Below are 56,203 nucleotides of genomic sequence, written 5' to 3'. Positions count from 1 at the left end.
CCTGCGCATCGCCAGGATCGTCGCTGCGGAACACGTCGACGGCGCCGACAAGCTGATCCGCCTGCAGCTCGACATCGGCGAAACCGACGAAGCCGGCGAGCCCAAACCGCGCCAGGTCTTCGCCGGCATCAAGTCGGCCTACGACCCGGCCACGCTCGTCGGCCGCCACACCGTCATGGTCGCCAACCTGGCGCCGCGCAAGATGAAGTTCGGCCTCAGCGAAGGCATGGTGCTGGCCGCCTCGGACGCCGAAGGCAAGAGCGCCGGGCTCTACATCCTGTCGCCCGACGCCGGTGCCACACCCGGCATGCGGGTCAAGTAAGCCATGCCGCTGACGCCCTCGAAACGCTGGATCATCCTGCATCATGCAGGACGAGGGCGACCGTCTCCGTAATGCTGCCCGGAGGGGCAGCCACGTTTGCCTCGTTCAGACTCGCAGCGGAGACGACATGAAAATCCAGTTCCGACCCAAGCTCCTCGACACCCTGCCCAGCTACGGCCGCTCAGGTTTCGCCCAGGACCTTTCCGCCGGCATCACCGTCGGCGTGCTTGCCCTGCCCCTGGCGATGGCCTTCGCCATCGCCTCGGGCATGACCCCGACCGCCGGCATCTGGACCGCGATCGTCGCAGGCCTACTGATCTCGCTGCTGGGCGGCTCACGGGTGCAGATCGGCGGCCCCACCGGCGCCTTCATCCCGATCATCTACGCCATCGTCGTCGATCACGGCGTACAGAACCTGCTGATCGCGACGATGATGTCGGGCATCCTGCTGTTCGCCATGGGGGCGCTGCGGCTCGGCAGCATGATCCGCTTCATTCCGCTGTCGGTGGTCATCGGCTTCACCAACGGCATCGCGGTCGTCATCTTCATCTCGCAGATCAAGGACTTCCTCGGCCTGCGGATCGACAACCTGCCGGGCGAATTCTTCGCCAAGATGGTCGCGCTGTGGGCCGCGCTGCCGACCATCGACCTGCCCACCGTCGCCGTCGCCGTGGCCTCGCTGGCGGTGCTCGTCGTCTGGAACCGTCAGGCGAAGAAAGCGCGCTGGATGGCACGCCTGCCGGGACCGCTCGCAGTGCTGATCATCATGACCGCGATCAACGCCCTGTTCGCGCTGCCGGTCGACACCATCGGCAGCCGCTTCGGCGGCATCCCGCAGGAGCTGCCCACCTTCGGCCTGCCGGAACTGAGTCTGGGCACGCTCGGCAAGCTGGTGACGCCCGCGCTCACCATCGCCCTGCTCGGTGCCATCGAATCGCTGCTGTCGGCCCGCGTCGCCGACAGCCAGATCGACGACCGCCACGACCCCAACCAGGAACTGATGGCGCAAGGCATCGCCAACGTCGCCGCGCCGCTGTTCGGCGGCTTCGCCGCCACCGGCGCGATCGCCCGCACCGCCACCAACATCCGCACCGGCGGCCGCACGCCGGTCGCCGGCATCCTTCATGCACTGGTACTGCTGGCGATCGTGCTCGCACTGGCACCGCTCGCCAGCGCCATCCCGCTCGCCACGCTGTCGGCCATCGTCGTCGTCGTTTCGATCAACATGGGCGAATGGCACGCCTTCGCGCCCAAGGTGCTGGCGCGCTATTCGCTGAGCTACCGCACCATCCTGCTCAGCACCTTCTTCCTCACCGTGGTGTTCGACCTGACGCTGGCGGTGGAACTCGGCATGGTGCTGGCCAGCCTGTTCTTCATCTACCGCATGTCCGACCTGACCCGCATCGAACGCGTGCCGCTCGAAGACTACTACGGCAACGAAGCGATGCAGCGCGAGGACGGCACCCCGCGCATCCTCGCCTACAAGATGTTCGGCAGCCTGTTCTTCGGCGCCGCCAACAAGCTCGAGAACCTGCTGCTGATGCAGCACGGCCACCCCGACGTGGTGATCCTGGATCTGGACAAGGTCATCAGCCTGGATACCACCGGGCTGGACATCCTGCAGACCCTGCACCGCAACCTGCAGAAGCGCGGCGCCCACCTGATCCTGTGCGGGCTGAACTCGCAGCCCGGTTCGCTGGTGTTCCGCTCGGGCTTCATGGAAAGCCTGGGCGACGAGAACATCGCCGCCAACATCACCGACGCCCTGCTGCGCGCCCAGTGGCTCAGCGGCACCCGTCCGGAGGTCGCCTATGCCTGAACGGGGCGACCCGCAGCCAGCCGCCCGCCTGCTGCGCATCCACGGCAAGGTCCAGCGTGTGTGGTACCGCGCCAGCGCGCAGACCGAAGCCACCCGGCTGGGTCTGCGCGGCTGGGTGCGCAACCGGCTCGACGGCAGCGTCGAAGCGCTGGTGATCGGCGCGCTGCCGGCTGTCGAAGCCTTCATCGGCTGGGCGCACGAAGGACCGCCGCAGGCCAGGGTCACGCGCATCGACGTCGGCGCGGCCGACGACGAAGCCACGGACGGATTCGAACAACGACCGACGGCCTGAAGGCAGCCGCCTCCATTTCCTCCTTGCCCGATCGGCAGCCAGATCAACGGGCAGGCCGGAACCGGCCAACGGCGTGCGCTCGCACTGCTGCCGTGCAGGCAGGCAGGCAGGCAGGCAGGCAGGCAGCAGCTTGCACGTACTTGCCCGGCGCCTGAAGCCTGCTGCGGCCCGAATACCGCAGGTTCACGTTTTCTGCACATTTCCCTGACGTTTCGGCGACGCCGTCCGGCTCATAGTGCCGGCCGATGAACACCGCCAGCACCTCCCCCGCCCCCTCCATCGCCGCTTTCCACCGCCCAGCCCGTTTCGCCCTGGCCGGCGGAGCGGCGACGCTCGTCCATTGGCTGTGCATGAGCGCGATGCTCGCCGCCGGCATCGATGCCCATGCCGCCACCGCGGCGGGCGCGATGGCGGGCGCCGCAGCCAACTATCCGCTGCAGCATCGCCATGCCTTCGCCAGCAATACGGCCCACCGCCGTGCCCTGCCACGCTACCTGGCGAGCTGCGCGCTCGCCTGGCTGGCCAACCTGCTGCTCTTCGCCGTGCTGCACGGCCCCGCCGGCTGGCCGCCCGCCCTCGCCCAGGCGGGCACCAGCGGCGCGATCGCCGCGCTCAACTACCTGCTCTACGCGAGGATGGTCTTCGATGAAGCCACAGATGCTCAAACGCCTGCCTGAACGGCACGCCCTGCCCACGCTCAGCATCGTCGTGCCGTTCTACAATGAACGCGAGGTGTTGCCAGCCTGCGTGGCACGGCTGGAACAGGTCCTCGATACGCTCGACCTGGACGCCGAACTGGTGTTCGTCGACGACGGCAGCCACGACGGCTCCGCCGATCTGCTGGCCGCCATGCAGCCGCGCCGCGCCGACCTCCGCCTGCTGCGCCTGAGCCGCAACTTCGGCAAGGAAGCAGCGATGAGCGCCGGCCTCGCGCATGCGCGCGGCGCAGCGGTGGTCGTGCTCGACGCCGATCTGCAGGACCCGCCGGAACTGATCCCCGACATGCTGGCCCAGTGGCGCGCCGGTGCCGACGTGGTGCAGATGCAGCGCCGCAGCCGTGCCGGCGAAAGCTGGCTCAAGCGCGCCAGCGCCCATGCCTTCTATCGCCTGCTGGCACGGCTGAGCCCGGCGCCGATTCCGCTCGACGCCGGCGACTTCCGCCTGATGAGCCGCCGCGCGGTGGATGCGCTGCTGCGCCTGCCCGAGCGCAACCGCTACATGAAAGGCCTCTACGCCTGGGTCGGCCTGCCCACCGCGGTGCTGCAGTACGACCGTGCCGCACGCCACGCCGGGCGCAGCAAGTGGGGCTACGCGGCGCTGGCCGGCCTGGCGCTGGAAGGCATCACCTCGTTCTCCACCGCGCCGCTGCGCCTGGCCACCATGGCCGGCGCGCTGACCGCGCTGGCCGGCGGGCTCTACTGCCTCTGGATCGTCGCCAAGGCGCTGCTGTTCGGCGATCCGGTGGCCGGCTATCCCTCGCTGGTGGCGTTGCTCGCCTTGCTGGGCGGCATGCAGTTGCTGGGCATCGGCATCGTCGGCGAGTACGTCGGCAAGACCTATCTGGAAGCCAAGCAGCGGCCGCTCTACCTGATACAGGACGAGCACCTGGTCCTCGCCGCCACCCGGATGGCCGAATGGAAGACGCGCCGCCATGCCTGATTCCAGCCGTCGGCCGACGACCGGATTCGGCTTGTTCTGGCTGCTGTGCGCGATACTCGGCCTGCGCCTGCTGAGCATGGCCGTGCTGCCGATGAGCGACACCACCGAGCCGCGCTATGCCGAAACCGCCCGCCTGATGGCCGAGCGCGGCGACTGGATCACGCCCTGGCTCACTCCCGAGCTGCCCTTCTGGGGCAAGCCGCCGCTCTCGTTCTGGGCCCAGGCAGCGTCCTTGAAACTGTTCGGCATCCATGACTTCGCCGCCCGCCTGCCGAGCTGGCTGGCCATGATCGGCATCCTGTGGCTCACGCTGAGGCTGGCGCGGCAGCAGGGCAGCGAACGCCTGGCCTGGTGGTCCGGCCTGGTGCTGGCCAGCATGGCGCTGGCCTTCGTCAGCGCCGGCGCGGTGCTCACCGACCCTTTCCTGGCTTTCGGCACCACCCTCAGCCTGGTCTCGCTGGCCCTCGCCAGCCGCGGCCGGCGCGTACCGTGGGGCTGGCTGTTCTTCGTCGGCCTGGCGATCGGCCTGCTCGCCAAGGGGCCGCTGGCGCTGGTGCTGGTCGGTCTGCCCGGCACAGCCTGGCTGCTGTGCAAGGGCCGCTGGCGTCGCGCAGCGGACGCCCTGCCGTGGCGGGGCGGCAGCCTGCTGGTCGCCGTGCTGGTGCTGCCCTGGTACCTGGCGGCCGAACTGAAGACGCCCGGATTCCTGGACTACTTCCTGCTCGGCGAACATTTCCGCCGCTTCGTCGATCCGGGCTGGGCCGGCGACCTGTACGGCAACGCCCACCGCGAGACGCACGGCACGATCTGGCTGTTCCTGCTGTGGGCGAGCTTTCCCTGGGGCATCGCCGGCCTGGCCCTGCTGGCCCACCGCCTGTGCAGCCGTGCCGGCCGCGCCACGCTGCGCAAGGCACTGGCCGACGACGACGTGCGTCTGCTGCTGGCGGCCGGCTTCGCCCCGGCGGTGTTCTTCAGCTTTGCCGGCAACATCCTGTGGACTTACCTGCTGCCGGGCCTACCCTTTCTCGCCATCCTGATCGCGCGCGGCCTGCTGCCGCTGCTGGATGCGACACCCGTGCGGCGGACGGCGCTGGCACTGGTGCTGGCAATCCCGCTGATGCTCAGCGTGGCGGGCGTCCATCTTGCCCTGCATCCGCACAAGCTGAAATCCGCCGCGCCGCTGATCGCCGCGCTCGAAGCACTGCCGGACGGCAGCGTGGAGCGCCTGTACTACCTCGAGGACATGCCGTTTTCCGCGCGCTATTATTCGCGCGACGCAGCCCGCCGCATCGAACGTGCCGAGCTGCTGGCGGCGCTGGCGCAGGCGGCCGACGGCTCCCCTCCTCTGTTCATCGCCGTCCGTCGACGCGATCTGGACTGGCTGGAACAGGCCGCCGGAAAGCAACTGGCGGTACGCTACCGTGGCGCGCAACACATCCTGCTGCAGCACAACCCGCCGACGCCGCGCTGACGGCCAGGCCACTTTTACGAGACTGCCGATGCGTCTGCTGGTCATCGAGGACAACGCCGACATCCTGGCCAACCTGGTCGACTACCTGGGCATGAAAGGCTATGTCGTGGATTGCGCCGCCGACGGCCTCACCGGCCTGCACCTGGCGGCCACCCAGCACTACGACCTGATCGTGCTCGACGTCATGCTGCCCGGCGTGGACGGTTTCAGCCTGTGCGAACGCCTGCGCAACGGCGAGCGCAAGAGCGTGCCGGTGATCATGCTGACCGCGCGCGACGCACTGGCCGACCGCCTGCAGGGCTTTCACAGCGGTGCGGACGACTATCTGACGAAACCTTTCGCCCTGCCGGAGCTGGCCGCGCGCATCGAGGCCGTGCTCAAGCGCAGCCATGGCGGCATGCGCCGCGACTTGCGCGTCGGCGATCTGCACTACGACCTCGACACGCTGGAAGTCAGCCGCGCCGGGCAGGGCCTGCATCCCGGCCCGATCGGGCTCAAGCTGCTCGCGGTATTGATGCGCAAGAGCCCGGCAGTCGTGCCCCGCGAAGTGCTGGAGGAGGCCCTGTGGGGCGACAACCCGCCCGACAGCGATGCACTTCGCAGCCACATCCATGCGCTGCGCCAGCAGATCGACAAGCCTTTCTCCCGGCCGCTGCTGCATACGGTGCATGGCATCGGCTACCGCATTGCCGATGGCTGAGCGCCTTTCACATCTTTTTCACTTGCCGTGCACCTTTCCTTGACCGCTGCCTGATTACCTTGCGTGGACTCTGCACCGAATGGAGTCCACCCCATGCCCCGCAACACCGCCCCAGCCGACGTCGAACTGCCATTCAGCGCCAAATACGACGCTGGGCATTCCGAGGCCTACCACGACAAGCATCTCAGCGGTCTGCGCCGTCGCCTGTCCAACCGCCGCGACCAGCAACTGGCACGCCGGGCCCTCGTGCTGGCCGGCGAGCCGCAATGGGTGCTGGACCTGCCATGCGGCGCGGGGCGCTTCTGGGAAGTGCTGGGCGAGCAGCCTGCGCGCCAGATCATCGCGGCCGACAACTCCGCCGCCATGCTGGACGTCGCGCTGCGCCACTGTCCGGCAGGCCTGCGCGAACGCATCCGTCCGCTGCATACCTCGGCCTTCGCCATCGATCTGCCCGACCGTTCGGTCGACAGCATCTTCTGCATGCGCCTGCTGCACCACATCGGCGAGCCCGAACACCGCCTGGCCATGCTGCGCGAGTTCCATCGCGTCAGCCGCGATACGGTGATCCTGTCGCTGTGGGTGGACGGCAACTACCTGGCCTGGCGGCGCCGGCGGCAGGAAACCCAGCGGCAGCGGCGCGGCAGGACAGGCTACCAGAACCGCCACGTGCTGCCGCGCGCCACCGCGGAAGCCGAGTTCGCCAGCGCCGGTTTCGAGATCATCGGGCATCTCGATTTCCTGCCCCTGCATTCGATGTGGCGCGTCTATGTTCTGCGCCGCGCCTGAACGGCCCGCCGGAACGGCAATCGCGGGCAGGAACGACTTCGATTACTGGTGGACACTGCCGGGCGACTGGGTGGAAGAACCCAATGAACGGCGGAGCGGCTGGAGCGGCGTGATCCGCGCCGTGACCGGGAACGGCGTCGCCTACGTCAAGCGCCAGCGCAATCATCTGTTCCGCAGCCTGCGCCACCCGCTGGGCTGGCCCACGGCCAGCCGGGAGTGGTACTTCCTGCTGCAGCTGCGCGCGCTGGGCATCGCCGCACCCACCCCGCTCTTTCACGCCGTCCGGCATACGGCGGCCGGCATCGAAGCAGTGCTGGCAACCGCCGCACTGGAGGACTACCATCCGCTGCACGAACTGGAGGCATTGCCGGCGGCCCGGCGCGCCACCGTCGCCGATGCGCTGGGCCAGACGCTCGGCCGCCTGCACCGCGAACGCCTGCAACACAGCTGCCTGTATGACAAGCACGTCATGATCCGCCTGCACCACGACGCTCCGCCCGATGTCGCGCTGCTGGACCTGGAAAAGATGCGCCGCCGCCTGACGCCGGGCCAGGCGGCGCGCCACGACCTCGCCCAATTGCGCCGCCGCCAGCGCCTGTTCGACGATCAGGAGTGGGCGCGGCTGCTCGCCAGCCACGCCCGCGCCCTGGCCGGCGAGCGCTCGAGCCGTCGATGAAAACCTCGCTCTCGCGCCGGCTGTTCCGTACCTTCCTCGCCATCGGCTTCATCAACGTCGCCGTCACGCTGGTCATCATCGAGAGCGTCTACGACGACATGGAAGACAGCATCCTGCGGAACGAACTGGCATTGGAGCGGGCCTTCCTGGAGCAGCACGTCGGCGGCACGGAGGTCGAATCCCGCGACACCGCGCTGCTGACCACGCTGTACGTGCCCGATGGCGCCACGACCGTACTGCCGGAAATCTTCCGCAACCGCCCGGTGCCGTTCTCGGCCGAAGTGGAAGTGGCTGACAAGACCTGGCTCATCTCCATCGAGCGTGTGGCGGCGCCCGCCGGTGTGATCTACCTCGCCCAGGACATCACGCTGATGGAAAGCCGCGAAGCAGCGCAGCGGTTCGGGTGGGGCTTGTTCGCCCTGCTGGTGCTCGGCCTGGTCGTGCTGCTGACGCGCATCGGCACCCGCCGCATCCTCGGCCCGCTGGACGATCTCACCCGCCACATCGCGCGCCTGCAGCCCGGCTCGCCGGTCGCCCGCATCGACAGCCGCTACGAGGACATGGAGCTGGCCAACATCGCCGCCACCCTCAACCAGTTGCTCGATGCGCTGGACGCCTACGTCCAGCGCGAGAAATCGCTGGTCAGCCTGGCCAGCCACGAGCTGCGCACGCCGGTGGCGGTGATCTCCGGCGCGCTGGACGTGCTGGCGCAGCGCAATTCGCTCGACGACGCCGATCGCCACACGGTGGCACGCATCCGCCGCGCTGCCGACGAGATGCGGGCCGATGTCGAAACCCTGCTCAAGCTCGCCCGCCGCTCGGGCGACAGCGACCAGCCGGAAGACCTCGACCTGACCGACAGCGTGCGCGCGGTCGTGGCAGAGCTGGAAGACGGCGCGCCGCAGCAGGCCGGACGCATCCGCTGCAGCCTGCCGAAGCCCGCGCCCGTCGTACACGCCGATCCGACCCTGGTACGCATGCTGCTGCGCAACCTGGTGCAGAACGCGGTGCGCCACACCGCCGGCGAGGTGCATGTCGAACTCGGCGCCAACAGCCTCAGCATCAGCGATGCCGGCGCGGGACTGCCGGAGCACATCCGCGCCCGCCTGAACGCACCCGCGGGCCGTCTCGTGCCGGAAGACGGACTCGGCCTGTTCATCGTCCGCCTGATCTGCGAGCGCCTGGGCTGGCTGCTGCGGGTGCGCCGCAGCGACGCCGGCGGCACCGTGCTGGACCTGCTGTTCCTGCCCGATGCGGCGCGCAGCACCCAGGAATGAAGCACGGCGCGGGCGCCCTCAGTTCGGATAGACGATTTCCACCGCCTCCGGCGCCAGCCAGTCGCGCAGGCTTTCCAGCAGCGCGTCGTCCAGCCGCACCCGCCAGCCGTCGCCCAGCGGCAACTCCGCCTCGGCGGCGGCGTTGCGGTAGTTGACCCGTACCGGGCAGCCCCCTTCGCGGAAGGGTTCGAGCAGGGTCTGCAGCTTGCCGGCGGCGGCGAGCGCGCCGCCGCTGGCCGCGACTTCGCCGTTGATGCGCACCTGCAGGGCACGGGCGAAGCGGCTGCGCGCCTCGCCGAGGCTCAGCAGGCGCTCGGCGACGATGCGCAGGCCGCCGGAAAAATCGTCGTTGCTGACCTTGCCTTCGACCACCAGCACTTCGTCGGTGACGATCTTGCCGCGGTTGGCGTCGAGCACTTCGGAATAGACCGCGACCTCGCGCGGCTGGCTGCCGTCGTCGAGTTGGACGAAGGCCATCTTGCCGCGGCTGCCCATCTTGGTACGGGTTTCCATCACCACGCCGGCCATCATCGTGATGTCGCGCGAGGGCTCGAGCTGCGCCAGCGTGCGGCGCACGAAGCGGCGCACTTCGGGCTTGAAGGCATTGAACGGATGACCGGAGAGGAAGAAGCCGATGGCGAGCTTCTCCTCCTTCAGCCGCTCGCGTTCGGTCCACGGCCGCAGCTTGGCGAACTCCGGCGCCGCACCGGCGGCCTCCGGCATCATGTCGAACAGGCCGCCCTGCATCACGTTGGCCGCAGCCTGCTCGGCAGCTTCCATTGCCAGCGCCACGGTTGCCATCAGTTGCGAGCGATCCAGACCGGCGTGGCCTTCCAGCTTGTCCATCGCGCCGGAACGGATCAGCGCCTCGATGACGCGGCGGTTCACCATCCTGCGGTCGACCCGTTCGCAGAAGTCGAACAGATCACGGAAGCCGCCCGCCTTTTCGCGCGCGGCGATGATCGCCCGCACCGCCGGCTCACCGACCCCCTTGACCGCCCCCAGGCCATAGCGGATCGTCTTGCGATCCACCGGCACGAAGCGGTAGTCGGAGGTGTTCACGTCCGGCGGCAGCACCTTGATGCCGTTGGCAACCGTGTCCTCGAAGAAGATCTTGACGGTGTCGGTATTGTCCAGGTCGGACGACATCGTCGCCGCCATGAAGGCGGCACAGTGGTGCGCCTTCAACCAGGCGGTGTGGTAGGTCACCACCGCATAGGCTGCAGTGTGCGACTTGTTGAAGCCGTACTCCGCGAACTTGGTCATCAGGTCGAAGAGCTGCTCGGCCAGCGCCGGGTCGTAGCCCTTCTGCTTCGCGCCTTCGGCGATGGTGGCGCGGTGCTTGGCCATCTCCTCCGGCTTCTTCTTGCCCATCGCGCGGCGCAGCATGTCGGCGCCGCCCAGGGTGTAGCCGCCGATGATCTGGCTGATCTGCATCACCTGTTCCTGGTACACGATGACGCCGTAGGTCGGCTCCAGGCAGGCTTTCAGATCGGGGTGGAAGTAGTCGATCTCCTGCTGGCCCTTCTTGCGCAGGATGAAGTCGTCCACCATGCCCGAGCCGAGCGGGCCGGGACGGTACAGCGCCAGTACCGCGATGATGTCCTCGAAGCGGTCGGGCGCGAGCTTCTTCAGCAGCTTCTTCATGCCCTCCGATTCGACCTGGAAGATCGCCGTGGTATTGGCGTCCTTCAGGATCTGGTAGGCGGCGGGGTCCTCGAAACCCAGGCTCATCAGGTCGGGCCGGCTGCCTTCCAGGCGCTCGACGTACTCCAGCGCCAGCTCGATGATGGTGAGGTTGCGCAGGCCGAGGAAGTCGAACTTCACCAGGCCGACCGCCTCGACGTCGTCCTTGTCGAACTGCGACACCGGCGAGGCATCGTCGCCGTCGGCGATGTACAGCGGGCAGAAGTCGGTCAGCTTGCCGGGCGCGATCAGCACGCCGCCGGCGTGCATGCCGACGTTGCGCGACAGGCCTTCCAGCGGCTGCGCCAGCGCCCACAGGGTCTGGACCGCCTCGCCGTCGTTGCCGTCCTTCATCATCTCGCCGATCTGCGGCTCCATCTCGTAGGCCTTGTTCAGCGAGACGGGCTTGGCACCCTCGATCGGGATCAGCTTGGACAGGCGGTCGCACAGGCCATAGGGCAGGTCGAGCACGCGGCCGACGTCGCGCACCACCGCCTTCGATGCCATGGTGCCGAAGGTGGCGATCTGGCTGACCGCGTCCTTGCCGTAGCGCTCGCGCACGTATTCGATGACGCGGTAGCGGTTGTCCTGGCAGAAGTCGATGTCGAAGTCGGGCATCGACACCCGCTCGGGGTTCAGGAAGCGCTCGAACAGCAGCGCATAGGCCAGCGGATCGAGGTCGGTGATCTCCAGCGAGTAGGCCACCAGCGAGCCCGCGCCCGAGCCGCGCCCTGGCCCCACCGGCACGCCGTTGCGCTTGCCCCAGCGGATGAAGTCGGCCACGATCAGGAAGTAGCCGGGGAAACCCATCTGGATGATGGTGTCGGTCTCGAACTTGAGCCGTTCCTCGTAGCGCGGGCGCTGCTGCTCGCGCTCCTCGGGGTGCGGGTAGAGCTGTGCCAGGCGGCGCTCCAGGCCGGCTTTCGCCTCCTGGACGAGGAAATCATCCAGCGTCATGCCGTCGGGCGTCGGGAACTGCGGCAGGAAGTTCTTGCCCAGCTGCACCGTCAGCGAGCAGCGGCGGGCGATCTCGACGGCGTTTTCCAGCGCCTCGGGCATGTCGGCGAACAGCTCGCACATCTCCGCCTGGCTCTTCAGGTACTGCTCTTCGGTGAAATCGCGCGGCCGGCGCTTGTCGGCCAGCACGTAACCCTGGGCGATGCACACGCGTGCTTCGTGGGCCTGGAAGTCCTCGCGCTTGAGGAATTCCACCGGATGCGTCGCCACCACCGGCAGGTCGAGCTCGCCGGCGATCTCGAGCGCCTGGCGGATGTAGCTTTCGGTGCCCGGGTGGCCGGCGCGCTGGACCTCGATGTAGAAGGCATCCGGGAACAGCCGTGCCCAGTCCGCCGCCAGTTGCGCCGCCTGCGCGGGATTGCCGGCGGCGATCGCCGCGCCGATGTCGCCCTGCATCGCGCCCGACAGGCACAGCAGTTCGCTCGCCGCGCCGTTCTCGAACCACTCGCGCCGCATCTCGGCACGGCCGCGGTACTTGTTGTCGAGATAGGCGCGCGTCAGCAGCTCGCACACCTGGCCGTAGCCCGCGCGGTTCTTGCAGATCAGCAGCACGCGATGGGGCTTGTCGCGCTCGGCCTCGTTCTGGATCCAGGCATCGACGCCGACGATCGGCTTGACGCCCTTGCCGCGCGCGGTCTTGTAGAACTTGACCATGCCGAACAGGTTGGCGAGGTCGGAGATGCCGAGTGCCGGCATGCCGTCGGCCGCGGCGGCGGCGACGGCCTGGTCGATCTGGACGATGCCGTCGGTGATCGAGTATTCGGAATGCAGGCGAAGATGGACGAAGCGCGGCTGCGGCGGCGAAGCTGGCGAGTCCTGGGAAAGCGTGTTCTGGGAGGCAGTCATGGCGGCGATTTTACCCGAGCCCGCCGGCCCTCACCGCCCTCTGATTGCGCCCCCATCGTTCCCTCGTTGTTCCCGCCCGCTGCGCCCGGTCACGGCAGCAGGATGGTCGAACCCGTGGTCCGGCGCGCTTCGAGATCGAGATGGGCTTGCGCCGCATCCTTCAGCGCGTAGCGCTGGTTGACGGCGATGCGCAGCCTGCCCGCACCGACGGCCTCGAACAGCGCGGCGCTGCGCAGTTCCAGCTCCTCGCGCGTGGCGATGTAGTCGAACAAGGCCGGGCGGGTGACATACACCGAGCCGGCCTGCGCCAGCAGCGCGCAATCGAAGGGCGCGACCGGCCCGGTGGCGTTGCCGAAGCTCACCATCATGCCGCGCCGCTGCAGGCAGGCCACGGAGTCGAGGAAAGTGTCGCGGCCCACCGAGTCGTAGACCACCGCCACGCCCGCGCCGCCGCTCAGCTCGCGCACCCGCTCGGCGAAGCGCTCGCGCGAATACACGATCACGTGGTCGCAGCCGAGCGCTTTCGCCTGCGCCGCCTTGTCGTCGTTGCCGACGGTGCCGATCACGGTCGCCCCCAGCAGCTTCGCCCACTGCACCAGGATGGAGCCGACGCCGCCGGCCGCGGCATGCACCAGGATGATGTCGCCCGCCTTCACCGGGTAGGTGCTGTGCAGCAGGTAGTGCGCAGTGAGGCCTTGCAGCATCATCGCCGCGCCCTGCTCGAAAGAGATCGCCTCGGGCAGGCGCACGAGGTGGCGCGCCTCGATGTTGCGCGCCTCGGCATAGGCGCCGAGCGGCCCGCTGGTATAGGCGACGCGGTCGCCGGCCTTCAGTTCGGCCACGCCTTCGCCGACGGCCTCGACGACGCCGGCCGCTTCCATGCCCAGCCCGGACGGCAGCGACAGCGGATACAGCCCGCTGCGGTGATAGGTGTCGATGAAGTTCAGCCCCACCGCATGGTGCCGGACCCGTACTTCTCCAGCGTCCGGCGCCGGCAGCGCCACCTCTTCCCATTGCAGCACTTCGGGGCCGCCCGTACGGTGAAAGCGAATCGCATGCGTCATGTCCGTCTCCTGTGTGAACGTGCGCGGCGGCATTGCCTCAGCGCACGAGCGAGATACCGATGCGCCACTGGCCGCCGTTGTCCTTGTCGTAGTCGAGCAGGGTTTCGCCGTAGCCACCGATGTACTGCAGATGCAGGAAGGCGCCCACGCCCGAGAACACGCTGCGGCGCAGCGGCCAGGACAGATCGAACTGGCGGCGCATCTTGCCCGCCGTCCCCCGGCGCAGCAGCGAAGTGAGCATCAGGCCATCGTCCCGGCCGTAGCGCAAGCCCAGTTCGGCATAGCCGCGGTAGCGGGCAATATCTGGATTGTCCTCGCGGTCGAGATAGGTCCATAGCTTGGGTTCGAGGCCGAAATAGCTCACGCCGTCGTCCAGGTAGTAGCGCCCCTCGGCCTTCAGGAACAAGGTATCGATGCTGCGCGAATCCTCGTCGTCCTTGCCGTTCGACTCGTGTTCGTAGCCGCCGGACAGGGCGACGAAGCCGCCCCGCGCAGGGTCGGAGACCAGCCAGCGGTAGAACAGCGAGGGACGGAAGCTGGTGTCGCGAAAAGGTTTCGAATCCGACTGCAGGTCCCACAGCGAGGTCTGGGTGAAGCCGAAATAGAGGCCGCGCGCGACCGGGAAATGCTCGCCGACGACGCCCTGGTCGTCGAACAGGCGATAACGGAAACTGAACTGGAAGCGCGCCGAGACCGGATCCTTGCCGCCGACGAGGAAATACATCGGCTCATGGGCGGCGAGCGCCGAAGGCTGGACCGGCTCGTTATGCGTCGTCGCCGCCGGCACGACGGTTCCGCTGCGCGCGAGGTCGTTCGACTGCGCGGTCTCCACCGGCATGCGGAAGGCCGCTCCCGCATCCATGACGATGCGGGCCGACGCCGCCTCGGACAGGGACAGCGTGGCGAAGCCGGTGACCTCGGCCGGCCAGCGGCCGAGGTAGCGCCGCTGCCGCGTGCGCTCATCGGCCGCGGCGGCAGCGACCAGTTCGAGCGCGATGTGCGGGCCGCCGTCGGGCAGTTCGATCTGCGCCGCCAGACGCTCCAGCAGTTCCGCCCCATCCGCCGGGCCGATGACCACGACATCGAAGCTGCGGCCCGGCACCACACGCGGCTCGGACGATGCCAGCAGCCACCCGTCCGCCATCGCGGGCAGGTTCGTCAGGCCCAGAATGCATGCGAGCATGCAGCGGGCGAGCGGGGCATGAAACGTCTTCGAAGTTCGGCGGGACGACATGGACAGTGCCGGACGGGCACGCTTTCGGTAGTTGATCGAGTACCCGGGCGCCACCCGCGGAGATGGCGCCCGGCAGATTGGATTCAGCCCGCCTGTTCGGCGCGCGAGGCCTGCGCGTCCACCACCGCCAGAGCGGTCATGTTGACCAGGCGGCGCACCGTCGCCGAAGGCGTCACGATATGCACCGGCTTGGCCGCGCCCAGCAGGATCGGCCCCACCGACACACCGTCGCCATTGGCGATCTTCATCAGGTTGAAGGAGATGTTGGCGGCGTCGAGGTTGGGCATCACCAGCAGGTTGGCTTCACCCCTGAGGCGCGAATCCGGGTGCAGGTTGTCGCGAATTTCCTCGGACAGCGCGGCATCGCCGTGCATCTCGCCATCGACGTTCAGGTCGGGGGCGGTTTCGCGCAGGATCTCGCAGGCACGGCGCATCTTGCGCGCCGACACCGACGTGGAGCTGCCGAAGCTGGAATGCGACAGCAGCGCGACACCGGGCTCGATGCCGAAGCGGCGCAATTCGTTGGCCGCCATCAGCGCGATGTCGGCCACCTCTTCGGCGCTCGGATTTTCGTTGACGTAGGTGTCCGTGACCGCAAGCATGCGCTTGGTCAGCAGCAGCAGGTTCATCGCCGCGAACTGCTTGGCGCCGGGCGCCAGGCCGATGACGTCCCCGACCTGCTTCAGGTGGTAATCGTAGGAGCCGAAGGTGCCGCACACCAGCGCGTCGGCATCGCCGCGGCGCAGCAGCATGGCGCCGATCAGCGTGGTGTCGCGCCGGATCTTGGCCTTGGCCAGTTCGGGCGTGACGCCGTCGCGGCTCATCAACTGGTAATACTCGGTCCACAGTTCGCGGTAGCGCGGATCGGACTCCGGATTGATGATTTCGAAGTCGCGTTCGGGTACCAGGTTGAGGCCGATCTTCTTGATCCGCATCTCGATCACTTCCGGGCGCCCGATCAGGATCGGCCGCGCCAGCCCTTCGTCGAGCACCACGCGCACCGCATGCAGCACGCGCTCCTCCTCGCCTTCGGCGTAGATCACGCGTTTCTGCTCGGCCGGCACCCGCTTGGCGGCGGAGAACACCGGCTTCATGACCATGCCGGACTGATAGACGAAAGCGTTCAGGCCCGACGCATAGGCGTCGAAATCCTCGATCGGCTTGGTCGCCACGCCCGAATCCATCGCCGCCTTCGCCACCGCCGGCGCGATCTTGACGATCAGGCGCGGATCGAAGGGCTTGGGAATGATGTACTCGGGGCCGAAGCTCAGATCCTGGCCGCCGTAGGCGCTGGCGACGACGTCGCTCGCCTCGGCCTCGGCCAGCTCGGCGATCGCCTTCACGCAGGCGAGCTTCATCTCCTCGTTGATCGTGGTGGCGCCGACGTCAAGCGCACCGCGGAAGATGAAGGGGAAGCACAGCACGTTGTTGACCTGGTTCGGGAAGTCCGAACGGCCGGTGGCGACGATGCAGTCGGGGCGCACGGCCTTGGCGTCGGCCGGCAGGATTTCGGGGTTCGGGTTGGCGAGCGCGAAGATCAGCGGCTTGTTGGCCATCCTCGCCACCATTTCGGGCTTCAGCACGCCGGCGGTCGACAGGCCGAGGAACACGTCGGCGCCCTCGATGACCTCGCCCAGCGTGCGGGCAGCGGTCTGCTGCGCGTAACGGGCCTTGGTCGGCTCCATGCTGGCCTCGCGGCCTTCGTAGATCACGCCCTTGGAGTCGCAGACGTAGATGTTCTCGCGCCTGAGGCCGACGCTGACCATCAGGTCGAGGCAGGCGATGGCGGCCGCACCGGCGCCGGAGCACACCAGCTTGACCTCGGCGATGTCCTTGCCCACCACCTTCAGGCCGTTGATGAGGCCGGAGGCCGAGATGATCGCGGTGCCGTGCTGGTCGTCATGGAAGACCGGAATCTTCATGCGTTCGCGCAGCTTCTTCTCGATGTAGAAGCACTCCGGCGCCTTGATGTCTTCCAGGTTGATGCCGCCCAGCGTCGGCTCGAGCGAAGCGATGATGTCGATCAGCTTGTCGGGGTCGTTCTCCGCCAGTTCGATGTCGAAGACGTCGATGTTGGCGAATTTCTTGAACAGGCAGCCCTTGCCTTCCATGACCGGCTTGGACGCCAGCGGGCCGATGTTGCCCAGCCCCAGCACCGCCGTGCCGTTGGTGACCACCGCCACCAGGTTGCCGCGGCTGGTCAGTTCGAAGGCTTCGGCGGGATCGGCGACGATCGCGTCGCAGGCCGCGGCCACGCCGGGTGAATAGGCCAGCGCGAGGTCGCGCTGGTTGGTCAGGCCCTTGGTCGGAACAACCGAAATCTTGCCCCGCGTCGGCGAACGGTGGTAATCGAGCGCAGCGGCGATGAAATCCTGATCCATGCTTGGGTTCCCTCTTGGAATGAGTGTGTTTTGTGAGCTGTGGCGGCGCTGCCGCCCGCCGCATCGCACTGCCTGGAAAAAAGCGAGGAAGCGCGCGCGATTCCGCCATCCGGGTGGGTTTGTTCTTGTTGGCCCGCACGCCGCACCCACCGGCCGTGCCGGCCGCAGGATACCCGGCAGAGTTGACGTTGCGGAAGTTTAGCTCAGCACACAGGCCTTTGGCACGGTGCTTCCCACTGATATCCACTATCCGCAAAAACCCCTGTCCATGCCGCTTTTTGGCAGAATGCGGGCTCCGATCGAGGGAGCGAAGAATGCGACGCGTGGTATTCAATCAGAAAGGCGGGGTGGGCAAATCGACCATCACCTGCAACCTGGCGGCAATCAGCGCCCAGCAGGGCAAGCGCACGCTGGTCGTCGATCTGGACCCGCAGGGCAACTCCACCCAGTACCTGCTCGGCGCCTCGGCCGAGGATCTGGATGCCACGCTGGCCGACTTCTTCGACCAGACGCTGAACTTCAAGCTCAACCCGCGCGGCACTTCCGACTTCGTCGTCGCCACGCCCTTCGAGCACCTGCACGTGATGCCCTCGCACCCGCTGCTCGAAGAACTGCAGGGCAAGCTGGAGTCGCGCTACAAGATCTACAAGCTGCGCGATGCGCTCGAAGAGCTGGCGGACGATTTCGACTGCGTCTTCATCGACACGCCGCCGGCCCTGAACTTCTTCACCCGCTCGGCGCTGATCGCCGCCGATGCCTGCCTGATCCCGTTCGATTGCGACGAATTCTCGCGCAAGGCGCTGTATTCGCTGCTGGAGAACGTGCAGGAGATCAAATCCGACCACAACCGCGAGCTGCAGGTCGAAGGCATCGTCGTCAACCAGTTCCAGCCGCGCGCCAGCCTGCCGCAGAAAGTGGTGCAGGAACTGATCGACGAAGGCCTGCCGGTGCTGCAGCCTTATCTGTCCGCCTCGGTCAGGATCAAGGAATCGCACGAGCAGGCGAAGCCGATGATCCACCTCGATCCCAAGCACAAGCTGTCGCAGGAGTTCGTCGCCCTGCACGACTCCCTGGCGCGCAAGTACGGCGCCTGACGGCACGGCAGGGCGAAGAAGCCCCGCCCGCGATGGCAGGGAGCGCCGACGCCGAAGCCCGCCGTCTCAACTCCCGGGGTCGGGAATCCGCAGCCGCCCGGCCATCCAGTCGATGAACAGGCGCACCCGGGACGACAGCAGCCGCGAATGCGGATACACCAGTTGCACCGGCAGTTCGGGCGGCTCGAATTCCCGCAGCAGGCGGACCAGCCGCCCGTCGGCCAGTTCGGCGGCGACCTGGTAATGCAGCAGCCGGGCGATGCCGAGCCCCTGCACGCAGGCCAAGCTGGCAGCCTGGACCTGGTTGGTGCCCAGGCGAGCCGGCACGGGCACGGTCAGCGCCGCGCCGCCGTCGCTGAAATGCCACTCTCCGCCCTGCTGGGCGAAGACGATGCAGTCATGTTCGCGCAACGCGGACGGATGCGGAAGCTGCCCGCCCGCACGCAGGTAGTCCGGGCTGGCACACACCACGTGCCGCGTCCTGCCCAACGGCACCGCCACCATCGACGAATCGGGCAATTGCCCGATCCGGACGGCGAGATCCAGCCCTTCTTCCAGCAGATCGACCATGCGGTCGAGCAGGATCAGCTCCACCCGCATCGCCGGATGCTGCGCCAGGAAGGCATTGACCAGCGGCGCGACATGGCGGCGGCCGAACTCGACCGGCGCGGTCAGGCGCAGCAGGCCGCCGGGGCTGTGCCGGCGCGCGTCGAAGCTGTGCTCGATCTCGTCGAACTCGGCCAGGATGCGGCGGCTCCAGGCGAGGATTTCCGCACCCTCGTCGGTCAAGGCCAGGCGCCGGGTGTTGCGGTTCAGCAGGCGCACGCCGAGGTGTTTTTCCAGCGCCGCCAGGCTGCGCACCACCGACGCGGCGGACTGCCCCGACGCCCCTGCAGCCGCGCTCAGGCTGCCGGCATCGACGATGCGCACGAAGGTGGCCATCGCTTTCAGTTTGTCCATCGCTCGCCTTTCATTTGTGCATCGAACGCAATGGTGTTGTCAGCCCGACGGCATTGATGGCACGCGCCGGGGCGCCGACACTCGTTCCCGTCCCGACACCGCCGCCGATTTTCGACATGAACGCCGCCGCTTCCCCGATCGTGCCCCCACCGAGCATCCCGTCGCCCGCCGGCGCGGCGCGCTGCCCGGCCCGCATCCTGGCCTACGACCATGTCGGCATCCGCGTCAGCGACCGCCGCCGCGCGCTCGATTTCTACCAGGCGCTCGGCTTCGCCGAAAGCCTGCGCTTTCCCGAGCACGAAGCCAACGAGATGCTGAGCCCGGACGGCGTGCGCATCAACCTGATCTTCAATGCCGCGCGCCGGCCCGATGCACGCAACGTGCTGCTCGACGAACCCGTCAAGCTGCCGGGCATGACCCATCCGGCTTTCATCGTGGACGACCTCGGCGCACTGCAGGCCTGGCTGCGCCAGCGACGCATCACCATCACCGAAGGACCGCATCACATCGGCCCGCGCCGCATCGCGCTGTTCATCCGCGACCCGGACGGCAACGTACTCGAATTCAACCAACTGATGGACCACCCCGAAGGAGACAAGACATGAAACTCTACGATCTGGAACTGTCCGGCAACTGCTACAAGGTCAGGCTGTTCGCGGCACTGGCGAACATCAAGCTGGAGATCGTGCCGGTCGATTTCCTCGGCGGCGAGCACAAGCGCCCGCCGCTGACCGGGCTCAACCCCTGGGGCGAACTGCCCATCCTGGTCGACGGCGAACGGGTGCTGCGCGATTCGCAGGCCATCCTGGTCTACCTCGCCGGTACTTACGGCGGTGCGGCGTGGTGGCCGGCCGAAGCCCATCTGCAGGCCGAGATCGTGCAATGGCTGTCCACCGCGGCGAACGAAATCCAGCATGGCCCCGCTTCGGCCCGCCTGGTGGACAAGTTCGGCTACGCCATCGACAAGGCCGGCACCCTGGCCAAGGCCGCCCGCATCCTGCCGCTGCTCGACGCCCATCTCGCCGAACGGGACTGGCTGGCGCTGTCGCGCCCGACCATCGCCGACTGCGCGGTGTTCCCCTATGTCGCGCTGGCACCGGAAGGCGGCATCGAGCTGACGCCCTACCCCAACATTCTGCGCTGGATCGAGCGCATCAAGCGCCTGCCGGGCTATCTCGCGATGCCCGGCGCCTGAGCGCGGCTCAGGCCGGATCCAGCTTCGCCACCGCCAGCAGCAGCCATTTCATGCCGGCCGAGCCGAAGTTGATCTGCACCTTGGCGTCGCTGCCGCTGCCCTCGGCGGCGACGATCACGCCCTGGCCGAAGCGGGCGTGGTTGACCGTCTGGCCGATGCGCAGGCCGTTGGGCAAGGCGGCAGAAGCCGGACGCGCCATCCGGGCGGCGGCCGGCCGCGGCGACGCGGCGCCCGAAGGCTTGAAGTAGCCCCCGCTCATGCCGCCCATCGCACCGCCCTGCGCGGAGCGCGGGTTCGGCGGCGTCAGCCACTTGGTCAGTTCGGCGGGAATCTCCTCGAGGAAGCGCGAGCGCAGGTTGTAGCGTGTCTGGCCGTGCAGCATGCGGCTCTGGGCGAAGGACAGGTACAGCCGCTCGCGCGCCCGCGTCACCGCGACATACATCAGCCGGCGCTCTTCCTCTAGGCCGTCGGTCTCGAGGATGCTGTTCTCGTGCGGAAACAGCCCCTCTTCCAGCCCGGACAGGAAGACGACGTTGAACTCCAGCCCCTTGGCCGAATGCACCGTCATCAGTTGCACCGCGTCGGCGCCCTGGTCGGCCTGGTGGTCGCCCGCCTCGAGCGAAGCATGGGCGAGGAAATCGGCCAGCAAGGCGTGATCCTGCGCCAGCCCGGTCTCTTCTGCCGGCTGGAACTCGGCGAGGAAGTTGGCCGCGGCGCTCACCAATTCGTCCAGGTTCTCCAGCCGCTCCTGGCCTTCCTTGTCGGCCTTGTAATGCGCACGCAGGCCACTGATGTCCAGCACGTGGTCGACCAGTTCCGGCAGCGGCAAACTGGCGGTGTCGCGCCGCATGTCCTCGATCAGGCGCACGAACTGGCCGAGCGCCGTCCCCGGTTTGCCGGAAAGATGCGGCACGGCGGCATACAGGCTGGAGTTCCAGGTGCGCGCGGCGTCGCCCAGCACTTCCAGCGTGCGTGCGCCGATGCCGCGGGTGGGGAAATTGACCACGCGGGCGAACGAAGTGTCGTCGTCCGGGTTGGCGATCAGGCGCAGGTAGGCGAGCGCGTGCTTGATCTCCTGGCGCTCGAAGAAGCGCAGGCCGCCATAGACACGGTAGGGAATGCCGGCCGAGAACAGCTGGTGCTCCAGCACCCGCGACTGCGCGTTCGAGCGGTACAGCAGCGCGATCTCGCTGCGCTGCGCGCCGTCGCGCACCAGCGACTGGATCTCCTCGACGACCCAGCGCGCCTCGTCGCCGTCAGAATAGGATTCGAACACCCGGATCGGCTCGCCCGCGCCCTGGTCGGTCCACAGGTTCTTGCCGAGCCGGTTGCTGTTGTGGCGGATGATGGCGTTGGCGGCATCGAGGATGTTGCTGTGCGAACGGTAGTTCTGCTCCAGCCGGATCACGTTCCGGACGCGGAACTCGCGCTCGAAGTCGCGCATGTTGCCCACTTCCGCGCCGCGGAAGCGGTAGATGCTCTGATCGTCGTCGCCGACGCAGAACATCGCCGCGCCACCTTCCCGCCCTTCGTCGGCGAACTGCTTCAGCCAGCGGTACTGCAGGCGGTTGGTATCCTGGAATTCATCGACCAGGATGTGGCGGAAACGGCGCTGGTAATGGCGGCGCAGCGGCTCGTTGCGTTCGAGCAGCTCGTAGCTGCGCAGCAGCAACTCCGCAAAATCCACAACAGACTCGCGCTGGCACTGTGCTTCATACTCTTGGTAGAGCTGGACGCGCAGCCGAGTGTAGTCGTCCCAGGCCTCGACCGCATGCGGGCGAAGCCCGGCTTCCTTCTGGCCGTTGATGAAGTGCTGCAGCTCGCGCGGCGGGAACTTCTCGTCGTCGACGTTCAGCGTCTTCAGCAGGCGCTTGATCGCGGCAAGCTGGTCGCCCGAGTCCAGGATCTGGAACAACTGCGGCAGCCCGGCATCACGGTGATGCGCGCGCAGCAAGCGATTGGCCAGGCCATGGAAAGTGCCGATCCACATGCCGCGGGTGTTCACCGGCAGCATCGCCGTCAGGCGGGCGAGCATTTCCTTGGCCGCCTTGTTGGTGAATGTAACCGCCAGGATGCCGGCGGGATCGACCTGGCCGGACTGGATCAGCCAGGCGATGCGGGTCGTCAGCACCCGCGTCTTGCCCGAGCCGGCGCCGGCCAGGATCAGGGCGTGCTGCGGCGGCAGGCTGACGGCCTGCAGTTGTTCGGTGTTGAGATTGGCGAGCAGGTTGGACATCGGCGCTCCTTGCAAGGCCGTGCATTGTAATGCGGAGCCGCAGTGCGATCGATTCGGGCACAGCCGGCGCCCTGCCTGCAGGCCCGGCGGAAAGTGGCGAAGCAAATCGATGCTGCGATGTTGCGCCGCAACAACATGCAGCTTGCCAAGCATCGCCTCGGACGCTATTTTTGAATTGTGCGAAGCAGCAAAATTGCTGATGAAAGCGGAACCATTTCACGACACATCCGCCTAATCAACCATAAAATCAACCACAGAGAGCCACCGCAGCCCAATGTTGCGGTACAACATAGCTCAGCGTACGGTCCATAAAACCGTCAAGAGCTCGACGCCGTGACCCGGCGTATAGGAGAAACACCATGAAAACACCCAAACTGCTTCCGTGGTACGCCCGCAAGGCGGGTGTCTCGACCGAACGCGCCGAAGCCTTGTGGCACAAGGCCGTGCGCGAAGCCACCGCCGAGACCGGCTGGGTCGGCAATTCGGAATACTGGGGCGCCTGCATGGCCAGCTTCCTGGCACTGCTCGACAAGGAACGCAACACCTTGTGTGCGCCGCAGGTGCTGCCCTTCGTTCGCAGCCACAACCGCATGTGGCGCCTGCCCTTGCTGGCGATGGAAGACATGTGCTCCGCTCTCCACGCCAACTGGCAGCGCCAGCGCCACGCAGGCTTCCCGCGCCGGGCGGCCTGACCCGATCGGCCCAAGGGGCATCGAACTTCCGTGCGCAGCCAGAGCTGCGTACTCCCGTCTCCCTCCCTCTCCTTCAATGGAGATTCGGCATCCCGTTTCGGCGGGGTGCCATTTTTTTGCCCATACGATGCCGGCGTCGCCGGCCGCCTCTGCCAGCATGCCCCGCTTCGCGGCCCGCCCCGGCTTCGCGGTATACTCGCGTGTTTCCAACGCTTCCGAGCCCGCACGCACACCCATGCAGGACAAATACCAGCCCGCCGCCGTCGAGGCGGCCGCCCAGCAGCACTGGGACTCCACCGACGCCTTCCGTGCGACCGAAGACGCGAGCAGGCCCAAGTACTACTGCCTGTCGATGTTCCCCTACCCGTCGGGCAAGCTGCACATGGGGCACGTGCGCAACTACACCATCGGCGACGTGCTCGCGCGCTTCCACCGCATGAAGGGCTACAACGTGCTGCAGCCGATGGGCTGGGACGCCTTCGGCCTGCCGGCCGAGAACGCCGCGATCAAGAACAGGGTGCCGCCGGCGAAGTGGACCTACGACAACATCGCCTACATGAAGCAGCAGCTGCAGTCGCTCGGTTTCGCCATCGACTGGAGCCGCGAACTCGCCACCTGCCAGCCGGACTACTACAAGTGGAACCAGTGGCTGTTCCTGCGCATGCTGGAAAAGGGCATCGCCTACAAGAAGACCCAGGTGGTCAACTGGGACCCGGTCGACCAGACCGTACTCGCCAACGAACAGGTCATCGACGGCCGCGGCTGGCGCACCGGCGCAGTGGTCGAAAAGCGTGAGATCCCCGGCTACTACCTGGCCATCACCCGCTACGCCGAAGAGCTGCTGGGCGATCTCGACGAACTCGAAGGCTGGCCCGAGCGGGTCAGGACCATGCAGGCGAACTGGATCGGCAAGAGCACCGGCGTGCGCTTCGCCTTCGGCCACGAGGTCCGCGACGACGCCGGCGAACTGATCGGCGATGGCAAGCTGTGGGTGTTCACCACCCGCGCCGACACCATCATGGGGGTCACCTTCTGCGCGGTCGCCGCCGAGCACCCGCTGGCGACGCAGGCCGCGCGCGACAACCCGGAACTGGCCGCCTTCATCGAAAAGTGCAAGCATGGCTCGGTGATGGAAGCCGACATGGCGACGATGGAGAAGGAAGGCCTGCCCACCGGCCTGAGCGTCGTCCACCCGCTGACCGGCGAGCGCGTGCCGCTGTGGGTCGGCAACTACGTGCTGATGAGCTATGGCGACGGCGCGGTGATGGGCGTGCCGGCGCACGACGAGCGCGACTTCGGCTTCGCGCTGAAGTACGGCCTGCCGATCAAGCAGGTCATCGCGGTCGGCGACAATGCCTTCTCGAGCACGGCCTGGGCCGACTGGTACGGCTCCAAGGACGGCGTCTGCGTCAATAGCGGCCGCTACGACGGCCTCGGCTACGCCGACGCGATCGAAGCGATCGCCGCCGACCTCGCCGCCGCCGGCGGCGAGAAGAAGGTCCAGTGGCGCCTGCGCGACTGGGGCGTGTCGCGCCAGCGCTACTGGGGCTGCCCGATCCCGATCATCCACTGCGAATGCTGCGGCGACGTGCCGGTGCCGGACGATCAACTGCCGGTGGTGCTGCCGGAAGACTGCATCCCCGACGGCTCGGGCAACCCGCTGCTCAAGCGCAGCGACTTCATCGACGTCGCCTGCCCGAAGTGCGGCGCGCCGGCGAAGCGCGAAACCGACACCATGGACACTTTCGTCGATTCGAGCTGGTACTACGCCCGCTACTGCTCGGCCGGCAACGACAAGGCCATGGTGGACGAGCGCGCCGGCTACTGGATGCCGGTGGACCAGTACATCGGCGGCATCGAGCACGCCATCCTGCACCTGCTGTATTCGCGCTTCTGGACCAAGGTGATGCGCGACATGGGCCTGGCCACGGTCAAGGAGCCCTTCGCCCGCCTGCTGACCCAGGGCATGGTGCTGAACAACGCCTGGCTGCACAAGCCCGAAGGCGGCGGCAAGAACTACTACTGGGAAAGCGAGGTCGAGGTCGTCCGCGACGCCAAGGGCCAGATCACCGGCGGCCGGCTCAAGGCCGACGGCACCGTGCTCGAGCACGAACTGACGACGATGTCCAAGTCGAAGAACAACGGCGTGGACCCGCAGGCCCTGATCGAGCAGTATGGCGCCGACACCGCGCGCTTCTTCATGATGTTCGCCAGCCCGCCGGAACAGACGCTGGAATGGAACGACGCCGGCGTCGAAGGCGCGCACCGCTTCCTGAAGCGGGTGTGGTCCTTCGCCCACGCCTACGCCACCGAACTGCGCCCTGCGCTGCCGGCCGGTCCGACGCTGGGTACGGTCAAGCTGCCGGCCGAGCTGGCCGAGCTGCGCCGCGAGCTGCACCTGGTGCTGAAGCAGGTCGGCTACGACCTCGGCAAGCAGCAGTTCAACACCGTCGCCTCCGGCGCGATGAAGATGCTCAACGCGCTGGAGAAGGCGCCGCGCAGCGGCGCCGATGCCGCCGAAGTGGCCGGCGAAGGCCTGTCGATGCTGCTGCGCGTGCTGTCGCCGATCTGCCCGCACATCGCCCACGTGCTGTGGCGCGACTGCGGCTTCGGCGACGACATCCTGGACGCGCCGTGGCCCGAAGCGGCCGAATCGGCGCTGGTGCAGGACGAGGTCGAGCTGATGCTGCAGGTCAACGGCAAGCTGCGCGGCAGCGTGCGCGTGGCCGCCGATGCGGGCAAGGACGCCATCGAAGCGGCCGCGCTGGCTTCCGAAGCGGCGCAGAAGTTCATGGAAGGCCGGCCGGCCAGGAAAGTGGTCGTCGTGCCCGGCCGCCTGGTCAACATCGTCGCCTGAGGACAAGGCCATGCCCCACGCTTCGATACCCCCCCCGCCGGTCGCCACCGCCGCCGCGCCCTCGCGCAGCCGGCGGCGCCTGCTGCTCGGCGGAGCCGGCCTCGCCGGCCTGCTGCTGTCGGGCTGCGGCTTCAAGCTGCGCGGCCCGCAGCAGCTGGATTTCGCCACGGTGCACATCAATGCCAGCGAGCTTTCGGAACTGGGCGCCAGCCTGCGCCGGCTGATCGCCACCACCGGCAGCACCCGGGTGGTCGAAGACCCTGCGCAGGCAGATGCCCGCCTGCAGATTCTCGCCAACAACCGCGGCCGCGAGATCCTCAGCCTCACCGGTGCGGGCAAGGTGCGCGAATACCAGCTCACGCAGACGCTGCGCTTCCAGTTGCTCGACAAGAGCGGCGCGGCGTTGCTGCCGCCCACGGCGATCTCGGCGGCGCGCGAATACACTTTCGACGACTCCCAGGTGCTGGGCAAGGAGCAGGAAGAAACCCTGCTCTACAACGACATGCAGCAGGATCTGCTGCAACAGCTGATGCGCCGGCTCGCCAGCGTGCAGCGCGCGCACTGAGCGCCCGAACCGGCACCGCGCCGTGAATCTGCGCCCTGACCAACTCGCCGCCCAGCTCGACAAGCCGCTCGCTCCGCTGTGGCTGTTGCACGGCGACGAGCCGCTGCTGGTGCTCGAAGCCGCCGACGCAATCCGCGCCGCGGCGAAGCGGCAAGGCTTCGAGGAGCGCGAAACCCTGGTCGTCGGCCAGGGTTTCAAATGGGATGCGCTGGCGCTCGCCGCCGGCAACCTGTCACTGTTCGGCGGCGCCAAGCTGATCGATCTGCGCATTCCCGGCGGCAAGCCCGGCCGCGACGGCGGCGAAGCGCTGCAGCGCTACGCCGCCAGTCTGCCGGCGCAGACGCTGACGCTGATCACGCTGCCCGAGCTCGACTGGCAGGCGCGCAAGACCGGCTGGTTCAAGGCCGTGTCGGAGGCGGGCATCTGCATCGAGCTCAACGCGCCCGAACGCGAGCGCCTGCCCGACTGGATCGGCCGCCGGCTCGCCGCGCAGAAGCAGACCGCCGGCGCCGACGCACTCGCCTTCATCGCCGAGCACGTCGAAGGCAACCTGCTCGCCGCCCACCAGGAGATCCTCAAGCTCGGCCTGCTGCACCCCGAAGGACAATTGACGCTGGAGCAGGTGCGGGAGGCGGTGCTCAACGTCGCCCGCTACGACATCGACATGCTGCGCCAAGCCGTCGCCGAAGGCGACCCGGCGCGCTGCGCGCGCCTGCTCGAAGGCCTCAAGGGCGAAGGCGCGGCGCCGCCGCTGGTACTGTGGACGCTGGCCAACGAAACCCGCACGCTGGCCAGCCTGTGTGCCGGACGCGCCGCCGGCCAGCCGCTGCCGGCGCTGTTCAAGGCCGAACGCATCTTCGACCCGCGCCGCCAGCAGGCTCTCGGCCGCGCGCTGGGGCGCCTGAACCAGGGCGCGCTGCGCGCGGCGCTGATGCACGCCGCCCGCATCGACCGCATGATCAAGGGCCTGGTCGCTGGCGACATCTGGGACGAGTTCCTGCAGCTGGCGCTGCGGCTGGCGCGCCGCACATAGCCCGCGGGCGACGTTCGGTGTTTTAATTGGGCTTTGGGCTACCGCGCCCTCATCTCACCAGACACCGCGATGGACATCCAGAACTACATGCAGACCCTCGGCCGCCAGGCCCGCGCCGCCTCGCGCGTACTGGCCGCCGCCTCCACCGCCACCAAGAACGCCGCGCTGCTGGCGATGGCCGCCGAAATCCGTGCCCGCCGCGAAGCACTGCTCGCCGCCAATGCGCAGGATCTCGAAGCGGCACGCGCCGCCGGCCTCGAGCCCGCACTGATCGACCGCCTGACGCTGACCGGCAAGGGTGTCGAAGCCATGGCGGAAGGCCTCGAACAGGTCGCCGCGCTGCCGGACCCGGTCGGCGAGATGACCGACATCAAGCGCCGCCCGTCCGGCATCCAGCTCGGCAAGATGCGCGTGCCGCTGGGCGTGATCGGCATCATCTACGAAGCCCGCCCCAACGTCACCGCCGACGCCGCGGCGCTGTGCCTGAAGTCCGGCAATGCCGCGATCCTGCGCGGCGGCAAGGAAGCAATCAACGCCAACCGCGCGATCGCCGCCTGCGTGCGCAGCGGCCTGCTCGCCGCCGGCCTGCCCGAGCATGCGGTGCAGGTGGTCGAAACCACCGACCGCGAAGCCGTGGGGGCACTGATCGCCATGCCCGAATTCGTCGACGTCATCGTACCGCGCGGCGGCAAGGGCCTGATCGAGCGCATCTCCAAGGACGCGCGCGTGCCGGTAATCAAGCATCTCGACGGCAACTGCCACGTCTATATCGACGACGAAGCCGACCCGGCCAAAGTCGTGCCCATCGTCGAGAATTCCAAGACCCAGCGCTACGGCACCTGCAACACCGCCGAATCGCTGCTGGTCGCACGCGGCGTCGCCGACATCTACCTCGCCGAAATCGGCCGCATGCTGGCCGGCAAGGGCGTCGAGATGCGCTGCTGCGCCGATTCGCTGGCGCTGCTGCGCGAAGCCGGCATCGACGCCGCCAAGCTCGTCGCCGCCACCGAAGCCGACTGGCGCGAGGAATATCTCGCGCCGACCATCGCCATCAAGCTGGTGGACGGCCTCGACGAGGCGATCGCCCACATCAACGGCTACAGCTCGGGCCACACCGAAGCGATCGTCACCGAGAACTACAGCCACGCGATGCGCTTCCTGCGCGAGGTGGATTCGTCCTCGGTGATGGTCAATGCCTCCACCCGCTTCGCCGACGGCTTCGAATACGGCCTGGGCGCGGAAATCGGCATTTCCACCGACAAGATCCACGCTCGCGGCCCGGTCGGGCTGGAAGGCCTGACCAGCCAGAAGTGGATCGTGTTCGGCAACGGCGAGACACGCAAATAAGACGAAATCGAGACACAAGCGAGTGACGCAACCGAGCCACGCCTGATTTCCGGGCGCTCTGACGGAGCCTTCCCTGATGAAAGCACTTGTCCGTACCCTGCTGGCCGCCACCTTGCTGTCGGCCAGCCTCGCCCAGGCAGTGGAAGTGGCGGGCATCGACTTCGCGCCGCAGACCCAGGTCGACAACGGCACGCTGAGCCTGAACGGCGCCGGCCTGCGCACCCGGCTGACCTTCAAGGTCTATGCGATGGGGCTCTATCTGCGCAGCCCGAGCACCAGCAGCGCCGACATCCTGCAGGACGGCGGCGAGAAGCGCATCCGCATCGTCATGATCCGGGACCTCGACGGCAAGCAGTTCGCCGACGCGATGCTCGACGGGTTGAAGCGCAACCATGACGACGAAACGCTCGCGGCACTGAAGCCTTCCATAGACGCCCTGCTCGCCGCAGTGCAGGACAGCGGTGAAGCCAATGCCGGCACCGAAGTAATCCTCGATCGGCTCGCCAACGGCGCAACGCGCCTGCTGATCAACGGCCAGCCGCAGGGCAGCGACATTGCCGACCCGGCCTTCTACCCTGCCCTGCTGCGCATCTGGCTGGGCGAGCGGCCGGCCGACTCCGGCCTCAAGGCGAGCCTGCTGAAGCCCGCTCAATGAACGGCAGGCGCGCAATGCGAGCTCCGGGCTCCTCGACGGACACCGGCTTCGACGCGGTGGTCGCGCTGCCCTTCGGACCGTTCGGCGTCCGCACAGCCGACGGCGCCGTCAGCGAACTCGTCTTCCTGCCGCCGGACACGCCGCTTCGCGCACCGACGAACGACACGGCCCGCATCGCAGCCGAAGCCCTGCACGACTGGATCGAGCACCCGGAACAAGCCTTTCCGCTGCCACTGCGCGAATGCGGCACGCCTTTCCAGCGCCGGGTGTGGGCGGAAATCAGCGCCATTCCGGCAGGCCGGACGCGGACCTACGGCGAGCTGTCGGCCCGGCTCGGCAGCGCGGCACGCGCAGTCGGCCAGGCCTGCGGTGCCAACCCCTATCCGCTCGTCGTACCCTGCCATCGCGTCACCTCGGCCGGTGGCCTCGGCGGCTTCGCCAACGCCACCGGCGGCTGGCTGCTCGACGTCAAGCGCTGGCTGCTGAGGCACGAAGGCGCGGCATGACGGCGCGCCCGGCCGCTGCCGAAGCCGGCCTGGCCGCCGAAATCCGCAGCGAACTCGACCGCTTCACCGACAGCCTGTGGCTGGAGCACGGCCTCGCGCGCAACACCCTCGACAGCTACCGCAGCGATCTCGCCCTGTTCGCGGCCTGGCTGGCGGAACGCGGCCTGTCGCTGCCGCGCGCGCGGGCGAGCGAGCTCGCCGCCTATCTGGCCGAATTCAGCCTGCGCGCCCGCCCGGCCAGCCAGCGCCGCCTGCTGTCTGCCTGGCGGCGCTATTACCGCCATCTGCTCGCGAACCGCGAGATCGCCGAAGACCCGACGCTGATGCTCGATCCGCCGCTGCCCGGCCAGCGCTTTCCGAAGACGCTCAGCGAAGCCCAGGTCGAAGCGCTGCTCGCCGCACCCGACACTGAGACGCCGCAGGGCCTGCGCGACCGCTGCATGCTCGAAGTGCTGTACGCCGCCGGGCTGCGCGTATCCGAGTTGATCGGGCTGAAGCTCTTCGCCGTCAGCCTGGATCAGGGCGCGCTGCGGGTGATGGGCAAAGGCAGCAAGGAAAGGCTCGTGCCGCTCGGCGAAGTCGCCGCCGACTGGCTCGTGCGCTACCTGCGCGAAGCCCGCCCCGCGCTGCTCGCCGGCCGCAGTTGCGACGAAGTTTTCGTCACCCGCCTCGGCAGCGGCATGACACGGCAGATGTTCTGGCGCATCATCAAGCAGAACGCACTGCTGGCCGGCATTCCCCAGGAGCGCATTTCCCCCCATACGCTGCGCCATGCATTTGCGACCCATTTGCTCAACCATGGGGCCGATCTGCGCGTCGTCCAATTGCTGCTCGGCCATGCCGACATCTCGACCACCCAGGTGTATACCCATGTGGCACGTGAAAGACTCAAGCAACTGCATGCCAGGCATCACCCTCGGGGTTGATGGCGGCGCAGTCCTCCTGCCCCACTCCATCTCTTCAGCTCTTCCCGGATTCCGATCATGAGCCGACACGATATCCGTCCGCCGGAAACTCCGGCGACCCGTTTCCTGAAACAGCACGGCCTGGCCTATTCGAGCCATCTTTACGAATACGAGGAGCACGGCGGTACCGCCGTTTCTTCCCGCGAATTGAATGTCGACGAGCACGCGGTGATCAAGACCCTGATCATGGAAGACGAAAATGCCCGTCCATTGATCGTGCTGATGCACGGCGATCACAAGGTCTCGACAAAGGATCTCGCCCGCCAGACCGGACGCAAGCACATCGAACCGTGCAAGCCCGAAGTCGCCAATCGCCATACGGGCTACCTCGTCGGCGGCACCTCGCCTTTCGGCACCCGCAAAGCCATGCCGGTCTACATGGAGAGGAGCATTCTCGACCTGCCGCTGATCTATATCAATGGCGGCCGCCGCGGCTATCTCGTCGGCGTTCACCCGCACGACATTCTTCGAATCCTGCGGGCGGAGCTGGTCGAAGTGGCGAATTGATTGCCTCGAATGGCGCGGGTGAAACAATCGAATCATTCAAAATACAAAAAACCATCGTATTGCGCCGCAATTGCTGGCAGAATCCGGACATGGCTGCCGGGCACGGCTGATTCGATTGCTTGCCGGCCCAATTGTTTGCCGGCCAGACGCGGCATGAATTCGCCCAATTCCAACTCGCACAACCAACGAGGACACACCATGGACCTTTCGAGCCACTCGCTTCCCGAACTGCGCCGTCTGCAGGCAAAGGTCGAGACTGAAATCCGGCGCCGCAGCGACTCCACCCGCCGCACCCTGCTGAAGCAGGTGCAGAAGCTGGTCGCCGAACAAGGCCTCACCCTCGACGACCTGATCGACGCACCCGCCGCTGCGGCACCGGCCAAGGCATCTGCCACCAAGGCCAAGCGCGGCACCGCCAAGAAGGCCAAGACGCCTTCCGTCATCAAGTACCGCAATCCGGCCAATCCCGAGCAGGGTTGGAGCGGCCATGGCCGTCGTCCCCAGTGGGTGCTCGACTGGCTGGCGCAGGACAAGCCTCTGGAAGAACTGGCGGCTTGAGCTGGCAGAGCATGCGATGAAAAAGCCGGGCCCGCAGGTCCGGCTTTTTCATTTGCGGCGGCGAAACGCGCAAGGCGGCACGCCTGCCGCGTTCCGGAATACCGATCCATTCGGGCCAATGAATGCGTGGAATGCATCCATCGGCAGCTGCAATTGCCCGAATTTCAGACTTCCGCGGGCGGCGGCGCCGTACCGTCCCGCCCACGCTGGATGAAGACTCCGACCCGACGCACGTCCTTCATCACACCGATCTTCGCCACGCGCAGTTTCACCCAGGGCGCGCCGAACTCATCGAACAGCAGCTTGACGACGAATTCACCCAGGCTTTCGATCAAATTGAAATGACGCTGTCCCAGTTCCTCGCGAATGCGCTGGGTGACGACTGCATAGTCGATGGTGTCCGCGATGTCGTCCCGCTCTGCCGCGGTATCCGGAACGCCGAAGGTGAGATTGAGTTCGACGGTCTGCTGTCCGGTTTTCTCCCGCGCATAAACGCCGACCCAGGCTTTGACCCGCAATTCCTCGATGAAGATGAAATCCATGCTGGTTCCCGTTTAGAATCGCTGCGATTCTATCCTGTGCGCACACGCCGGCCGCGGCCGAAGATGCGCTTTCGCCACGGCTGTCCCGAACATTTGATGCATTCGCCTCCTCCAATCCGGAGAGGCGCGGAGCGAAGATGCCCCTCATTGCCCTGCTCCTCGGAGCCTATCTGCTCGGCTCGATTCCCTTCGCCATCGTCACCAGCAAGCTGTTCGGCCTGGAGGATCCGCGCCGCTACGGCTCGGGCAACCCGGGAGCGACCAATGTGCTGCGCAGCGGCAACAAAGGTGCTGCGGCGCTGACCCTGATCGGCGACTGCCTGAAAGGCTGGCTGGCAGTGTGGGCAGCCACCCGGCTCGGATTCGGTCCACTGGAAGCCGCCCTGGCCGGCCTGGCCGCCTTCCTGGGCCATGTGTTCACCATTTTCCTGCGCTTCAATGGCGGCAAGGGTGTGGCAACCGCGCTCGGCGTGCTTGCCGGCGTGGATGGGCGCATCGCCATCCTGTGCGCGCTGGTCTGGCTGGCGGTGGCGTTCACCACCCGCTATTCGTCTGCCGCGGCGCTGTCGGCCGCCGTTGCCGCGCCCGTCGCCGGCTTGATCTTCCTCGGGCCGCAAGCGAGCGTGCTGGTGCTGGCGGCGATGGCCGCGCTGCTGATCTGGCGCCACGCCGCCAACATCCGGCGCCTGCGGGACGGCACCGAAGGCAGGATCGGCGGCAACAAGAAACCGAAAGCGGACTGAGCCGCTCAGGCCACTGCCGCCTGCGGCGGCTTCAGCTCGGCCAGCGGCCAGCGCGGCCGGATGCGCACCGACGGCTCGCCGGAAACAGCTTCTCCGGCGCCAAGGCGCATCGCGCCAGCGAAAGCGATCATCGCGCCATTGTCGGTACACAGCGCCGGCTCCGGGTAATGGACCCGCCCGCCCCGCTGCTGCAGGGCGGCATCCAGGGTCTGCCGCAGATGCAGGTTGGCACCGACGCCTCCTGCCACGACCAGGGTCTTCAGTCCGGTCTTCTTCAGTGCCGCCAGCGCCTTCGCGCACAGCACCTCGACCACCGCCTGCTGGAACTCCGCCGCCAGGTCGGCCATGCCGGCCGGATCCCAGTCCGGAGCCGAAACGACATTGAGCACCGCAGTCTTGAGGCCGCTGAAACTGAAATCGAGATCGCCCGAATGCAGCATCGGCCGCGGCAGGCGGAAGCGGCCGGCCACCCCTTGTCCGGCAAGCCGGGCAAGCTGCGGCCCGCCGGGATAGCCCAGGCCGAGCAGCTTGGCGGTCTTGTCGAACGCCTCGCCGGCGGCGTCATCGACGGATTCGCCCAGCAGCGCGTAATCGCCCACACCCCGTACCCGCATCAACTGGGTATGCCCGCCGGACACCAGCAGCGCGACGAAGGGGAACTGCGGCGGATCGGCCGACAGCAGCGGCGACAGCAGGTGGCCTTCGAGATGATGGACCGGCAGCGCGGGAATGCCGCGCGCCAAGGCGAAGGATTCGGCCACGCTCGCGCCGACCAGCAGCGCCCCCGCCAGGCCGGGTCCCGAAGTGTAGGCCACGGCGTCGACATCGCGGTTCTCCAGTCCGGCCTGCGCCAGCACCTGCTTCATCAGCACCGGCAAGCGGCGGATGTGGTCGCGCGAGGCGAGTTCGGGCACCACACCGCCATAGGCCGCGTGGAGGTCGATCTGCGAATGAAGGCAGTGCGCCAGCAGTCCGGCCTCGGTGTCATACACCGCGACGCCGGTCTCATCGCACGAGCTTTCGATTCCCAGCACTTTCATGGCTTGCATCCGTTTGATTCGGTGCGCCATTTTAACCTTCGCCGGCCATCTTCCGTGCACCTGGCCCTTGCCATCCGGACGGGCGTGGTTTATATTCGCCGTCTTTCTGCCCACAAGACACCCAAGGAAGTCCGCAATGCCCGGTATCCGCGTCAAGGAAAACGAGCCGTTTGAAGTTGCGATCCGCCGCTTCAAGCGCACCATCGAAAAGACCGGTGTGCTGACCGAACTGCGCTCGCGCGAGTTCTACGAGAAGCCCACCGCCGAGCGCAAGCGCAAGCTGGCCGCCGCCGTGAAGCGCAATCACAAGCGCCTGCGCAGCCAGACCCTGCCGCCGAAGCTGTACTGACTGCCGCAGCAGCCGGAACCCGGCTGCTTCAGCTCACCGGCTGCCCCAACAGCCGGCCATACGCCGGAAGGAGATCGAACGAGACGATCTTCTGCCGGCGTTGTGCATTTCCGCCCGCGCAACTCGTCTACGGTCGCGTACGATGATTCCCCAGTCCTTCGTTCAGGAACTGCTGTCGCGCGTCGATATCGTCGACGTCATCGAACGCTACATCCCGCTGAAGAAGAGCGGTGCGAACTACTTCGCCTGCTGCCCTTTCCACGGCGAGAAATCCGCTTCGTTCTCGGTCAGCCCATCCAAGCAGTTCTATCACTGCTTCGGCTGCGGCGTGCATGGCAGCGCACTCGGCTTCCTGATGGAATACAGCGGGCTCGGCTTCGTCGACGCGGTGAAGGAACTCGCCGCCCAGGTCGGCCTGCAAGTCCCCGACGACGGACGCAGCGCCGGCCCGCAGGACGACGGCAGCGAACGCCTCTACGAGGCAATGAGCCTGGCTGCACGCTTCTACCGCGACCAGCTCAAGCCCACCCGCCGCGCCGTCGATTACCTGAAGCGCCGCGGCCTGTCGGGCGAAATCGCCGCGCGCTTCGGCCTCGGCTACGCCCCCGACGACTGGCAGGCGCTGCAGAAGGTCTTTCCCGACTACCAGGCAAAGATCCTGGCCGAAGCCGGCCTGGTCATCGACAACGACCAGGGCCGGCGCTACGACCGCTTCCGCGATCGCATCGTCTTTCCGATCCATGACCGCCGTGGCCGCGTCATCGCTTTCGGCGGCCGCATCCTGGACAAGGGCGAGCCGAAGTATCTGAACTCACCGGAAACGCCGCTGTTCGAGAAGGGGCGCGAACTCTACGGCCTTTACCTGGCGCAGAAGCCGATCCGCGACGAAGGCTTCGCCGTCGTCGTCGAAGGCTACATGGACGTCGTCGCGCTGGCGCAATTCGGCATCGCCAACGCCGTCGCCACCCTCGGCACCGCCACCACGCCGCAGCACGTCCACACCCTGCTGCGCCAGACCGACCGCATCGTGTTCTGCTTCGACGGCGACGCTGCGGGCCGTCGCGCCGCCTGGCGGGCGCTGGAGAACGCGCTGGAATCCCTGCGCGACGATGCGACGCTGGCCTTCCTGTTCCTGCCGGCCGAACACGACCCCGACTCCTTCGTCCGCGCCGAAGGCACCGAAGCCTTCCGCAAGGCGGCGACCGGCGCCAAGCCGCTGGCGCGCTTCCTGATCGAGGAGTTGCACAGCCGCCATGACATGGATGCGGCCGAAGGCCGCGCCGCCTTCGTGCACGAGGCCGCACCGCTCGTCACCCGCATCGCCGCCCCGCTGCTGCGCCTGCAGGTGATCAAGATGGTGGCGGAGGAAAGCGGCCTGACCCAGGAGGAAGTGGAGCACGCCTTCGGCGTCATCGCCGCCAACCCGAAGCACGGCCGCCATCGTGCGCCGCAGCCTGCTCCAGGCCCGGAGGAATCCCCCCGCCCCAGCTTCCAGGGCAAGCGGCGCAGCGGCGGCCTCGCCGGCATGCGTCCCGCCGGCCGCCGCAAGCCGCCTTCGACCGCCGCCACCCTGCTGCGGCTGATCATGCAGCATCCGGCCTGGGCAGCGCGCATGCCGGTCGACCTGGTGCCGTCGGACAGCACGGAAGGCCTCGCCCTGATCGCCATCATCGACATGATGAGCCTCGGCGAACCCATTCCGCCGGGCGGGCTCGGCGCGCTGATCGAGCGCTTCCGCGACACTCCTCACAGCGAAACACTGTCACGCGTCGCCGCGGAACTCGTCGACGCCGAATTCGACGAAAGCATCGTCGAGACCCTGTTCGAGGACAGCCTGCGAAAACTCCACGCCGACAGCCTCTCCGCCGAAATCGAGGCCCTGCTCCGCCACGACCGCGAGCACGGCCTCGATGCCGCCGGGCGGCACCGCCTGGCCGAACTGCTGGTGGACAAGCGCAAGCTGGCAGAAGCATCGAAAGCCTCGGATTTATAGTATAATTTTCGGTTTACCGTTTTCTTACTCCCTCACCTGAGGAGTGCTATGGCACGCGAAACAGCCAAGGATTCGCCGCGCAAGACCAGCCCCAAGGGGCGGACATCCAAAGCGAAGGACAAGGCCGCACAGGTCGTCGAAAGCCCCGTCGCCGCGCCGCTGGACGCCGAAGTCCGGCGTACGCGGCTGAAGACGCTGATCACGCTCGGCAAGGAGCGCGGCTACCTCACTTACGCCGAAATCAGCGATCACCTGCCCGACGACGTCGCCGACGCCGAGCAGATCGAAGGCATCATCGCCACCTTCAACAACATGGGCATTCAGGTCTACGACGAGGCGCCGGCCGCCGAAGACCTGCTGATGTCGGACAGCGTCGCGAGCAACGTCGACGAGGACGTCGCCGAAGAAGAAGCCGAACAGGCGCTGTCGTCGGTCGACTCCGAATTCGGCCGCACCACCGATCCGGTGCGCATGTACATGCGCGAAATGGGCACGGTCGAGCTGCTGACCCGCGAAGGCGAGATCGAGATCGCCAAGCGCATCGAGGACGGCCTGAAGCACATGGTCCAGGCCATTTCGGCCTGCCCGACGACGATCGCCGAAATGCTCGAGATCGTCGACCGCATCGTTGCCGACGAAGCCAAGATCGACGAACTGGTCGATGGCCTGATCGACCCGAACTCCGGCAGCGAAGAAGCCGCCGGCGACGACGGCAGTGACGACGCCGACACCGACGAGACGGACGACGACGAAGGCGACGAATCGGACGGCGACGACGACGAATCCGACGAGGACAGCGCCGAGCGGGCCAACGCCGCCTCGCTGCTGCAGCTCAAGAACGACTCTCTGGCGCGCTTCGCGGTCATCCGCGGGCTTTACGCCCAGAAGATGGACGTACTGGGCAAGAAAGGCTCGCAGGACACCCAGTACCTGCTGCTCCAGCAGCAGATCTCGGACGAACTGCTCAACATCCGCTTCACCGCCAAGGCCATCGAACGCCTGTGCGACTCGGTGCGCCACATGGTCGAACAGGTACGCGGCCACGAACGCCAGATCCTGCGCCTGTGCGTCGACCGCTCCGGCATGCCGCGCCAGCACTTCATCAAGAACTTCCCGGGCCACGAGACCGATCTCGACTGGCTGAAGAACGAAATCGCCGCCGGCAAGAACTACGCCGAGAACCTGCTGCGCGCCCACCCCGCAGTGCTCGAAGAGCAGCAGAAGCTCATCGACCTGCAGGACAGGCTCGGCATTCCGCTGAAGGAACTCAAGGACATCAACCGCCAGATGTCCACCGGCGAAGCCAAGATGCGCCGCGCCAAGCGCGAGATGACCGAAGCCAACCTGCGCCTGGTGATCTCGATCGCCAAGAAGTACACCAACCGCGGCCTGCAGTTCCTCGACCTGATCCAGGAAGGCAACATCGGCCTGATGAAGGCGGTGGACAAGTTCGAATACCGCCGCGGCTACAAATTCTCGACCTATGCGACGTGGTGGATCCGCCAGGCCATCACCCGCTCGATCGCCGACCAGGCGCGCACGATCCGCATCCCGGTTCACATGATCGAGACGATCAACAAGATGAACCGCATCAGCCGCCAGATCCTGCAGGAAACCGGTGCCGAGCCGGATCCCGCGACCTTGGCCGAGAAGATGGAGATGCCCGAGGAGAAGATCCGCAAGATCATGAAAATCTCCAAGGAGCCGATCTCCATGGAGACGCCGATCGGCGACGACGACGACTCGCATCTGGGCGACTTCATCGAGGACACCGCCACCCTGGCGCCGGCCGAGGCAGCGATGTACTCCGGCCTGCGCGACGCCACCGGCGAAGTGCTGGATTCGCTCACCCCGCGCGAAGCCAAGGTGCTGCGCATGCGCTTCGGCATCGAGATGAACACCGACCACACGCTGGAAGAAGTCGGCAAACAGTTCGACGTCACCCGCGAACGCATCCGCCAGATCGAAGCCAAGGCACTGCGCAAGCTGCGCCACCCGAGCCGCTCCGAAAAACTGCGCAGCTTCCTCGACAGCGACCAGTAAGACGTTTCCCGGGCCTCTAGCTCATGCCTGGTTAGAGCAGCGGACTCATAATCCGTTGGTGCTGGGTTCGACTCCCAGGGGGCCCACCAGAAGCAGAAAACCGCCGATCCGCAAGGGTCGGCGGTTTTCGTTCCGGCGTTCGGAACGGAAAGGGGATTCGCTTGCGGAAGCGAGTGACAAGGGCGAGCAAAGCCGCAGACGTGACGATGGGGACCGAAGTCCCCACCGGCTGTCTTGGGTAATAAGGCTTCAGCGGCCCCAGCTGTGCCGGTTAGGCGGCAACAGCGAAACGCTCATCGTTGGCGTTTGTGGTTTTGCGCGGATTACGTCCGTCGCCTCTCGGGTTGCCTGCTCACCTTTGCCCGCCCTGTCGAAACCAGTACACCCCCACCCAAGCACACTCATCTGCAGCAAGCGCAATACGTGCGCTTGGGTGGAGGTGAGGGGAATCGAACCCCTGTCCAGAACGCCTCCGGGTTGCCGGAATTACAACCATGAGCGCTATGGTACGCAGACGGACGTGTGCGTCAAGCCCCCATCCCTGTCTTTGGCGGCCGGAGTTGTAAGCACAGCTGTCCCATCGCGCAGCAAAGGCCGGCCGGGCCGCGGGCATCCGCGCGGAAGATCCGCAGGCACGCTTAGGGGAAGCCCGGGGCTGGGACGAATCGGCGACTCGGGTGATAATGTCGGACTGCCGATTCAACGGACTGTATGCAATGAAGCGTGTTGACGATTTTCGCCTGAAGCTGGGTTCGCACGAGCTGGTGCCGATCATGGTGGGTGGCATGGGTGTCGATATCTCGACAGCCGACCTCGCCCTCGAGGCAGCCCGCCTGGGCGGCGTCGGGCATATTTCGGACGCGATGCTGCCGACGGTTTCCGATCGCCGCTACAACACGAAATACGTCAAGAACAAGCTTCAGCAATACAAGTTCAACGTCGCCAACTCGGACAAGTCCATCGTCCAGTTCGACCTCGGCCTGATCGCCGAAGCCACCGCGACGCATGTCAGCCGCACGATGGAACGCAAGCGCGGGGCAGGCCAGATTTTCATCAACTGCATGGAAAAGCTGACCATGAACGCGCCGAAGGACACGCTTCGGGCGAGGCTTCGCGCCGCGATGGACAACGGCATCGACGGCATCACGCTGGCGGCCGGCCTGCATCTGGGTTCGTTCGCACTGATCGAGGACCATCCGCGCTTCCATGACGTCAGGCTCGGCATCATCGTCAGCTCGCTGCGCGCGCTGCAGCTGTTCCTGAAGAAAAGCGCCCGCACCGGCCGGCTGCCCGACTACGTCGTCGTCGAAGGCCCGCTCGCCGGCGGCCATCTGGGCTTCGGCCTCGACTGGGCGCAGTACGATCTCGCCACCATCGTCGTCGAGATCCGCGACTGGCTGAAGGAACAGCAGCTCGACATTCCGCTGATTCCTGCCGGCGGGATCTTCACCGGCACGGATGCGGTGAACTTCCTCGAAATGGGCGCGGCGGCAGTGCAGGTCGCGACGCGCTTCACCGTGACCCGGGAATGCGGCCTGCCGGAAGACGTGCAGCAGCATTACTTCAAGGCCAGCGAGGACGAGATCGAGGTCAACCAGATCTCGCCCACCGGCTATCCGATGCGCATGCTCAAGAGCAGCCCGGCGATCGGCAACGGCATCCGCCCCAATTGCGAAGCCTACGGCTACCTGCTCGACTCGACCGGCAACTGCCAGTACATCGAAGCCTACAACCGCGAAGTCGCCGCCCATCCGGAGGCGAAGAAGATCCGCGTCTTCGACAAGACCTGTCTGTGCACCCACATGCGCAACTTCGACTGCTGGACCTGCGGCCACTACACCTACCGGCTCAAGGACACCTCGGTGCGCGAGGAAAGCGGCGACTACCGCATCCTGTCGGCCGAGCACGTGTTCCACGACTACCAGTTCAGCACCGACAACAAGATCGCCCTGCCCGGCTGACGGGCGGCAAACCCGGTGTCCGGCACTCCCGCCGCCCGGATGGCCGCCGGAGTGCCGGACACCGGGCCCAGGATCAGAAAGTCCTGCTCTGGATCAGTTCGACCTTGTAGCCGTCCGGATCTTCCACGAAGGCGATGATCGTCGTGCCGTGCTTCATCGGCCCGGCTTCGCGCACGATCTTGCCGCCGCGGGCACGGATCTCGTCACAGGCCTTCTTCGCGTCCGGCACTTCGAGCGCGATGTGGCCGTAGGCCGTGCCCAGCTCGTACTTGTCCACGCCCCAGTTGTAGGTCAGCTCGAGCACGGCGCCGTCCTGCTCGTCCTGGTAGCCGACGAACGCCAGCGTGAACTTTCCGTCCGGATAGTCGTGCCGGCGCAGCAGGCGCATCCCGAGCACATCGGTGTAGAAGGCGATGGAGCGATCTAGGTCGCCGACGCGCAGCATGGTGTGGAGAATTCTCATGTTCAGTCCTTCCTCTGTTTGAGATTTGCCGCCGGAACCGGCCGGCGGCTGGAATGGCCGTTCAATCTTCGGCCTCGAGATTGTCGACCTGAGTGTCGACCTGAGCGCCCGCCTGCGCCGCACCGGCGGCGCCGATCACGGGCAGGCCTGCTGCGGCCTGCCGCAGGCGGGCACGTCCGGTGCGCCAAGCCGGGCAGACCGATTCGACCACCGCCCAGAAGCGGGGCGAGTGATTCATCTCGCGCAGATGCGCGACTTCGTGCGCCACCACGTAGTCGATGAGTTCGGGCGGCAGATGCACCAGCCGCCAGTGCAGCCGGATGCCGCTCAGGCTGCTGCAACTGCCCCAGCGCGTGCGCGCATTCGACAGCCTCACCGGCGGCACCGGCAAGGCCAGGCGCAGGCAGTACTCCTCGACCCGGCCACGATACCAGGCCAGCGCGCGGCCCTGCAGGGCACGCAGCAATGCGCGCTCGGCATCGGCCCGGGCAGGAAGATGCAGTTCCTCCGCGCCGTCGTTGCCCGGGCGCCATTGCGCGCGGCTCACGCCGCCGATGCGCAGCCGCATCGGGCGGCCGAACAAAGGCAGTTCGCAGCCATCCGCCGGCACCACCACCGGCGCGCGGGAAAGCTCGGCGGCACGGCCCAGGCGGTCGAGCAGCCAGGCAGCGTGATTGCGGATGAAGGCGTCGATCTCGGCCAGCGGCGTGCGCAAGGGCGCCGACACCCGCGCGCCGCGGTGATCGATCTGCAGGGCCAGCGTGCGCCGTGCCGGCGAACGCCTCAGCGTCAGCTCGACACATTGCCCACCCAGCTCGATCCGGTGCGCTTCCTCGCTCGCCGCCGCGCTACGCGCATGCTTCAAGGCTTGTCCTGCCACTCCAGCCCGCGTGCCTCCAGGTCGGCCTTGATCGAGACCATCGCTGCGGCCACTTGCCCAGCCCTACCCTTCATGCCCAATTCGAGCGATCGACGCTGTCCTTCTTCCGCCAGCGTGGGCAGGCTGAACAGCGTCGCATCGGGGAAGTCGGCGGTGATCTGCCGCATCAGGCCGATCAACTGGCCTTCGTAGGCATCCCAGACGGTGACGGCCTGCTCGACGTAATCCTCGGCGTGGTGCAGATGGGCGTACTTGGTATCGAGCACCCATTCGACCATCGGCCAGGCCATCTTCGGGAAGCCCGGCGTGAAGTAGTGGTTGCGGATGGAAAAGCCCGGAATCCGGTTGTAGGGATTCGGCACGATCTCGCTGCCGCGCGGATAAACCCCCATCTGCAGGCGTTCGGGGGTGGTTTCGTCGCCGAAGCGGGCACGAATCTCGGCCTCCGCCTCGGGGTGCAATTCGAGTTCCAGGCCGAGCGCGGCGCCGGCCGCCTCGCGCGTGCGGTCGTCCGGTGTGGCGCCGATGCCGCCGAAGCTGAAGACGGCGTCGCCGGTGGCGAAAGTCTGGCGCAGCGTGTCGGCGAGCCGCTCGAAGTCGTCGCCGCAGTAGCGCGCCCACGACAGCTTGAGGCCGCGCGCGCCGAGCAGTTCGATCAGCTTGGCCAGATGCCTGTCGCTGCGGCGGCCCGACAGGATCTCGTCGCCGATGATCAGGGCACCGAAATTCATTGCGGAATCTGCTCCCGGCCGGGCGCTTCGGCATCGAGCAAGGTCACGCCGCGCACCAGGCGGTCCTGGCGCAGCCGGTCGAGCAGGTAATGAACGAAAGCCAGACCGGCATAGGCCGGCGCAACGAGGTTCACCACCGGCACATAGGCCAGCAAGGCGCTGCCGCCGCCCAGCAGCAGCATCTGCGGCCGCCAGTCACGGCGCAGGCGGTCCAGTTCCTCGTCGTCGGCATGCAGCATCAGCGCGTCGTAGCCGAAGGCACGCTGGTTCAGCCAGCCGGTCAGGAAGACCGAAGCCAGCAGCCCCACGCCGGGGATCAGCCAGAAAGGCAGCGACACGATCAGGGCGATCAGGAACAGCACGCCGGCAAGGATCGAATTCCAGGCACTGCCCAGGTTGGACCCGCCCTTGCGTTGCTCGATGTCGGCATAGTCGCGGCGGGCGACACGCTCCAGCATCATCGGCAATGCGATGGCGGCGACGATCAGCGCTGCCGTCACATAGACCAGCGGCACCAAGGCCAGCGCCACCGCAATCTTGACCAGCACCAGGGTCACGGCGGCCGTCGCCTCGGAAGCCGAAATCCAGCTGCCGACGAAGCTCCAGCCGCCCACCCAGGCGAAGATCCAGTCCGTCACCGGCACCCAGGCGAGCACCGCGACCACCGTCCAGATCAGCATCGACACCAGGCCCGGCCACAGCAGGTGCCAGAAGATGTCGCGCTGGAACAGGCTGCGCGTGGCGCGGCCGAAAGCGATCAGGATCTCCTTCATGTCTCCTCCGTGCCCGGCGTGTTCAACGCGGCATGCCCGGCAGGCCACCCGGCATCATGCCTTTCATGGCACGCATCATCTTGTGCATGCCGCCCTTGGAAAACTGCTTCATCACTTTCTGCGTCTGCTCGAACTGGTTCAGCAGGCGATTCACTTCCTGTACCGTCACCCCCGCGCCAGCGGCGATGCGCCGCTTGCGGCTGGCCTTGAGGATCTCGGGCTTGGCGCGCTCGAGCGGCGTCATCGAGTTGATGATGCCTTCGATGCGGCCGATGGCCTTTTCTTCCGCGCCGCCCTGCAACTGCCCGGCGGCCTGGGCGAACTGCGCCGGCAGCTTGTCCATCATCGACGCCAGCCCCCCCATCTTGCGCATCTGGCCGATCTGCTCCTTGAAGTCGTTGAGGTCGAAACCCTTGCCGCTCTTGAGCTTCTGCGCGAAGACGCGCGCCTTTTCCTCATCTACGCCGCGGCGCGCCTCCTCGACCAGGCCGAGGATGTCGCCCATGCCGAGGATGCGGCTGGCCATGCGGTCGGGATGGAAAGGCTCGATTCCGCCGAGTTTTTCGCCGACACCGGCGAACTTCAGCGGCTTGCCGGTGACGTGGCGCACCGACAGCGCCGCGCCGCCGCGCGAATCACCGTCCAGCTTGGTCAGCACCACGCCGGTCAGCGGCAGCGCCTCGTTGAAGGCGCGCGCGGTATTGACCGCGTCCTGGCCGAGCATGGCGTCGACCACGAACAGGGTCTCGACCGGCGACACCGCGGCGTGCAAGGCCTTGATCTCGGCCATCATCGCCTCGTCGATGGCCAGGCGGCCGGCGGTATCGACCAGCAGCACGTCGACATGGTGCTTGCGTGCGTAGTCCAGCGCCGCCTGCGCGATGTCGACCGGCTGCTGCCCCACGGCCGAGGGGAAGAACTCGACGCCCGCCTGGCCCGCCACCGTCTTCAACTGCTCGATCGCCGCCGGGCGATAGACGTCGGTGGACACCACCAGCACTTTCTTCTTCTGCTGCTCGTGCAGCAGCTTGGCAAGCTTGCCGGTCGTGGTGGTCTTGCCCGCGCCCTGCAGGCCGGCCATCAACACCACCGCAGGCGGCTGGACGGCGAGATTCAGGCCCTCGTGGGCGCTGCCCATCAGGCTGCGCAATTCGTCATGCACCACCCCGACCAGCGCCTGGCCGGGGGTCAGCGAGCCGACGACTTCCTGGCCCACCGCCTTTTCCTTGACCTTGGCGATGAAATCCTTGACCACCGGCAGCGCCACATCGGCCTCGAGCAGCGCCATGCGCACCTCGCGCATCGCTTCCTGGATGTTGTCTTCCGTCAGGCGGGCCTGGCCACGAAGGGTCTTGACGACTTTTGACAGCCGCTGGGTGAGATTGTCGAGCATGTGCGAGAAGCCTTCGTCCGGGGGTGACTTGGAGTAAACTTGCGTCTTGATATGCGCTCAATTCTACTTCATCTGATTCCCGCCTCGCTTTACGCCGGCGTCGGCATCGCGTACTGGCGCAGCTACACCGCCGCACGCGCGCCCGCAGCGAAAGGCCAGTCGTGCATGTCGCTGCGCGAGCGCCTGTTCCTGCTGCTGACGCTGATCGCGCACGGCGCGGCCCTGCACACGGCGATCTTCCCGGACGGGCAGATGCGCTTCGGCTTCGGCGTGGCGATGTCGTTGATGGTTTGGCTGGCGGTCTGCTTCTACTGGGTCGAGACGCTCTATACCCGGCTGGACGGCCTGCATACGCTGATCATGCCGGCCGGCGTGGTGGCGAGCATCGTGCCGCTGATCTTTCCGGGCGAGCACGTTCTCGTCAACGCGGCCTCGCCCGCATTCCGTGCGCACTTCGTCATCGCCATGCTGGCCTACAGCCTGTTCACCCTGGCTGCGCTGCACGCGATGCTGATGTCGATCGCCGGGCGCCAGTTGCACAACGCCCGCTTCAGCCGGCTGCTGGCGTGCCTGCCGCCCCTGCTGACGATGGAAGCGTTGCTGTTCCGGCTGATCTCGATCGCCTTCGTGCTGCTCACGCTGACGCTCATCACTGGCGTGATGTTCTCGGAATCCCTGTTCGGCCAGGCGTTCCGGGTCGACCACAAGACGGTCTTCGCCTTCGTCTCCTGGCTGCTGTTCGGCGGGCTTCTGCTCGGCCGCCAGCTGTGGGGCTGGCGCGGCCGGACCGCGCTGCGCTGGACCCTGGCCGGCTTCGTCGCGCTGATGCTCGCCTACGTCGGCAGCCGCTTCGTCATCGAAGTGGTACTGCAGCGGGCGGGCTGAACCGCTACCCCCGTGACGGCGAGCACGGGGCCTGCCTTCGTGCTGCAGTGAAGCCTTTACAAGGCTCGAGCCTGGATGCAACATCGACCGCAATTCAGTCCAGGGCAAGACATGGCGGCAAATCCTCAATCAGCCCTGAGCGGCTTCGCTCGGGCTCTCGTTCAGCACGGACGCATTTCCGAGGCCGACGCGATCGCCTGCACGCCACGGGACGCCGAAGGCGCCAACGCCTTCATGCTCGAAATCGCGCAGCGCGGCCTGCTGTCCGCCGCGGCCATGGCCCGCTTCGCCGCCGACACCTTCGGCTATCCGCTGGTCGACATCGCCGCCTTCGACAAAGCGACGTTCTCGATCGACGCGGTCGACCGCAAGCTGATGCAGAAGCATCAGGTCGTGGCCCTGGCCAAGCGCCAGAACCGCATCACGCTCGCCCTCGCCGATCCGTCCAGCATGCGCGCGCTGGACGAGATCCGCTTCCAGACCGGCATGCAGCTCGATCTGGTGGTTGCCGAAGCCGACAAGCTCAAGCGCGTGGTGGACGGCTTGTCGGAATCCGCCTCGGAAACGCTGAAGGAACTCACCGGCGACGATTTCGACATGGACCTCCTGAACCAGGAGGCGCCGGGCGAGGCACAGGCGGAAGAGGAAAGCAGCAACGACGTCGACGACGCGCCGGTCGTCCGTTTCATCCAGAAAGTGCTGATCGACGCGATCAACGAAGGCGCGTCCGACGTTCACTTCGAGCCTTACGAGAAGTACTACCGCATCCGCGTACGCACCGACGGCACGCTGCGCGAGATCGCCCAGCCGCCGCTGGTGCTGAAGGAAAAGATCGCCGCCCGCATCAAGGTCATCTCGCGCCTGGACATCTCCGAGAAGCGCGTTCCCCAGGACGGACGCATGAAACTGGTGCTGTCCAAGAACAAGGCCATCGACTTCCGCGTGTCGACGCTGCCGACCCTGCACGGCGAGAAGATCGTGATGCGTATCCTCGACCCGAGTTCGGCGATGCTGGGCATCGATGCGCTCGGCTACGAGCCGGACCAGCGCAAGGCCCTGCTCGACGCCATCGAACGGCCCTACGGCATGATCCTCGTCACCGGCCCGACCGGCTCCGGCAAGACCGTATCGCTGTACACCTGCCTCAACCTGCTGAACAAGGCAGGCGTCAATATCTCGACCGCGGAAGACCCGGCGGAAATCAACCTGCCCGGCATCAACCAGGTCAACGTCAACGAGAAGGCCGGGCTGACTTTCGCCGCGTCCCTGCGCGCCTTCCTGCGCCAGGATCCGGACGTGATCATGGTCGGCGAGATCCGCGACCTCGAAACCGCCGAGATCTCGATCAAGGCAGCGCAGACCGGCCACCTCGTGCTGTCCACGCTGCACACCAACGACGCACCGACCACGCTCGAACGCCTCAAGAACATGGGCGTGGCGCCGTTCAATATTGCCTCTTCAGTGATCCTGATCACGGCGCAACGCCTGGCGCGGCGGTTATGCTCCTGCAAGAAACCGGCCGACATACCGATCGAAGCGATGCTGGAAGCCGGTTTCACGGTGGAAGACCTCGACGGCAGCTGGCAGCCCTATGCGCCAGTGGGTTGCGAGCGCTGCAAGGACAGCGGTTACAAGGGACGGGTTGGCATCTATCAGGTCATGCCCATCAGCGAGGAAATTGCTCACATCATCATGACGGGTGGGAACTCCATGGACATCGCCGCACAGGCCGAACGCGAAGGCGTGCGCGACCTGCGCAAGTCCGGCCTGCTCAAGGTCAGGCAGGGCGTCACCTCACTCGAAGAAGTGCTGGCCACGACCAACGAATAAGGCAAAGGAAGTTCGATCACATGGCAACCGCAAGCCGGGCAGCGCATCAGACGGAGCCGAAAGAGCACCTCTACAACTGGGAAGGCAAGGACAAGAGCGGCAAGATCGTCCGCGGCGAAATCCGCAGCAACGGCGATGCCCTCGTTCGCGCCATGCTGCGCCGGCAAGGCATCCTGGTCACCAAGGTCAAGCAGCAGAAGATGTCGCGGGGCGGCAGGATTTCCGACCGGGACATCGCGCTGTTCACCCGCCAGTTGGCGACGATGATGAAATCCGGCGTGCCGCTGCTGCAGGCTTTCGACATCGGCATCAAGGGTTCGGGCAACCCGGCGCTGGCACGCCTGCTCAACGATGTCCGCACCGACGTCGAAACCGGCTCCAGCCTGTCGCAGGCCTTCTCCAGGCACCCGGTGCATTTCGACAGGCTGTTCTGCAACCTCGTCAGCGCGGGCGAACAGGCCGGCATCCTCGACAGCCTGCTCGACCGCATCGCCACCTACAAGGAAAAGATCCTCGCCATCAAGGGCAAGATCAAGTCCGCGCTGTTCTACCCGATCGCCGTCATGGTGGTGGCCGCGCTGGTCATCTCGGTGATGATGCTGTTCGTCATCCCCGAATTCAAGAGCGTCTTTGCCGGCTTCGGCGCCGACCTTCCGGCGCCGACGATGATCGTGATCGCGATGTCCGACTTCTTCGTCGAGTTCTGGTACATCGTGCTCGGCATACCGATCCTGGCCATCGCCGTCGTCGGTTGGCTGTACAAGCGCTCGCCGGCCATGCAGATCGCGGTCGACCGCATGGTGCTCAAGCTGCCGGTCGTCGGTCCGATCATCCGCAAGGCCACCGTGGCGCGCTGGACGCGGACCCTGTCGACCATGTTCGCCGCTGGCGTGCCGCTGGTGGAAGCGCTCGACTCGGTGGGCGGCGCCTCGGGCAACCACATCTACCTGATGGCAACGCGCGAGATCCAGAACGAAGTCAGCACCGGCACCAGCCTCACCGTGGCGATGCAGAGCTCGGACGTGTTCCCCACCATGGTCGTGCAGATGGTGTCGATCGGCGAGGAGTCCGGCCAGCTCGACGCCATGCTGGGCAAGGTCGCCGACTTCTTCGAGCAGGAGGTCGACGAGGCCGTCGCAGGCCTTTCGCAACTGCTCGAACCGATCATCATGGTCTTCCTCGGCACCGTGATCGGCGGCCTGGTGGTCGCGATGTACCTGCCCATCTTCAAGCTCGGCTCCATCGTCTAGGAGTCCCATGTCCGAGGCTCTTCGCGACCCCATCGCCTTCACCGTACTGGGCGCCCTGCTCGGGCTGTTCGTCGGCAGCTTCCTCAATGTGGTGATCCACCGCCTGCCCAGGATGATGGAGCGCGAATGGCATGCCCAGGCGGCGGAGCTTCGCGGCGAACCTGCGCCGGCGGCCGAACGCTTCAACCTCGCCACGCCGCGCTCGCGCTGCCCGCACTGCGGCCACCTGATCGGCGCCTTCGAGAACATTCCCGTCGTCAGCTACCTGGTCCTGCGCGGCCGCTGCCGCCACTGCGGTGCCGGCATCAGCAAGCGCTACCCGATCGTCGAGGCCTTCACCGCCGCACTGTCGGGCTACGCAGCCTGGCACTTCGGCTTCGGCCTCACCGCGCTCGGCGCCCTGCTCTTCATCTGGACGATGGTGGCGCTTGCCTTCATCGACCTCGACACCCAGCTCCTTCCCGATGAACTGACGCTGCCGCTGCTGTGGCTCGGCCTGCTGTTCAATCTGGGCGAGACATTCACCGATCTGCCGAGCGCGGTCGCCGGCGCGATGGCCGGTTATCTCGCGCTGTGGTCGGTCTATTGGACCTTCAAGCTGCTGACCGGCAAGGAAGGCATGGGCTACGGCGACTTCAAGCTGCTGGCGGCGATCGGCGCCTGGCTGGGCTGGCAGGCGCTGCCATTGACGATCCTGTTCTCGTCGCTGGTCGGCGCGCTGGCCGGTGTCGCGCTGATCGTCGTCGCCCGCCGCGGCCGCGATGTCCCGATCCCCTTCGGCCCCTATCTCGCCGCGGCGGGCGTGATCGCGCTGTTCTGGGGCGAAGCCCTGAGCACCCGCTACCTCGGCATGCTGTAGCCCGGCGCAAGCGGCAGCGGGGGGGCGGCTTCCGCCCATCCTTGAAACTCCTGCCGCGCGCGCCCATCTGCCGCCTTGCTCCGCTGCCGCGGACTCCGACTTTTTCCTTATGCTGCATTGCGTTAGACTTGCGCACTTGTTTTCGGGAGCCTGTCATGCCCATCTACGAATATCGTTGCCCGGATTGCGGTTTCCAGAAGGAACACCTCCAGAAAATGAGCGATGGCCCGCTCTCCAGCTGCCCTTCCTGCGGCAGCACCGGCTATGCCAAGCTGCTGTCGGCCGCCGGCTTCCAGCTGAAAGGCAGCGGCTGGTACGCGACCGACTTCAAGGGCGGCGGCAATGGCAGCAGCACGTCGGGCAGCACCGGCAGCAGCACGCCTGCCGCCCACAGTTGTTCCGGGGGCGGCTGCGGCTGCCACTGAGCGTCGGAGCGGGCCGCACCAGGCCGGCCTGCGCCCGATGCCCCCCTGCAAAGAGACTCCGTGAAGAAATACTTCATCACCGGCCTGCTGATCTGGATTCCACTGGCGATCACCTTCATGGTGCTCGCCTGGATCATCGGCACGCTCGACCAGATCCTGCTGTGGCTGCCCAACGGCGCCCAGCCCCGGGAATGGCTGGGCTTCGACATCCCGGGCGTCGGCATGCTGATGAGCCTGCTGATCGTGTTCACCACCGGATTGATCGCCGCCAACGTGCTCGGCCAGAAGCTCGTCCAGGTGTGGGAAGCCCTGCTCGCCCGCATTCCGGTGGTGAAGTCGATCTACTACGGCGTCAAGCAGGTGTCGGACACGCTGTTCTCCAGCAGCGGCCAGGCCTTCCGCAAGGCGCTGCTGGTGCAGTACCCGCGCCAGGGTTCGTGGACGATCGCCTTTCTCACCGGCCAGCCCGGCGGCGACGCGGCCAGGCACCTGCGGGGTGACTACGTCAGCATCTACGTGCCGACGACGCCGAACCCGACGTCGGGCTTCTTCCTGATGATGCCGAAGGAAGACGTCATCGAGCTCGACATGAGCGTCGACGAGGCACTCAAGTACATCATCTCGATGGGCGTCGTCGCCCCACCCTCACGCCTGCCCGAGCGGGCAGCACTGCTCAACGAATAACCCTCCTTTCAGACCTCCACGCGGCGTCCTGCGCCGCCATCAAGACCAGCCGGAACCCATCCATGCGAACTCATTACTGCGGCAAAGTCACTGCCGCCGACCTCGACCAGACCGTCACCATCTGCGGCTGGGTACACCGCCGCCGCGACCACGGCGGCGTCATCTTCATCGACCTGCGCGACCGCGAAGGCCTGGTGCAGGTGGTGTGCGACCCGGATCGCGCCGAGATGTTCAGGATTGCCGAATCGGTGCGCAGCGAGTTCGTGCTGAAGATGAGCGGCAAGGTGCGCCGCCGGCCGGCCGGCACCGAGAACGCCAACCTGACCTCGGGCGAGATCGAGATCCTCTGCCACGACATCGAGGTACTCAACAGCGCCGCCACGCCGCCCTTCCAGGTCGACGACGAGAACCTGTCCGAGACGGTGCGCCTGGCCAACCGCGTCATCGACCTGCGCCGTCCGCAGATGCAGAAGAACCTGATGCTGCGCTACAAGACGACGATGGCCTTCCGCCGCTTCCTCGACGCCGCCGGCTTCATCGACGTCGAGACGCCGATGCTGACCAAGAGCACGCCCGAAGGCGCGCGCGACTACCTCGTGCCCTCGCGCGTGCATCCGGGCCAGTTCTTCGCCCTGCCGCAGTCACCGCAGCTGTTCAAGCAGTTGCTGATGGTCGCCGGCTACGACCGCTACTACCAGATCGTCAAGTGCTTCCGCGACGAGGATCTGCGCGCCGACCGCCAGCCCGAGTTCACCCAGGTCGACCTCGAGACCTCGTTCCTGGACGAAACCGAGATCACCGCGCTGGTCGAGGAAATGATCCGCTTCGTGTTCAAGGAAGCGCTCGACGTCGAGCTGCCCGCGCCCTTCCCGCGCATGAGCTATGCCGAAGCGATGCGCCGCTACGGCTCGGACAAACCCGACCTGCGCGTCACGCTCGAACTCACCGACGTCACCGACGCAGTGCAGGACGTCGCCTTCAAGGTCTTCAGCGGCCCCGCCACTTCCGGCGGCCGCGTCGCGGCGATGCGCGTGCCCGGCGGCGCCAGCCTGACGCGCGGCGAGATCGACGAATACACCAAGTTCGTCGGCATCTACGGCGCCAGGGGCCTGGCCTACATCAAGGTCAACGACGCTTCCCAGGCCAACGAGCAGGGCCTGCAGTCGCCGATCGTCAAGAACATCCACGAAACCGCGCTGCGCACCATCCTCGAACGCACCGGCGCGCAATCGGGCGACCTGATCTTCTTCGGCGCCGACAAGACCAAGGTCGTCAACGATGCGATGGGCGCGCTGCGCACCAGGCTCGGCCACGAAAAGGCTTACGTCACGGGCCAGGCCTGGTGCCCGCTGTGGGTGGTCGACTTCCCGATGTTCGAATACGACGAGGACGACAAGCGCTGGACCGCCTGCCACCATCCCTTCACCAGCCCGAAGGACGGACACCTGGAGCTGCTGACCAGCAACCCGGGCGAATGCCTGGCCAAGGCCTACGACCTGGCGCTGAACGGCTGGGAAATCGGCGGCGGCTCGGTGCGTATCCACCGCGCCGACGTGCAGGCCAGGGTGTTCGAGGCGCTGAACATCGGCCCCGAGGAACAACAGGCCAAGTTCGGCTTCCTGCTCGACGCGCTGAAGTACGGCGCGCCGCCGCACGGCGGCCTGGCCTTCGGCCTCGACCGCATCGTCACGATGATGACCGGCGCCGAATCCATCCGCGACGTCATCGCCTTCCCGAAGACGCAGCGCGCCCAGTGCCTGCTGACCGATGCGCCGGGCGAGGTCGACGAGAAGCAGTTGCGCGAGCTGCACATCCGCCTGCGGCAGAAGGTCGAAACCCAGGTCGAGATCGGCAAGGGCTGAGCGACAAGAACCAAGCGGCAGGAGCTGAGCCCCCCCCGGCTTCGCCACCTGCCGGCAACGCGGGCTCCACGGCCTTTCATCCATCGCGGTGAAAGGCCGTGGAGCCCGCACCGTTTCAGATTTCACCCGGGATGACGTAATCTTCACCCGAGGCACGCACCGCGTGCATTTGGCGCCAATACAGATGCTTCTTCCGAACGAGCTCGAAGTTCTCGTCGTCGAAAGCCAATCCACCATGCGCACGCAGCTGCGCACGATGCTGGCATCCATCGGGATCGAAACCGCCCATTACGCGGTGTCCGCCACTGCGGCGATCAAGCAACTGCGCGAGCAGCGCTACGACCTGATCCTGTGCGAGTACAACCTCGGCGAAGGCCAGGACGGCCAGCACCTGCTGGAGGACCTTCACGCCCACGGCATCCTCCCGCCCGACACGGTGTTCGTCATGATCACCGCCGAACGCAACAACGAGCGCGTCACCAGCGCCTGCGAGCTGACGCCGAACGACTACATCCTCAAGCCGCTCAATGCCGAGACGCTGCGCGTGCGCCTGCTGCGCGCCTTCCAGAAGCGCGATGCCTTCCTGCCCGCCTGGCAGCTGATGCGCCTCGGCGACCCGATCGGTGCGATCGAATACTGCCGCATCGCCCGCGACGAGAACCCCCAGTACCTGACCGATCTGATGCGGCTGCAGGCGCAGTTGCACGTCGGCATCGGCCAGCTCGACGAAGCCGAAGCGCTCCATCGTGAGATCCTCGGTTCGCGCAGCATTCCGTGGGCCGAACTGGGGCTTGCACGAATCCTCGTGCTGAAGAAGCGCCATGTCGAAGCGGAAAGCATCCTCGTCGACCTGCTCGCCCGCCACGACCGCTTCATCGCTGCCTACGAACTGCTCGCCCGCCTCCAGGAGGAGACTGGCCGTCCGCACGAAGCCTGTGCCACGCTCGCCACCGCGGCGGAAAAATCCCCTTATCGCATGGCCCGCCTGCGCCGCCTCGGCACCCTGTCGCTGGCCATCGGCAATCCCGCCGGCGCCGAAGCCGCGCTTGCGGAAGTCGTCAGCAAGGGGAAATACTCGGCGTTCCGCGATCCCGAAGATCACGTCCGCCTCGTCCAGGCCCAGCTTGCCCTGGACAAGATCGGCGACGTGCAGGAGACGATCACCGACCTCGACCGCAGCATGGGGCGGCAGCCGAAAGGCGAAGTGTGCAAGGCAGTCTGCAATGCGCTCATCCATGCCCACAAGCAGGATCGCGCCGGTGCGCAGCAGGCGCTCAAGGCCGCGATGCTGGCCGGCGGCACGATCCGCGAGCTTTCGGTCGAACTGCGCCAGGATCTGATCAAGACCTGCTTCGAACAGGACATGCAGGAACAGGCCAGCGAACTCGCCACCGATCTGCTGCGCAGTTCGGCCGACGAGCGCACCATCGAAACGACCCGTGCCATGCTCGACACCCGCGGACTCGGGCAGTTGTCCCGGAAGATCGAGGCCCGCGTGCAGGCCGAAGTCAAGACGCTCGTCACCACCGGCGCCGAAAAGGCCCGCGCGGGCGATTTCGACGGCGCCGTGAGCGAGATGATGAGCGCCGCGCGCAAGCTGCCGGGCAATCCGCATGTGCTGTTCAACGCCGCGCTGGCGCTGTTGCGCCATATCGAGCATCGCGGCTGGAACGACGCCTTCGCCACCCAGGCCCACGGCTTCATCCAGCGCGCCCAGCGCCTGTCGCCGGCCAACCCGCGCCTGGCGGCGATCACCGGCTTCATGCACGATCTGATCAAGCGCTACGGCATCCGGCCGGAAAAAGTCCTGACGCGGGTCATCCGCTCCTCCTGACGCCCAGCCATGATGCACACCCTGCTGCTCCGCCTGAGCGCTCTCGCCCTGCTCGCCCTCGCGGGCTGCACGCCCGCCTCGCCCGACAAGGGCGCACACGCCGGCATTCCGCCCGAAGCCTTCGAGACCATCGCCCTGATCCAGCAAGGCGGGCCTTTCCCCTACCGCAAGGACGGCACGGTGTTCCAGAACCGCGAAAAGCTGCTACCGCAAAAACCCCGCGGCTGGTATCGCGAATACACGGTGCCCACGCCCGGCGCGCGCGATCGCGGCGCACGCCGGATCGTCGCCGGCGGCAAGCCGCCGGAAATCTTCTACTACACTCCGGACCACTACCGGAGCTTCCGCCAGGTGGAACCGCGCCCATGACGCCGAGCCGCCCCTGCCCCCCCGTCCCGTCCGCCACGGACCCGCTCATCCTGCGGGTCGACCTCGCCGGCTGCACCGGCAAGGCCGAACTGCTCGATCGCTTCGCCGCGGCGCTGCACTTTCCCGCCTGGTTCGGACACAACTGGGATGCGCTTGCCGACCTGCTCTGCGATCTGTCATGGCTGCCGGCGTCGGCCCGCCATCTCGTGCTGTCCGGGCCGTCCGGACTGCGGACGGCCGATCCGGACAGCCACGCCACCCTGCTCGAAATCCTCGACGACAGCATCGCCTACTGGTCCGGCACCAGCACACCGCTCAGCGTCGCCATCGAGGAAAGTGGGCGAAGCGACGATCCTGATGCCTGAGCGGCCGCACCTGGCCGGCCGTATCGACCGGTCGCGCCTGGCCCAGGCCCGGCTTGCACCAGGCTGACCACCTGCGCGGCCTCGCTACCCGCTCAGCGATCGTGGTCCCGCTCTCGCGAGGAGCTCTCGTGCCTGAACCTCCGTAATGGGCCCGCCCCAAGCGCCTGACAGCCCCCAAAGATGGTGCCGGGCCTTTGGCCGATCACCTCGTGGCGGGCATGGGCGGTCTCGCCGCCCGCCGATTTCCCCGCAAGCATCGCGTCATTCGAGCTTCCCCTGCTCGAAGGGTGGCATATTCCGGGTGCAAGCCGACCCACCCGGAGTATGCCCGTAATCTTTTGCTATATATCTCTCATATGTTACCGTTATCGCTTTTCATGGATCGATACGGGAGCCACGGCCATGAACCGTCTTCTGGTCGCCCACACGCCGCTGGGCGACGCGCTGTGGGCGGTGAGCCTGTCGGGCCGCGAGGCGCTGTCCTCGCTGTACCGCTTCACGGTGCGCTTCAAGTCCGAATCGCCCGACC

Annotated in this window: 52 protein-coding genes, 1 tRNA gene and 1 other RNA gene (1 of these 54 cut by a window edge); 39 read left to right on the top strand and 15 right to left on the bottom strand. The window is 66.8% G+C overall.

From position 1 onward, the window contains the following. The 10 genes from metG to TBU01S_RS14885 all read left to right on the top strand — a co-directional run. Positions 1 to 322, top strand: the end of a protein-coding gene (metG, locus tag TBU01S_RS14930) for a methionine--tRNA ligase (protein WP_068637544.1). The gene continues 1,832 nt to the left of window position 1, outside the view; 322 of the gene's 2,154 nt are visible here — the last part of the coding sequence; the start codon falls outside the window, past its left edge; its stop codon occupies positions 320 to 322. Between the two features lie 127 nt (positions 323 to 449). Further along, positions 450 to 2,141, top strand: coding sequence for a SulP family inorganic anion transporter (locus TBU01S_RS14925; protein WP_068637542.1), 1,692 nt, complete (start codon positions 450 to 452; stop codon positions 2,139 to 2,141). After that, entirely contained in the window at positions 2,134 to 2,433 is a 300-nt protein-coding gene (locus TBU01S_RS14920) for an acylphosphatase (protein WP_068637540.1), read from the top strand. Before TBU01S_RS14925 ends, TBU01S_RS14920 begins: the two co-directional genes overlap by 8 nt. Before the next feature lie 245 nt (positions 2,434 to 2,678). Further along, a complete protein-coding gene (locus TBU01S_RS14915) occupies positions 2,679 to 3,110 on the top strand; it encodes a GtrA family protein (protein WP_068637537.1) in 432 nt (143 codons plus the stop codon). Beyond that, a complete protein-coding gene (locus tag TBU01S_RS14910) occupies positions 3,079 to 4,092 on the top strand; it encodes a glycosyltransferase family 2 protein (protein WP_068637536.1) in 1,014 nt (337 codons plus the stop codon). The genes TBU01S_RS14915 and TBU01S_RS14910 overlap by 32 nt, the downstream gene beginning before the upstream one ends. After that, positions 4,085 to 5,563 (top strand): ArnT family glycosyltransferase, encoded by a 1,479-nt coding sequence (locus tag TBU01S_RS14905; protein ID WP_068637534.1) that lies wholly within the window; start codon positions 4,085 to 4,087, stop codon positions 5,561 to 5,563. Before TBU01S_RS14910 ends, TBU01S_RS14905 begins: the two co-directional genes overlap by 8 nt. Positions 5,564 to 5,591: 28 nt before the next feature. Then, positions 5,592 to 6,263, top strand: coding sequence for a response regulator transcription factor (locus TBU01S_RS14900; protein ID WP_068637532.1), 672 nt, complete (start codon positions 5,592 to 5,594; stop codon positions 6,261 to 6,263). A gap of 93 nt (positions 6,264 to 6,356) precedes the next feature. Further along, a complete protein-coding gene (locus TBU01S_RS14895; protein WP_068637530.1) occupies positions 6,357 to 7,049 on the top strand; it encodes a class I SAM-dependent methyltransferase in 693 nt (230 codons plus the stop codon). Continuing rightward, positions 7,030 to 7,725 (top strand): lipopolysaccharide kinase InaA family protein, encoded by a 696-nt coding sequence (locus TBU01S_RS14890; protein ID WP_068637528.1) that lies wholly within the window; start codon positions 7,030 to 7,032, stop codon positions 7,723 to 7,725. Before TBU01S_RS14895 ends, TBU01S_RS14890 begins: the two co-directional genes overlap by 20 nt. Then, the gene (locus tag TBU01S_RS14885) at positions 7,722 to 9,002 is read left to right on the top strand and encodes a HAMP domain-containing sensor histidine kinase (protein ID WP_068637526.1); all 1,281 of its coding nucleotides are present in this window, start codon (positions 7,722 to 7,724) and stop codon (positions 9,000 to 9,002) included. The genes TBU01S_RS14890 and TBU01S_RS14885 overlap by 4 nt, the downstream gene beginning before the upstream one ends. 18 nt (positions 9,003 to 9,020) lie before the next feature. Here TBU01S_RS14885 and dnaE read toward each other — a convergent pair whose 3' ends face one another. The 4 genes from dnaE to TBU01S_RS14865 all read right to left on the bottom strand — a co-directional run bounded on the left by dnaE (position 9,021) and on the right by TBU01S_RS14865 (position 17,230). Continuing rightward, on the bottom strand, positions 9,021 to 12,551 hold the full coding sequence (gene dnaE, locus TBU01S_RS14880) for a DNA polymerase III subunit alpha (RefSeq protein ID WP_068637524.1): 3,531 nt from the start codon (positions 12,549 to 12,551) through the stop codon (positions 9,021 to 9,023). Between the two features lie 89 nt (positions 12,552 to 12,640). Beyond that, the gene (locus TBU01S_RS14875) at positions 12,641 to 13,615 is read right to left on the bottom strand and encodes a quinone oxidoreductase family protein (protein WP_068637522.1); all 975 of its coding nucleotides are present in this window, start codon (positions 13,613 to 13,615) and stop codon (positions 12,641 to 12,643) included. A gap of 37 nt (positions 13,616 to 13,652) precedes the next feature. Then, positions 13,653 to 14,798, bottom strand: coding sequence for a phospholipase A (locus TBU01S_RS14870; protein WP_068637560.1), 1,146 nt, complete (start codon positions 14,796 to 14,798; stop codon positions 13,653 to 13,655). 134 nt (positions 14,799 to 14,932) lie between these two features. After that, positions 14,933 to 17,230, bottom strand: coding sequence for an NADP-dependent malic enzyme (locus TBU01S_RS14865; protein ID WP_068637521.1), 2,298 nt, complete (start codon positions 17,228 to 17,230; stop codon positions 14,933 to 14,935). Positions 17,231 to 17,544: 314 nt separating this feature from the next. Between TBU01S_RS14865 and TBU01S_RS14860 the strand changes: the two genes are divergently transcribed. Then, a complete protein-coding gene (locus TBU01S_RS14860) occupies positions 17,545 to 18,324 on the top strand; it encodes a ParA family protein (RefSeq protein ID WP_068637519.1) in 780 nt (259 codons plus the stop codon). 66 nt (positions 18,325 to 18,390) lie between these two features. On the opposite strand, the gene TBU01S_RS14855 is transcribed toward TBU01S_RS14860, so the two are convergent. Beyond that, a complete protein-coding gene (locus tag TBU01S_RS14855) occupies positions 18,391 to 19,284 on the bottom strand; it encodes a LysR substrate-binding domain-containing protein (RefSeq protein ID WP_068637517.1) in 894 nt (297 codons plus the stop codon). A 116-nt stretch (positions 19,285 to 19,400) separates the two neighbouring features. Between TBU01S_RS14855 and TBU01S_RS14850 the strand changes: the two genes are divergently transcribed. Next, positions 19,401 to 19,889, top strand: a complete 489-nt coding sequence (locus tag TBU01S_RS14850) for a VOC family protein (RefSeq protein ID WP_083953632.1) — start codon at positions 19,401 to 19,403, stop codon at positions 19,887 to 19,889. Continuing rightward, on the top strand, positions 19,886 to 20,479 hold the full coding sequence (locus TBU01S_RS14845; protein ID WP_068637515.1) for a glutathione S-transferase family protein: 594 nt from the start codon (positions 19,886 to 19,888) through the stop codon (positions 20,477 to 20,479). The genes TBU01S_RS14850 and TBU01S_RS14845 overlap by 4 nt, the downstream gene beginning before the upstream one ends. A gap of 7 nt (positions 20,480 to 20,486) precedes the next feature. Here TBU01S_RS14845 and TBU01S_RS14840 read toward each other — a convergent pair whose 3' ends face one another. Then, complete coding sequence (locus tag TBU01S_RS14840) at positions 20,487 to 22,715, bottom strand: UvrD-helicase domain-containing protein (RefSeq protein WP_068637513.1); 2,229 nt, start codon at positions 22,713 to 22,715, stop codon at positions 20,487 to 20,489. 359 nt (positions 22,716 to 23,074) lie between these two features. Here TBU01S_RS14840 and TBU01S_RS14835 point away from each other — a divergent pair, with 359 nt between their 5' ends. The 9 genes from TBU01S_RS14835 (at position 23,075) to ybaK (ending at position 31,842) form a co-directional block, all read left to right on the top strand. Next, entirely contained in the window at positions 23,075 to 23,407 is a 333-nt protein-coding gene (locus TBU01S_RS14835) for a hypothetical protein (RefSeq protein WP_068637511.1), read from the top strand. Between the two features lie 235 nt (positions 23,408 to 23,642). After that, entirely contained in the window at positions 23,643 to 26,264 is a 2,622-nt protein-coding gene (gene leuS, locus TBU01S_RS14830) for a leucine--tRNA ligase (protein WP_068637509.1), read from the top strand. Between the two features lie 10 nt (positions 26,265 to 26,274). Next, on the top strand, positions 26,275 to 26,829 hold the full coding sequence (locus TBU01S_RS14825; RefSeq protein ID WP_068637507.1) for an LPS-assembly lipoprotein LptE: 555 nt from the start codon (positions 26,275 to 26,277) through the stop codon (positions 26,827 to 26,829). A 22-nt stretch (positions 26,830 to 26,851) separates the two neighbouring features. Then, positions 26,852 to 27,862 (top strand): DNA polymerase III subunit delta, encoded by a 1,011-nt coding sequence (gene holA / locus TBU01S_RS14820; RefSeq protein WP_068637505.1) that lies wholly within the window; start codon positions 26,852 to 26,854, stop codon positions 27,860 to 27,862. A 69-nt stretch (positions 27,863 to 27,931) separates the two neighbouring features. Continuing rightward, entirely contained in the window at positions 27,932 to 29,209 is a 1,278-nt protein-coding gene (locus TBU01S_RS14815) for a glutamate-5-semialdehyde dehydrogenase (protein ID WP_068637503.1), read from the top strand. Positions 29,210 to 29,285: 76 nt separating this feature from the next. Continuing rightward, on the top strand, positions 29,286 to 29,864 hold the full coding sequence (locus TBU01S_RS14810; protein WP_068637501.1) for a chalcone isomerase family protein: 579 nt from the start codon (positions 29,286 to 29,288) through the stop codon (positions 29,862 to 29,864). Between the two features lie 14 nt (positions 29,865 to 29,878). After that, positions 29,879 to 30,370: a methylated-DNA--[protein]-cysteine S-methyltransferase gene (locus TBU01S_RS14805; protein ID WP_068637499.1), complete on the top strand. Its 492-nt coding sequence runs from the start codon at positions 29,879 to 29,881 to the stop codon at positions 30,368 to 30,370. Continuing rightward, positions 30,367 to 31,296, top strand: coding sequence for a site-specific tyrosine recombinase XerD (xerD, locus tag TBU01S_RS14800; protein ID WP_068637497.1), 930 nt, complete (start codon positions 30,367 to 30,369; stop codon positions 31,294 to 31,296). Before TBU01S_RS14805 ends, xerD begins: the two co-directional genes overlap by 4 nt. 57 nt (positions 31,297 to 31,353) lie before the next feature. Beyond that, the gene (ybaK, locus tag TBU01S_RS14795; RefSeq protein WP_068637495.1) at positions 31,354 to 31,842 is read left to right on the top strand and encodes a Cys-tRNA(Pro) deacylase; all 489 of its coding nucleotides are present in this window, start codon (positions 31,354 to 31,356) and stop codon (positions 31,840 to 31,842) included. Positions 31,843 to 31,874: 32 nt separating this feature from the next. On the opposite strand, the gene TBU01S_RS24995 is transcribed toward ybaK, so the two are convergent. Beyond that, positions 31,875 to 31,997: a hypothetical protein gene (locus TBU01S_RS24995; protein ID WP_281178456.1), complete on the bottom strand. Its 123-nt coding sequence runs from the start codon at positions 31,995 to 31,997 to the stop codon at positions 31,875 to 31,877. Between the two features lie 43 nt (positions 31,998 to 32,040). Here TBU01S_RS24995 and TBU01S_RS14790 point away from each other — a divergent pair, with 43 nt between their 5' ends. Then, complete coding sequence (locus TBU01S_RS14790; protein WP_068637493.1) at positions 32,041 to 32,400, top strand: H-NS histone family protein; 360 nt, start codon at positions 32,041 to 32,043, stop codon at positions 32,398 to 32,400. Between the two features lie 164 nt (positions 32,401 to 32,564). Here the strand turns inward: TBU01S_RS14790 and TBU01S_RS14785 are convergent, their stop codons facing one another. After that, entirely contained in the window at positions 32,565 to 32,942 is a 378-nt protein-coding gene (locus tag TBU01S_RS14785; RefSeq protein ID WP_068637491.1) for a dihydroneopterin aldolase, read from the bottom strand. A gap of 137 nt (positions 32,943 to 33,079) precedes the next feature. Here TBU01S_RS14785 and plsY point away from each other — a divergent pair, with 137 nt between their 5' ends. Then, on the top strand, positions 33,080 to 33,685 hold the full coding sequence (plsY, locus tag TBU01S_RS14780; RefSeq protein WP_068637489.1) for a glycerol-3-phosphate 1-O-acyltransferase PlsY: 606 nt from the start codon (positions 33,080 to 33,082) through the stop codon (positions 33,683 to 33,685). A gap of 5 nt (positions 33,686 to 33,690) precedes the next feature. On the opposite strand, the gene tsaD is transcribed toward plsY, so the two are convergent. Continuing rightward, positions 33,691 to 34,725, bottom strand: coding sequence for a tRNA (adenosine(37)-N6)-threonylcarbamoyltransferase complex transferase subunit TsaD (gene tsaD, locus TBU01S_RS14775; protein WP_068637487.1), 1,035 nt, complete (start codon positions 34,723 to 34,725; stop codon positions 33,691 to 33,693). 136 nt (positions 34,726 to 34,861) lie between these two features. On the opposite strand from tsaD, the gene rpsU reads away from it, so the two are divergent. The 4 genes from rpsU (at position 34,862) to TBU01S_RS14755 (ending at position 39,199) form a co-directional block, all read left to right on the top strand. Next, positions 34,862 to 35,074, top strand: coding sequence for a 30S ribosomal protein S21 (rpsU, locus tag TBU01S_RS14770; protein ID WP_002924646.1), 213 nt, complete (start codon positions 34,862 to 34,864; stop codon positions 35,072 to 35,074). Positions 35,075 to 35,216: 142 nt separating this feature from the next. Next, on the top strand, positions 35,217 to 37,067 hold the full coding sequence (dnaG, locus tag TBU01S_RS14765; protein WP_068637485.1) for a DNA primase: 1,851 nt from the start codon (positions 35,217 to 35,219) through the stop codon (positions 37,065 to 37,067). Between the two features lie 48 nt (positions 37,068 to 37,115). Next, complete coding sequence (gene rpoD, locus TBU01S_RS14760; RefSeq protein WP_068637483.1) at positions 37,116 to 39,110, top strand: RNA polymerase sigma factor RpoD; 1,995 nt, start codon at positions 37,116 to 37,118, stop codon at positions 39,108 to 39,110. A gap of 10 nt (positions 39,111 to 39,120) precedes the next feature. Beyond that, positions 39,121 to 39,199, top strand: a tRNA-Ile gene (locus TBU01S_RS14755). Between the two features lie 112 nt (positions 39,200 to 39,311). Here TBU01S_RS14755 and ssrA read toward each other — a convergent pair. After that, positions 39,312 to 39,655: a transfer-messenger RNA gene (gene ssrA, locus TBU01S_RS14750) on the bottom strand. Between the two features lie 171 nt (positions 39,656 to 39,826). Between ssrA and TBU01S_RS14745 the strand changes: the two genes are divergently transcribed. Next, a complete protein-coding gene (locus tag TBU01S_RS14745; RefSeq protein ID WP_068637481.1) occupies positions 39,827 to 41,071 on the top strand; it encodes a nitronate monooxygenase in 1,245 nt (414 codons plus the stop codon). A 73-nt stretch (positions 41,072 to 41,144) separates the two neighbouring features. Here the strand turns inward: TBU01S_RS14745 and gloA are convergent, their stop codons facing one another. The 5 genes from gloA to ffh all read right to left on the bottom strand — a co-directional run bounded on the left by gloA (position 41,145) and on the right by ffh (position 45,311). After that, a complete protein-coding gene (gene gloA, locus TBU01S_RS14740) occupies positions 41,145 to 41,534 on the bottom strand; it encodes a lactoylglutathione lyase (RefSeq protein WP_068637479.1) in 390 nt (129 codons plus the stop codon). A gap of 61 nt (positions 41,535 to 41,595) precedes the next feature. Next, positions 41,596 to 42,399, bottom strand: a complete 804-nt coding sequence (locus TBU01S_RS14735; protein ID WP_068637477.1) for a M48 family metallopeptidase — start codon at positions 42,397 to 42,399, stop codon at positions 41,596 to 41,598. Continuing rightward, positions 42,396 to 43,145 carry a competence/damage-inducible protein A gene (locus TBU01S_RS14730; protein WP_068637475.1) on the bottom strand — a complete coding sequence of 250 codons (750 nt, stop codon included), beginning with the start codon at positions 43,143 to 43,145 and terminating at the stop codon, positions 42,396 to 42,398. The genes TBU01S_RS14735 and TBU01S_RS14730 overlap by 4 nt, the downstream gene beginning before the upstream one ends. Then, positions 43,142 to 43,918: an EI24 domain-containing protein gene (locus tag TBU01S_RS14725; RefSeq protein ID WP_068637474.1), complete on the bottom strand. Its 777-nt coding sequence runs from the start codon at positions 43,916 to 43,918 to the stop codon at positions 43,142 to 43,144. Before TBU01S_RS14725 ends, TBU01S_RS14730 begins: the two co-directional genes overlap by 4 nt. 22 nt (positions 43,919 to 43,940) lie before the next feature. Further along, positions 43,941 to 45,311, bottom strand: coding sequence for a signal recognition particle protein (gene ffh, locus TBU01S_RS14720; protein ID WP_068637472.1), 1,371 nt, complete (start codon positions 45,309 to 45,311; stop codon positions 43,941 to 43,943). A gap of 51 nt (positions 45,312 to 45,362) precedes the next feature. Here ffh and TBU01S_RS14715 point away from each other — a divergent pair, with 51 nt between their 5' ends. The 10 genes from TBU01S_RS14715 (at position 45,363) to TBU01S_RS14670 (ending at position 55,674) form a co-directional block, all read left to right on the top strand. Further along, a complete protein-coding gene (locus TBU01S_RS14715) occupies positions 45,363 to 46,196 on the top strand; it encodes a cytochrome C assembly family protein (RefSeq protein ID WP_068637470.1) in 834 nt (277 codons plus the stop codon). 111 nt (positions 46,197 to 46,307) lie between these two features. Further along, positions 46,308 to 48,026 carry a type IV-A pilus assembly ATPase PilB gene (pilB, locus tag TBU01S_RS14710; protein ID WP_068637468.1) on the top strand — a complete coding sequence of 573 codons (1,719 nt, stop codon included), beginning with the start codon at positions 46,308 to 46,310 and terminating at the stop codon, positions 48,024 to 48,026. Between the two features lie 20 nt (positions 48,027 to 48,046). After that, positions 48,047 to 49,276 carry a type II secretion system F family protein gene (locus TBU01S_RS14705; RefSeq protein ID WP_068637466.1) on the top strand — a complete coding sequence of 410 codons (1,230 nt, stop codon included), beginning with the start codon at positions 48,047 to 48,049 and terminating at the stop codon, positions 49,274 to 49,276. Positions 49,277 to 49,283: 7 nt separating this feature from the next. Continuing rightward, a complete protein-coding gene (locus TBU01S_RS14700; protein WP_068637464.1) occupies positions 49,284 to 50,135 on the top strand; it encodes a prepilin peptidase in 852 nt (283 codons plus the stop codon). A gap of 155 nt (positions 50,136 to 50,290) precedes the next feature. Continuing rightward, entirely contained in the window at positions 50,291 to 50,560 is a 270-nt protein-coding gene (locus tag TBU01S_RS14695; RefSeq protein ID WP_068637462.1) for an FmdB family zinc ribbon protein, read from the top strand. Positions 50,561 to 50,620: 60 nt separating this feature from the next. Beyond that, positions 50,621 to 51,244, top strand: coding sequence for a DUF502 domain-containing protein (locus TBU01S_RS14690; RefSeq protein ID WP_068637461.1), 624 nt, complete (start codon positions 50,621 to 50,623; stop codon positions 51,242 to 51,244). A gap of 62 nt (positions 51,245 to 51,306) precedes the next feature. After that, positions 51,307 to 53,106: an aspartate--tRNA ligase gene (gene aspS / locus TBU01S_RS14685; protein ID WP_068637459.1), complete on the top strand. Its 1,800-nt coding sequence runs from the start codon at positions 51,307 to 51,309 to the stop codon at positions 53,104 to 53,106. Positions 53,107 to 53,290: 184 nt separating this feature from the next. Then, the gene (locus TBU01S_RS14680; protein WP_068637457.1) at positions 53,291 to 54,940 is read left to right on the top strand and encodes a response regulator; all 1,650 of its coding nucleotides are present in this window, start codon (positions 53,291 to 53,293) and stop codon (positions 54,938 to 54,940) included. A gap of 9 nt (positions 54,941 to 54,949) precedes the next feature. Continuing rightward, positions 54,950 to 55,309, top strand: coding sequence for a guanyl-specific ribonuclease (locus TBU01S_RS14675; RefSeq protein ID WP_068637455.1), 360 nt, complete (start codon positions 54,950 to 54,952; stop codon positions 55,307 to 55,309). Then, the gene (locus TBU01S_RS14670; RefSeq protein WP_068637453.1) at positions 55,306 to 55,674 is read left to right on the top strand and encodes a barstar family protein; all 369 of its coding nucleotides are present in this window, start codon (positions 55,306 to 55,308) and stop codon (positions 55,672 to 55,674) included. The genes TBU01S_RS14675 and TBU01S_RS14670 overlap by 4 nt, the downstream gene beginning before the upstream one ends. Positions 55,675 to 56,203: the final 529 nt, after the last annotated feature.

Origin of the sequence: Thauera butanivorans NBRC 103042, from assembly GCF_001591165.1 — a bacterium.
Lineage (GTDB): Bacteria > Pseudomonadota > Gammaproteobacteria > Burkholderiales > Rhodocyclaceae > Thauera > Thauera butanivorans.
The sequence above is the reverse complement of the archived record's forward strand: the minus strand, read 5'-3'. Positions and strand labels throughout refer to the sequence as shown.

Excerpts from the sequence above, each read along its gene's own strand:
- TBU01S_RS14925 (WP_068637542.1), top strand. The coding sequence starts at position 450 with ATGAAAATCCAGTTCCGACCCAAGCTCCTCGACACCCTGCCCAGCTAC.
- TBU01S_RS14920 (WP_068637540.1), top strand. The coding sequence starts at position 2,134 with ATGCCTGAACGGGGCGACCCGCAGCCAGCCGCCCGCCTGCTGCGCATC.
- TBU01S_RS14915 (WP_068637537.1), top strand. The coding sequence starts at position 2,679 with ATGAACACCGCCAGCACCTCCCCCGCCCCCTCCATCGCCGCTTTCCAC.
- TBU01S_RS14910 (WP_068637536.1), top strand. The coding sequence starts at position 3,079 with ATGAAGCCACAGATGCTCAAACGCCTGCCTGAACGGCACGCCCTGCCC.
- TBU01S_RS14905 (WP_068637534.1), top strand. The coding sequence starts at position 4,085 with ATGCCTGATTCCAGCCGTCGGCCGACGACCGGATTCGGCTTGTTCTGG.
- TBU01S_RS14900 (WP_068637532.1), top strand. The coding sequence starts at position 5,592 with ATGCGTCTGCTGGTCATCGAGGACAACGCCGACATCCTGGCCAACCTG.
- TBU01S_RS14895 (WP_068637530.1), top strand. The coding sequence starts at position 6,357 with ATGCCCCGCAACACCGCCCCAGCCGACGTCGAACTGCCATTCAGCGCC.
- TBU01S_RS14890 (WP_068637528.1), top strand. The coding sequence starts at position 7,030 with ATGTTCTGCGCCGCGCCTGAACGGCCCGCCGGAACGGCAATCGCGGGC.
- TBU01S_RS14885 (WP_068637526.1), top strand. The coding sequence starts at position 7,722 with ATGAAAACCTCGCTCTCGCGCCGGCTGTTCCGTACCTTCCTCGCCATC.
- dnaE (WP_068637524.1), bottom strand. The coding sequence starts at position 12,551 with ATGACTGCCTCCCAGAACACGCTTTCCCAGGACTCGCCAGCTTCGCCG.
- TBU01S_RS14875 (WP_068637522.1), bottom strand. The coding sequence starts at position 13,615 with ATGACGCATGCGATTCGCTTTCACCGTACGGGCGGCCCCGAAGTGCTG.
- TBU01S_RS14870 (WP_068637560.1), bottom strand. The coding sequence starts at position 14,798 with ATGCTCGCATGCATTCTGGGCCTGACGAACCTGCCCGCGATGGCGGAC.
- TBU01S_RS14865 (WP_068637521.1), bottom strand. The coding sequence starts at position 17,230 with ATGGATCAGGATTTCATCGCCGCTGCGCTCGATTACCACCGTTCGCCG.
- TBU01S_RS14860 (WP_068637519.1), top strand. The coding sequence starts at position 17,545 with ATGCGACGCGTGGTATTCAATCAGAAAGGCGGGGTGGGCAAATCGACC.
- TBU01S_RS14855 (WP_068637517.1), bottom strand. The coding sequence starts at position 19,284 with ATGGACAAACTGAAAGCGATGGCCACCTTCGTGCGCATCGTCGATGCC.
- TBU01S_RS14850 (WP_083953632.1), top strand. The coding sequence starts at position 19,401 with ATGAACGCCGCCGCTTCCCCGATCGTGCCCCCACCGAGCATCCCGTCG.
- TBU01S_RS14845 (WP_068637515.1), top strand. The coding sequence starts at position 19,886 with ATGAAACTCTACGATCTGGAACTGTCCGGCAACTGCTACAAGGTCAGG.
- TBU01S_RS14840 (WP_068637513.1), bottom strand. The coding sequence starts at position 22,715 with ATGTCCAACCTGCTCGCCAATCTCAACACCGAACAACTGCAGGCCGTC.
- TBU01S_RS14835 (WP_068637511.1), top strand. The coding sequence starts at position 23,075 with ATGAAAACACCCAAACTGCTTCCGTGGTACGCCCGCAAGGCGGGTGTC.
- leuS (WP_068637509.1), top strand. The coding sequence starts at position 23,643 with ATGCAGGACAAATACCAGCCCGCCGCCGTCGAGGCGGCCGCCCAGCAG.
- TBU01S_RS14825 (WP_068637507.1), top strand. The coding sequence starts at position 26,275 with ATGCCCCACGCTTCGATACCCCCCCCGCCGGTCGCCACCGCCGCCGCG.
- TBU01S_RS14815 (WP_068637503.1), top strand. The coding sequence starts at position 27,932 with ATGGACATCCAGAACTACATGCAGACCCTCGGCCGCCAGGCCCGCGCC.
- TBU01S_RS14810 (WP_068637501.1), top strand. The coding sequence starts at position 29,286 with ATGAAAGCACTTGTCCGTACCCTGCTGGCCGCCACCTTGCTGTCGGCC.
- TBU01S_RS14805 (WP_068637499.1), top strand. The coding sequence starts at position 29,879 with ATGCGAGCTCCGGGCTCCTCGACGGACACCGGCTTCGACGCGGTGGTC.
- xerD (WP_068637497.1), top strand. The coding sequence starts at position 30,367 with ATGACGGCGCGCCCGGCCGCTGCCGAAGCCGGCCTGGCCGCCGAAATC.
- ybaK (WP_068637495.1), top strand. The coding sequence starts at position 31,354 with ATGAGCCGACACGATATCCGTCCGCCGGAAACTCCGGCGACCCGTTTC.
- TBU01S_RS24995 (WP_281178456.1), bottom strand. The coding sequence starts at position 31,997 with ATGCCGCGTCTGGCCGGCAAACAATTGGGCCGGCAAGCAATCGAATCA.
- TBU01S_RS14790 (WP_068637493.1), top strand. The coding sequence starts at position 32,041 with ATGGACCTTTCGAGCCACTCGCTTCCCGAACTGCGCCGTCTGCAGGCA.
- TBU01S_RS14785 (WP_068637491.1), bottom strand. The coding sequence starts at position 32,942 with ATGGATTTCATCTTCATCGAGGAATTGCGGGTCAAAGCCTGGGTCGGC.
- plsY (WP_068637489.1), top strand. The coding sequence starts at position 33,080 with ATGCCCCTCATTGCCCTGCTCCTCGGAGCCTATCTGCTCGGCTCGATT.
- tsaD (WP_068637487.1), bottom strand. The coding sequence starts at position 34,725 with ATGAAAGTGCTGGGAATCGAAAGCTCGTGCGATGAGACCGGCGTCGCG.
- rpsU (WP_002924646.1), top strand. The coding sequence starts at position 34,862 with ATGCCCGGTATCCGCGTCAAGGAAAACGAGCCGTTTGAAGTTGCGATC.
- dnaG (WP_068637485.1), top strand. The coding sequence starts at position 35,217 with ATGATTCCCCAGTCCTTCGTTCAGGAACTGCTGTCGCGCGTCGATATC.
- rpoD (WP_068637483.1), top strand. The coding sequence starts at position 37,116 with ATGGCACGCGAAACAGCCAAGGATTCGCCGCGCAAGACCAGCCCCAAG.
- TBU01S_RS14745 (WP_068637481.1), top strand. The coding sequence starts at position 39,827 with ATGAAGCGTGTTGACGATTTTCGCCTGAAGCTGGGTTCGCACGAGCTG.
- gloA (WP_068637479.1), bottom strand. The coding sequence starts at position 41,534 with ATGAGAATTCTCCACACCATGCTGCGCGTCGGCGACCTAGATCGCTCC.
- TBU01S_RS14730 (WP_068637475.1), bottom strand. The coding sequence starts at position 43,145 with ATGAATTTCGGTGCCCTGATCATCGGCGACGAGATCCTGTCGGGCCGC.
- TBU01S_RS14725 (WP_068637474.1), bottom strand. The coding sequence starts at position 43,918 with ATGAAGGAGATCCTGATCGCTTTCGGCCGCGCCACGCGCAGCCTGTTC.
- ffh (WP_068637472.1), bottom strand. The coding sequence starts at position 45,311 with ATGCTCGACAATCTCACCCAGCGGCTGTCAAAAGTCGTCAAGACCCTT.
- TBU01S_RS14715 (WP_068637470.1), top strand. The coding sequence starts at position 45,363 with ATGCGCTCAATTCTACTTCATCTGATTCCCGCCTCGCTTTACGCCGGC.
- pilB (WP_068637468.1), top strand. The coding sequence starts at position 46,308 with ATGGCGGCAAATCCTCAATCAGCCCTGAGCGGCTTCGCTCGGGCTCTC.
- TBU01S_RS14705 (WP_068637466.1), top strand. The coding sequence starts at position 48,047 with ATGGCAACCGCAAGCCGGGCAGCGCATCAGACGGAGCCGAAAGAGCAC.
- TBU01S_RS14700 (WP_068637464.1), top strand. The coding sequence starts at position 49,284 with ATGTCCGAGGCTCTTCGCGACCCCATCGCCTTCACCGTACTGGGCGCC.
- TBU01S_RS14695 (WP_068637462.1), top strand. The coding sequence starts at position 50,291 with ATGCCCATCTACGAATATCGTTGCCCGGATTGCGGTTTCCAGAAGGAA.
- aspS (WP_068637459.1), top strand. The coding sequence starts at position 51,307 with ATGCGAACTCATTACTGCGGCAAAGTCACTGCCGCCGACCTCGACCAG.
- TBU01S_RS14680 (WP_068637457.1), top strand. The coding sequence starts at position 53,291 with ATGCTTCTTCCGAACGAGCTCGAAGTTCTCGTCGTCGAAAGCCAATCC.
- TBU01S_RS14675 (WP_068637455.1), top strand. The coding sequence starts at position 54,950 with ATGATGCACACCCTGCTGCTCCGCCTGAGCGCTCTCGCCCTGCTCGCC.
- TBU01S_RS14670 (WP_068637453.1), top strand. The coding sequence starts at position 55,306 with ATGACGCCGAGCCGCCCCTGCCCCCCCGTCCCGTCCGCCACGGACCCG.